At 71.4% G+C, this 56,779-nt stretch carries 53 protein-coding genes (1 of these 53 running past the window's edge); 37 read left to right on the top strand and 16 right to left on the bottom strand.

All coding sequences use genetic code 11. The annotated features are described in order from the left end of the window. A protein-coding gene (locus ABD205_RS00940) for a hypothetical protein (protein ID WP_344041460.1) crosses the window boundary here: on the bottom strand, positions 1-798 show its 5' portion. The gene continues 507 nt to the left of window position 1, outside the view; the window shows 798 of its 1,305 coding nt (coding positions 1-798); the start codon lies at positions 796-798; its stop codon lies off the left edge, out of view. Between the two features lie 331 nt (positions 799-1,129). Here ABD205_RS00940 and ABD205_RS00935 point away from each other — a divergent pair, with 331 nt between their 5' ends. Together ABD205_RS00935 and ABD205_RS00930 are read left to right on the top strand one after the other, a co-directional pair. Continuing rightward, on the top strand, positions 1,130-1,333 hold the full coding sequence (locus ABD205_RS00935) for a cold-shock protein (protein ID WP_344041458.1): 204 nt from the start codon (positions 1,130-1,132) through the stop codon (positions 1,331-1,333). A 231-nt stretch (positions 1,334-1,564) separates the two neighbouring features. Further along, positions 1,565-1,729 (top strand): hypothetical protein, encoded by a 165-nt coding sequence (locus tag ABD205_RS00930; protein ID WP_344041456.1) that lies wholly within the window; start codon positions 1,565-1,567, stop codon positions 1,727-1,729. Positions 1,730-1,733: 4 nt separating this feature from the next. Here ABD205_RS00930 and ABD205_RS00925 read toward each other — a convergent pair whose 3' ends face one another. Beyond that, positions 1,734-2,756 carry a hypothetical protein gene (locus ABD205_RS00925; RefSeq protein WP_344041454.1) on the bottom strand — a complete coding sequence of 341 codons (1,023 nt, stop codon included), beginning with the start codon at positions 2,754-2,756 and terminating at the stop codon, positions 1,734-1,736. A gap of 23 nt (positions 2,757-2,779) precedes the next feature. Here ABD205_RS00925 and ABD205_RS00920 point away from each other — a divergent pair, with 23 nt between their 5' ends. The 7 genes from ABD205_RS00920 to ABD205_RS00890 all read left to right on the top strand — a co-directional run bounded on the left by ABD205_RS00920 (position 2,780) and on the right by ABD205_RS00890 (position 9,905). After that, entirely contained in the window at positions 2,780-3,679 is a 900-nt protein-coding gene (locus ABD205_RS00920) for an NUDIX hydrolase (RefSeq protein ID WP_344041452.1), read from the top strand. A gap of 183 nt (positions 3,680-3,862) precedes the next feature. Next, positions 3,863-4,969, top strand: a complete 1,107-nt coding sequence (gene pstS, locus ABD205_RS00915; RefSeq protein WP_344041450.1) for a phosphate ABC transporter substrate-binding protein PstS — start codon at positions 3,863-3,865, stop codon at positions 4,967-4,969. A 112-nt stretch (positions 4,970-5,081) separates the two neighbouring features. Further along, positions 5,082-6,050: a phosphate ABC transporter permease subunit PstC gene (gene pstC / locus ABD205_RS00910; protein WP_344041448.1), complete on the top strand. Its 969-nt coding sequence runs from the start codon at positions 5,082-5,084 to the stop codon at positions 6,048-6,050. Next, a complete protein-coding gene (pstA, locus tag ABD205_RS00905; protein ID WP_344041446.1) occupies positions 6,047-7,117 on the top strand; it encodes a phosphate ABC transporter permease PstA in 1,071 nt (356 codons plus the stop codon). The genes pstC and pstA overlap by 4 nt, the downstream gene beginning before the upstream one ends. Positions 7,118-7,135: 18 nt before the next feature. Then, positions 7,136-7,915: a phosphate ABC transporter ATP-binding protein PstB gene (pstB, locus tag ABD205_RS00900; protein ID WP_344041444.1), complete on the top strand. Its 780-nt coding sequence runs from the start codon at positions 7,136-7,138 to the stop codon at positions 7,913-7,915. A gap of 329 nt (positions 7,916-8,244) precedes the next feature. Further along, positions 8,245-8,862, top strand: coding sequence for a DUF47 domain-containing protein (locus ABD205_RS00895; protein ID WP_344041442.1), 618 nt, complete (start codon positions 8,245-8,247; stop codon positions 8,860-8,862). Between the two features lie 8 nt (positions 8,863-8,870). Next, positions 8,871-9,905, top strand: coding sequence for an inorganic phosphate transporter (locus tag ABD205_RS00890; protein ID WP_344041440.1), 1,035 nt, complete (start codon positions 8,871-8,873; stop codon positions 9,903-9,905). Between the two features lie 25 nt (positions 9,906-9,930). Here the strand turns inward: ABD205_RS00890 and ABD205_RS00885 are convergent, their stop codons facing one another. Continuing rightward, positions 9,931-12,087 carry an RNA degradosome polyphosphate kinase gene (locus ABD205_RS00885; protein ID WP_344041438.1) on the bottom strand — a complete coding sequence of 719 codons (2,157 nt, stop codon included), beginning with the start codon at positions 12,085-12,087 and terminating at the stop codon, positions 9,931-9,933. A gap of 96 nt (positions 12,088-12,183) precedes the next feature. On the opposite strand from ABD205_RS00885, the gene ABD205_RS00880 reads away from it, so the two are divergent. Next, the gene (locus ABD205_RS00880) at positions 12,184-13,242 is read left to right on the top strand and encodes an alpha/beta hydrolase (RefSeq protein ID WP_344041436.1); all 1,059 of its coding nucleotides are present in this window, start codon (positions 12,184-12,186) and stop codon (positions 13,240-13,242) included. A gap of 242 nt (positions 13,243-13,484) precedes the next feature. Here ABD205_RS00880 and ABD205_RS00875 read toward each other — a convergent pair whose 3' ends face one another. Beyond that, entirely contained in the window at positions 13,485-16,943 is a 3,459-nt protein-coding gene (locus ABD205_RS00875) for a coiled-coil domain-containing protein (RefSeq protein WP_344041434.1), read from the bottom strand. Between the two features lie 65 nt (positions 16,944-17,008). After that, positions 17,009-17,365 carry a DsrE family protein gene (locus ABD205_RS00870; protein ID WP_344041432.1) on the bottom strand — a complete coding sequence of 119 codons (357 nt, stop codon included), beginning with the start codon at positions 17,363-17,365 and terminating at the stop codon, positions 17,009-17,011. Between the two features lie 26 nt (positions 17,366-17,391). Here ABD205_RS00870 and ABD205_RS00865 point away from each other — a divergent pair, with 26 nt between their 5' ends. The 3 genes from ABD205_RS00865 to ygfZ are packed head-to-tail and all read left to right on the top strand — an operon-like array spanning position 17,392 to position 19,358. After that, complete coding sequence (locus tag ABD205_RS00865; RefSeq protein ID WP_344041430.1) at positions 17,392-17,901, top strand: heme-binding beta-barrel domain-containing protein; 510 nt, start codon at positions 17,392-17,394, stop codon at positions 17,899-17,901. Between the two features lie 7 nt (positions 17,902-17,908). Then, entirely contained in the window at positions 17,909-18,412 is a 504-nt protein-coding gene (locus ABD205_RS00860; RefSeq protein WP_344041428.1) for a Fur family transcriptional regulator, read from the top strand. After that, a complete protein-coding gene (gene ygfZ, locus ABD205_RS00855) occupies positions 18,396-19,358 on the top strand; it encodes a CAF17-like 4Fe-4S cluster assembly/insertion protein YgfZ (RefSeq protein WP_344041426.1) in 963 nt (320 codons plus the stop codon). Before ABD205_RS00860 ends, ygfZ begins: the two co-directional genes overlap by 17 nt. A 28-nt stretch (positions 19,359-19,386) precedes the next feature. Here the strand turns inward: ygfZ and mshD are convergent, their stop codons facing one another. Further along, positions 19,387-20,214: a mycothiol synthase gene (gene mshD, locus ABD205_RS00850; RefSeq protein ID WP_344041423.1), complete on the bottom strand. Its 828-nt coding sequence runs from the start codon at positions 20,212-20,214 to the stop codon at positions 19,387-19,389. Positions 20,215-20,366: 152 nt separating this feature from the next. Here mshD and ABD205_RS00845 point away from each other — a divergent pair, with 152 nt between their 5' ends. The 6 genes from ABD205_RS00845 to ABD205_RS00820 all read left to right on the top strand — a co-directional run bounded on the left by ABD205_RS00845 (position 20,367) and on the right by ABD205_RS00820 (position 29,693). Beyond that, entirely contained in the window at positions 20,367-23,288 is a 2,922-nt protein-coding gene (locus ABD205_RS00845) for a fibrinogen-like YCDxxxxGGGW domain-containing protein (protein ID WP_344041421.1), read from the top strand. Between the two features lie 126 nt (positions 23,289-23,414). Continuing rightward, positions 23,415-24,230 (top strand): CDP-alcohol phosphatidyltransferase family protein, encoded by an 816-nt coding sequence (locus tag ABD205_RS00840; protein ID WP_344041419.1) that lies wholly within the window; start codon positions 23,415-23,417, stop codon positions 24,228-24,230. Next, positions 24,227-25,153, top strand: coding sequence for a glycosyltransferase family 2 protein (locus ABD205_RS00835; protein WP_344041417.1), 927 nt, complete (start codon positions 24,227-24,229; stop codon positions 25,151-25,153). The genes ABD205_RS00840 and ABD205_RS00835 overlap by 4 nt, the downstream gene beginning before the upstream one ends. Beyond that, positions 25,143-26,432, top strand: coding sequence for an O-antigen ligase family protein (locus ABD205_RS00830; protein ID WP_344041415.1), 1,290 nt, complete (start codon positions 25,143-25,145; stop codon positions 26,430-26,432). Before ABD205_RS00835 ends, ABD205_RS00830 begins: the two co-directional genes overlap by 11 nt. Next, the gene (locus ABD205_RS00825; RefSeq protein WP_344041413.1) at positions 26,429-27,943 is read left to right on the top strand and encodes an oligosaccharide flippase family protein; all 1,515 of its coding nucleotides are present in this window, start codon (positions 26,429-26,431) and stop codon (positions 27,941-27,943) included. Before ABD205_RS00830 ends, ABD205_RS00825 begins: the two co-directional genes overlap by 4 nt. A gap of 25 nt (positions 27,944-27,968) precedes the next feature. Continuing rightward, on the top strand, positions 27,969-29,693 hold the full coding sequence (locus ABD205_RS00820; RefSeq protein ID WP_344041411.1) for a sigma-70 family RNA polymerase sigma factor: 1,725 nt from the start codon (positions 27,969-27,971) through the stop codon (positions 29,691-29,693). Here ABD205_RS00820 and ABD205_RS00815 read toward each other — a convergent pair. From ABD205_RS00815 to ABD205_RS00805, 3 genes are read right to left on the bottom strand one after another with little or no spacing between them, the layout of a single operon-like run. Continuing rightward, complete coding sequence (locus ABD205_RS00815) at positions 29,678-30,277, bottom strand: glycosyltransferase (RefSeq protein WP_344041409.1); 600 nt, start codon at positions 30,275-30,277, stop codon at positions 29,678-29,680. The genes ABD205_RS00820 and ABD205_RS00815 overlap by 16 nt on opposite strands. After that, positions 30,274-30,723, bottom strand: coding sequence for a PssD/Cps14F family polysaccharide biosynthesis glycosyltransferase (pssD, locus tag ABD205_RS00810; protein WP_344041407.1), 450 nt, complete (start codon positions 30,721-30,723; stop codon positions 30,274-30,276). The genes ABD205_RS00815 and pssD overlap by 4 nt, the downstream gene beginning before the upstream one ends. After that, positions 30,720-32,087 carry a hypothetical protein gene (locus tag ABD205_RS00805; RefSeq protein WP_344041405.1) on the bottom strand — a complete coding sequence of 456 codons (1,368 nt, stop codon included), beginning with the start codon at positions 32,085-32,087 and terminating at the stop codon, positions 30,720-30,722. Before ABD205_RS00805 ends, pssD begins: the two co-directional genes overlap by 4 nt. 175 nt (positions 32,088-32,262) lie before the next feature. On the opposite strand from ABD205_RS00805, the gene ABD205_RS00800 reads away from it, so the two are divergent. The 3 genes from ABD205_RS00800 to ABD205_RS00790 all read left to right on the top strand — a co-directional run bounded on the left by ABD205_RS00800 (position 32,263) and on the right by ABD205_RS00790 (position 35,729). Beyond that, the gene (locus tag ABD205_RS00800) at positions 32,263-33,846 is read left to right on the top strand and encodes a glycoside hydrolase family 16 protein (RefSeq protein ID WP_344041403.1); all 1,584 of its coding nucleotides are present in this window, start codon (positions 32,263-32,265) and stop codon (positions 33,844-33,846) included. 127 nt (positions 33,847-33,973) lie between these two features. Then, the gene (galE, locus tag ABD205_RS00795; RefSeq protein WP_344041401.1) at positions 33,974-34,993 is read left to right on the top strand and encodes a UDP-glucose 4-epimerase GalE; all 1,020 of its coding nucleotides are present in this window, start codon (positions 33,974-33,976) and stop codon (positions 34,991-34,993) included. A 4-nt stretch (positions 34,994-34,997) separates the two neighbouring features. Continuing rightward, positions 34,998-35,729 (top strand): sugar transferase, encoded by a 732-nt coding sequence (locus ABD205_RS00790; protein ID WP_344041399.1) that lies wholly within the window; start codon positions 34,998-35,000, stop codon positions 35,727-35,729. Between the two features lie 23 nt (positions 35,730-35,752). Here the strand turns inward: ABD205_RS00790 and ABD205_RS00785 are convergent, their stop codons facing one another. Next, positions 35,753-36,487 carry a response regulator transcription factor gene (locus tag ABD205_RS00785; RefSeq protein ID WP_344041397.1) on the bottom strand — a complete coding sequence of 245 codons (735 nt, stop codon included), beginning with the start codon at positions 36,485-36,487 and terminating at the stop codon, positions 35,753-35,755. A gap of 131 nt (positions 36,488-36,618) precedes the next feature. Here ABD205_RS00785 and ABD205_RS00780 point away from each other — a divergent pair, with 131 nt between their 5' ends. The 14 genes from ABD205_RS00780 (at position 36,619) to ABD205_RS00715 (ending at position 49,485) form a co-directional block, all read left to right on the top strand. Then, positions 36,619-36,885 carry a MoaD/ThiS family protein gene (locus ABD205_RS00780; protein WP_344041395.1) on the top strand — a complete coding sequence of 89 codons (267 nt, stop codon included), beginning with the start codon at positions 36,619-36,621 and terminating at the stop codon, positions 36,883-36,885. Between the two features lie 113 nt (positions 36,886-36,998). Then, positions 36,999-37,883 (top strand): hypothetical protein, encoded by an 885-nt coding sequence (locus tag ABD205_RS00775; protein WP_344041393.1) that lies wholly within the window; start codon positions 36,999-37,001, stop codon positions 37,881-37,883. Positions 37,884-38,013: 130 nt separating this feature from the next. Further along, positions 38,014-38,505: a thioredoxin family protein gene (locus ABD205_RS00770; RefSeq protein ID WP_344041391.1), complete on the top strand. Its 492-nt coding sequence runs from the start codon at positions 38,014-38,016 to the stop codon at positions 38,503-38,505. 223 nt (positions 38,506-38,728) lie between these two features. After that, positions 38,729-39,202, top strand: coding sequence for a DUF4395 domain-containing protein (locus ABD205_RS00765; protein WP_344041389.1), 474 nt, complete (start codon positions 38,729-38,731; stop codon positions 39,200-39,202). A 78-nt stretch (positions 39,203-39,280) separates the two neighbouring features. Beyond that, the gene (locus ABD205_RS00760; protein WP_344041387.1) at positions 39,281-40,129 is read left to right on the top strand and encodes a sulfurtransferase; all 849 of its coding nucleotides are present in this window, start codon (positions 39,281-39,283) and stop codon (positions 40,127-40,129) included. After that, complete coding sequence (locus tag ABD205_RS00755) at positions 40,129-40,425, top strand: DUF1416 domain-containing protein (protein ID WP_344041385.1); 297 nt, start codon at positions 40,129-40,131, stop codon at positions 40,423-40,425. The genes ABD205_RS00760 and ABD205_RS00755 overlap by 1 nt, the downstream gene beginning before the upstream one ends. A gap of 101 nt (positions 40,426-40,526) precedes the next feature. After that, complete coding sequence (locus ABD205_RS00750) at positions 40,527-40,817, top strand: hypothetical protein (RefSeq protein ID WP_344041383.1); 291 nt, start codon at positions 40,527-40,529, stop codon at positions 40,815-40,817. A 209-nt stretch (positions 40,818-41,026) separates the two neighbouring features. Then, on the top strand, positions 41,027-41,326 hold the full coding sequence (locus ABD205_RS00745; protein ID WP_344041381.1) for a hypothetical protein: 300 nt from the start codon (positions 41,027-41,029) through the stop codon (positions 41,324-41,326). A gap of 91 nt (positions 41,327-41,417) precedes the next feature. Further along, complete coding sequence (locus ABD205_RS00740; RefSeq protein ID WP_344041379.1) at positions 41,418-43,163, top strand: DUF4012 domain-containing protein; 1,746 nt, start codon at positions 41,418-41,420, stop codon at positions 43,161-43,163. A gap of 73 nt (positions 43,164-43,236) precedes the next feature. Next, a complete protein-coding gene (locus ABD205_RS00735; RefSeq protein ID WP_344041377.1) occupies positions 43,237-44,640 on the top strand; it encodes a tyrosine-protein kinase domain-containing protein in 1,404 nt (467 codons plus the stop codon). Positions 44,641-44,650: 10 nt separating this feature from the next. Next, on the top strand, positions 44,651-45,970 hold the full coding sequence (locus ABD205_RS00730) for an O-antigen ligase family protein (RefSeq protein ID WP_344041375.1): 1,320 nt from the start codon (positions 44,651-44,653) through the stop codon (positions 45,968-45,970). Then, complete coding sequence (locus tag ABD205_RS00725; protein WP_344041373.1) at positions 45,967-47,031, top strand: acyltransferase family protein; 1,065 nt, start codon at positions 45,967-45,969, stop codon at positions 47,029-47,031. The genes ABD205_RS00730 and ABD205_RS00725 overlap by 4 nt, the downstream gene beginning before the upstream one ends. An 80-nt stretch (positions 47,032-47,111) precedes the next feature. After that, a complete protein-coding gene (locus ABD205_RS00720; RefSeq protein WP_344041371.1) occupies positions 47,112-48,338 on the top strand; it encodes a lipopolysaccharide biosynthesis protein in 1,227 nt (408 codons plus the stop codon). A gap of 112 nt (positions 48,339-48,450) precedes the next feature. After that, positions 48,451-49,485 carry a glycosyltransferase gene (locus ABD205_RS00715; protein WP_344041369.1) on the top strand — a complete coding sequence of 345 codons (1,035 nt, stop codon included), beginning with the start codon at positions 48,451-48,453 and terminating at the stop codon, positions 49,483-49,485. 45 nt (positions 49,486-49,530) lie between these two features. Here ABD205_RS00715 and ABD205_RS00710 read toward each other — a convergent pair whose 3' ends face one another. From ABD205_RS00710 to cysD, 6 genes are all read right to left on the bottom strand, one after another. Continuing rightward, complete coding sequence (locus ABD205_RS00710) at positions 49,531-50,628, bottom strand: glycosyltransferase (protein ID WP_344041367.1); 1,098 nt, start codon at positions 50,626-50,628, stop codon at positions 49,531-49,533. A gap of 111 nt (positions 50,629-50,739) precedes the next feature. Continuing rightward, positions 50,740-50,943, bottom strand: a complete 204-nt coding sequence (locus ABD205_RS00705; protein ID WP_344041365.1) for a hypothetical protein — start codon at positions 50,941-50,943, stop codon at positions 50,740-50,742. Between the two features lie 103 nt (positions 50,944-51,046). Then, the gene (locus ABD205_RS00700) at positions 51,047-51,670 is read right to left on the bottom strand and encodes a hypothetical protein (RefSeq protein WP_344041363.1); all 624 of its coding nucleotides are present in this window, start codon (positions 51,668-51,670) and stop codon (positions 51,047-51,049) included. A 177-nt stretch (positions 51,671-51,847) separates the two neighbouring features. After that, positions 51,848-53,146: a hypothetical protein gene (locus tag ABD205_RS00695; RefSeq protein ID WP_344041361.1), complete on the bottom strand. Its 1,299-nt coding sequence runs from the start codon at positions 53,144-53,146 to the stop codon at positions 51,848-51,850. A gap of 155 nt (positions 53,147-53,301) precedes the next feature. Then, positions 53,302-54,564, bottom strand: a complete 1,263-nt coding sequence (cysN, locus tag ABD205_RS00690; protein WP_344041359.1) for a sulfate adenylyltransferase subunit CysN — start codon at positions 54,562-54,564, stop codon at positions 53,302-53,304. Continuing rightward, positions 54,564-55,478: a sulfate adenylyltransferase subunit CysD gene (gene cysD / locus ABD205_RS00685; protein ID WP_344041358.1), complete on the bottom strand. Its 915-nt coding sequence runs from the start codon at positions 55,476-55,478 to the stop codon at positions 54,564-54,566. The genes cysN and cysD overlap by 1 nt, the downstream gene beginning before the upstream one ends. 314 nt (positions 55,479-55,792) lie before the next feature. On the opposite strand from cysD, the gene ABD205_RS00680 reads away from it, so the two are divergent. Continuing rightward, the coding region (locus tag ABD205_RS00680; RefSeq protein WP_344041356.1) for a DUF222 domain-containing protein at positions 55,793-56,779 on the top strand (987 nt) is incomplete at its 3' end.

The following is a 56,779-nucleotide window of genomic DNA, read 5'->3' as shown; positions in this document are numbered from 1 at the left end:
GGCCGAGGTCCGTCCGATCTCCACGTGGACGTGGTCCACAGCCGGGTCGACGAAGTCGCCCCAGGTGCTCGTCGCGACCAGCCAGGCGTCGCCGTCGCGCAGGAGATGGATCGCGTGGTCGCCGTACACCTGCTCGCCGCGCCGGAAGAAGATGTCGCTGCGGTGGGTCAGCTCGAGCCGGTCCGCGTCGAGCTCCCACACGCTCGCGTGCCCGGTGCCGAAGAAGCCCGGGCCGGCGCTCGTCGCGGTGAGCAGGATCCGCGCGTCAGGGGAGTACGGCGTCCCGTCGGCGTTGCTGACCAGGCGCAGGTCGCGCAGCCCGAGCTGGCCGAAGGCGCCCGCACGGACGCGGCCGACGGCACCGCTGGCCCGGACGCGCAGCTCGGCGCCCCACTCCGTGTCGGAGGTGTCCACGCGGTCCGTGAGCGCCACCTTCCCGCGTGCGGTCCAGGTGCCCGCGGAGCGGGTGAAGACCGTCGCCTGGGCGCCCGTCACCGCGAGCGCGAGCGCGTCGACCGGAATGCGGGAGCGTCCGTGGCGCCGGCTGCGGGCGTGCAGCCCGTCGACGCGCAGGGAGGCCCGCCCGTGATCGTCCAGGAGACCGGTGATCGCGCCGCGGACGGACTCCAGGGTCAGCTCGGCGGGCCCGTCCACCTCGGCCACCACGGCGACGTACGGCGCGGGTTGCGGCAGCGCTCCCTCGCCCGGACCGACCATCTCCAGACCCGGGAGACCCGGCGCCACGAGGTCGACCGGCCGCACCCGAGCGACCTCCTCGAAGCGGGGCAGACCGGTCACCCGTCGAGCGTACGGGCTGTCGTCCGGCAGGCGCTGCGCAGCCGCGCCGACACACGTTCGTCGCAGAACCTTCATGCCCCAGTCTCGAAATGAGCCGCCCGGCCTCTTCCGCCCGGGCGCTGGATTGGTAGTGTCTGGACTGCAACAGGTGCAAGTTCCAGCTGGTCTGACGCCTACGGAGTATGTGATCCAACGGCGTTTCTGCTCTGTGCTCGAACGAGGGTCTCGGCCCGCGCGAGGGACACCACAGGTCGGAGCGACGTGTCACCGCACCTGGTGTGTGGTCGCCGAAGTGGCGTCCGCTCGCCCCGACTAAGGAGTAGAAGAGCACATGGCTCAGGGCACCGTTAAGTGGTTCAACGCCGAGAAGGGCTTCGGTTTCATCGCTCAGGAGAACGGCGGCGACGACGTCTTCGTTCACTACTCGGCGATCCAGACCAACGGCTACAAGTCTCTCGACGAGAACCAGAAGGTCGAGTTCGACGTCACCCAGGGCCCGAAGGGCCCGCAGGCGGAGAACGTTCGCCCGATCTGATCTGACCTGACCCGCCGACCGAGGTCGGCCTCACGGTCTTCACGAGGCCCCGTCCCGCGTCCTGTGGGGCGGGGTCTCTGCCGTCCGGGGCGGCCTCCGCGTACTCCTCTTGAGGTAAAGCATCGGCACCCGGCGCCACAAAGGCCGGAATGCGACATGGTTTCGACCTAGTCTTGAACGGGTAGACGTACCGCGCCGGGAGCGATCGACGCGGAAGAGCGGGAGGGCGACATGTACGACCAGTTCGACGTGTCGCTCGAGGACGGCGAACTGCTGCGCGAGGTCGAGCTCACGACCAACCTCATCATCGCGGCGAGTGAGGCCGACGGGCGACTGAGCACCGAGGAGATCGACGAGATCCTCGGTGTGGTGCCGCGCGCCCGCAAGGGCGATTGACGACTCAGCAGGACGCGAACAGCACCGGCCCGGTCGACAGGTCGGAGAGGACGTACGCCCCCCGCACCGGGTGCAGCTGCATCGTGACGACGCCGCCGTCGGCCGCGACTCTGCCGAGCCGGAACCTGTCGGTGAAGCTGCCACCCTGCCCGGGTGCCGGGCCGCCCGCCAGCACGGCACGCGCGTCCGCGTCGTGCACGGCCTGGTCGTGGTTCTCGAAGCCCAGGGCGACCCTCACCTGGCGGTCGGCGTCGACCCCCATCGCGAAGGCCGTCAACGGGTCCACGCCACCGGCCTGCCGGATCAGCTCGGCCGCCTGCGCCTGGTCGACGTCGTCGGCCTGGCTCATCGCCAGGTGCCCGCACACGTAGTCGCCGGAGTAGACGATGGCCGAGACGGGGTCGCCGAGGTTGCCGGCGACCTGGGACACCGGGTCGGCCGGCGTGAAGCCCCCGCCGAGGACCTCGTCGAGGTAGTCGGCCGAGTCGCTCGCGTAGACGCGCCCGTCGTGGACGGCGATGTTGCCGAACTCCGGCGTGATGCCGAGTCGGGCCGCGGCATCGGCCCCACCCCAGATCCCGTGCGGACCTCGGGTGTAGCCGGCCCGCGCCAGCGCCGCCTCGACGCCGTCGGTCGAGGTTGGCTGCACCACCACCACGGCCCCGGAGTCGGACTGGGCGAACATCTCCCACGTCACCGTGGCGGGGGAGAAGCCGAGGTGCGACTGGAGCGCGTCGGCCGAGGTCACCATCGCCGACGCGGAGGTCAGGTCGGCGTCGAAGCCGCGGGAGAGGAACGCGTCCACGGCGGCGCCGGACGGGTCCTCGGCATCGGGCACGTGCAGTGCCCGACGTACGCCGGCCCAGTCGGTCCAGGAGTAGCGCTGGGCGTCGTCCGGCACGAGTGTGAGCGCGGTGGCGAACCCGTCGCGGTGGGCGCCTCGCCACCAGACCACTCCGACGACGGCGGCGACGACGAGCACCAGCGCGACCACCGTCGCCACTCCGGCCCTTGCCGCCCGCCTCATCACGAGCGCCTACCCTAAGCGCCATGGCCAGCGCGCGACCGGCAACGCCCGACCGCAGCCCCGGTGGGGGTCGCGGAGACATCGTCGCGGCCGGTGCCGTCGTGCTGCGTCCGGGTCGCGAGGTGCTCCTCGTGCACCGGCCGAAGTACGACGACTGGTCCTTCCCCAAGGGCAAGCTCGACAGGGGAGAGCACGTCACCGCCGCCGCCGTACGTGAGGTGGAGGAGGAGACCGGCCTGCGCGTCCGGCTCGGCCGGCCGCTGTCGAGCCAGCGCTACACGACGAGCAAGGGGCGCAAGACCGTCCACTACTGGATCGGCCGCGCGCTCGACAGTGACGACGTCAGCGGTTACGTCGCGAACGCGGAGATCGACGAGGTCGCGTGGGTGCCCGTCGACAAGGCCGCCCGCCTGCTCACCTATCCGCACGACCGGGAGACGCTCGCCGAGGCCCTGGAGGAGCCGAGACGCACCAGGACACTGATCGTGCTGCGCCACACCGACTCCCGTGCACGGAGGTCCTGGCACGGCGACGACAGGGTCCGCCCCCTGCTCGCGACCGGCCGCCGCCAGGCCGAGCGGCTGGTGCCGGTCCTCGCGGCGTACGACGTCCGGCGGGTGCTGACCAGCAGCAGCACGCGCTGCGCCGACAGCGTGGCGCCGTACTGCCTGGCGACCGGGGTCGAGCTCGAGCTGCTCGACGCGCTCAGCGAGGAGGACGCCCGGCCGCGCAAGGTGCGCAAGCTCGTGCGGGCGGTGATCGAGGAGCTGGGCGCGTCCGGTCCGGCCGTCGTCTGCAGCCACCGGCCGGTGCTGCCGGACGTGTTCGCCGCGGTCGGCCTGGACGACGCGGGGCTGGAGAAGGGCGAGCTGCTCGTCGCCCACCTGCGTGGTGACCGCGTGGTGTCCGTCGAGCGTCACTGACGGCCCTCCACCGCTCCGTCGAGCGCGCCGCGGGCCAGTTCACCTGCTGTCCGTGTGCTGGGTCACGCCGCGTCGCCAACCCGGCATTCCGAGTTCACGCCTCGTTCACCTTGTCACACCGTCAGGTCACTTCGGCTCCTTACCTTCGACGAGACACGTTCGAAGAACACAGGAGATCTCGAAGTGACGATCACTTCCATCCGCCGGGCCCTCGTGCCCGGCGCGGCCGCGCTGACGCTCGCCCTCTCGCTCGCCGCGTGCGGTGGCAACTCGGACAGCAACAGCGCCAGCAGCAGCGCCTCGGGCCTCAAGGGCAGCCTCGCTGCCGGTGGCTCGTCCGCACAGGAGAAGGCCCAGGAGGCCTGGCGTGCCGGCTTCGGCGCGGGCAACCCCGACGTGACCATCACCTACGACCCGGTCGGCTCGGGCACCGGGCGCGACAACTTCTACTCGGGCGCCTACAAGTTCGCCGGCTCCGACTCCGCGATCGCCGACACCGACATGTCGAAGGCCAAGCAGGCCTGCGGCGGCAGCGACCCGATCGAGGTGCCCGTCTTCATCTCCCCGATCGACATCGCCTTCAACCTCCCGGGCGTCGACAAGCTGAACCTCGACGCGACCACGGTCGCCAAGATCTTCGCCGGCTCGATCAAGACCTGGAACGACCCGGCGATCGCCCAGCAGAACACGGACGTCAAGCTGCCGTCGACCGCCATCTCGCCGGTCCACCGCTCCGACTCCTCGGGCACCACCGACAACTTCACCGACTGGCTCCACCAGGCCGGTGGCGGTGCGTGGAAGACCGAGCACAGCAGCGACTGGCCGGTCCAGGGCGGCGAGGCCGCCGAGGGCACCTCCGGCGTGGTCGGCGCCCTCCAGGACGGCCAGGGCACCATCGGCTACGCCGACGACAGCGCGGTCACGAGCACCAAGCTCGGGACGGTGTCGGTCAAGGTCGGCTCCGAGTACGTCGCCCCGTCCGCCGACGGCGCGGCCGCCGGTCTGGCCGCCTCGACGGTCAAGGACGGCGCCGCCGACACGCAGCTCGTCTACACGATCAACCGCACCGCGACCGACCCGAAGGTCTACCCGGTCTTCCTGGCGTCGTACTTCATCGCCTGCCCGACCTACAGCGACAAGGCCACGGCCGACATCGTCAAGGGCTTCGGTCAGTACATCGTCTCGGCGCCCGGTCAGCAGGCCGCCGCCGCGAACGCGAAGTCGGCCCCGCTCCCGACGGACGTCGCGGCCAAGGCCAAGGCGATCCTCGACAAGATCGCGGCCAAGTAACAGCATTGCGCCCGGTGGCGCAGCCCGCTGAACGGCGGCGGGGCCTCTTCGCGGAGGCTCCGCCGCTGTGGCACACAGAAACCTGAACCCGTCGGGTTCGTACAGGAGAACCGTGAGCACCACACCACCAGACCTGGAGCTGACCGAGCCCGTCATCCCCGGCCCGTACACCGGAGTAAGGTTCGGCCGCGGCGACCGCGTCTTCTCCGGCGTCGCCCTCGCCTCGGGTGTGACGATCCTCGTCACCCTGGCCGCCGTCTTCGTGTTCCTCTTCGTCAAGGGTCTGCCCGGCTTCACCGCGGACGCCTCGATCTTCGCGCCGTCGTCGAGCAGCTTCTGGACGTACGTCGGCCGGCTGCTGTTCGGCACGATCCTCGCCGCGGTCATCGCGCTGGTGATCGCCGTGCCGTTCTCCTTCGCGCTGGCGCTCTTCATCTCGCACTACGCGCCCCGCCGCATCGCGACCACCGTCGCCTACGTCATCGACCTGCTCGCCGCCGTCCCCTCGGTGGTCTTCGGCCTCTGGGGCGCCCGCTCGCTGGCCGTGGCGTTCCAGCCGACGCAGCGGTGGCTCGACCACAACGCCGGCTGGCTGCCGTTCTTCAAGGGCCCGGCGTCGGCGACCGGCCGCACCATCCTGGTCGCCGGCATCGTGCTGGCGATCATGTGCATCCCGATCATCACGGCCATCAGCCGCGAGGTGTTCAGCCAGACGCCGCGCCTGCACGAGGAGGCGGCGCTCGCGCTCGGGGCGACCCGCTGGGAGATGGTCCGCTACTCGGTCTTCCCGCACGCCCGCTCCGGCATGGTGGCGGCCGTGATGCTCGGCCTCGGCCGCGCGCTCGGCGAGACGATGGCCGTGGCGATGGTGCTGTCGGCGTCGCCGACCATCACGCTCAACCTGATCTCGTCGTCCAACCCGGCCACGATCGCGTCCAACATCGCGTCGAACTACAAGGCCGAGGACAACCGCATCCAGACGGTGCTCCTGGCGACCGGCCTGGTGCTGTTCCTGTTCACGTTCATGGTCAACTTCGCGGCGCGCTACATCGCCGGGCGGAGCGAGAGGGGCCAGAAGTGAGCGCCGTCGACATCTCCCGCAGCGAGCGGCTCTACAGCGGTCGCCTGCCGGCGTACGCGCCGTACCTGGTGCTGCTGACCGCGTTCGCCGCCTCGGGCCTGCTCGCCCTGCTGCTGGGCTGGGGCCTGGTCGCCTTCGCGATCGTCGGCGGCCTGATCGCCGTCGTCGCCCTGCCGGCCTGGTCGGCCGTCGTCGAGAACCGCCGCGCCGCGACCGACCGGCTCGTCACGTCCGTCATCTGGGCCGCCTTCGCGGTCACGCTGGTGCCACTGGTCTGGCTCGTCTGGGTCGTCATCAGCAAGGGCATCCCCGCCATCACCGCGGCCTTCCTCACCCACGACATGGTGCAGCGCCTCGACCCGGTCACCGGCAAGCTGGAGGCCGGCGGCGGCCTCGAGCACGCGCTCATCGGGACGCTGCTCGTGACGCTGGGCGCGATCGTCATCTCGGTGCCGATCGGGTTGTTCACGGCGATCTACCTCGTGGAGTACGGCAAGAACAACCGCGTCGGGCGGATCATCACCTTCCTGGTCGACGTCATGACCGGCATCCCGTCGATCGTGGCCGGCCTCTTCGCGCTCGCGCTCTTCACGCTGATCTTCGGAGTCGGCACCCGGATGGGTCTGATGGGATCGATCGCGCTCTCGCTGCTGATGATCCCGACGGTCGTCCGCTCGGCCGAGGAGATGATGCGGCTCGTCCCGAACGACCTGCGCGAGGCGTCGTACGCCCTGGGTGTGCCGAAGTGGCGCACCATCGTGAAGGTCGTCATCCCGACCGCGCTGGGCGGCATCATCACCGGCGTGGTGCTGGCGATCTCGCGGGTCATCGGCGAGACGGCCCCGCTGCTGGTCGCCGTCGGTGCGGCCGAGGCGGTCAACACCAACCTCGTCAACGGGCGCATGATGACGCTGCCCGTGTTCATCATGACGCAGTACCTCACCGCCACCCCGGAAGGCTTCGCCCGGGCGTGGGGCGGGGCCCTCATCCTCATCGCCATCGTGATGGTGCTCAACCTCGTGGCACGCGTCATCAGCATGATCTTCGCCCCCAAGACCGGGCGCTGAAAGGAACCAGGACACACAGTGGCCAAGAGCATCGACGTCAGCGACGTCAACATCTACTACGGCGACTTCAAGGCCGTCGAGGGCGTCAACATGACGATCAAGGCGAAGGCCGTGACGGCCTTCATCGGCCCCTCCGGCTGCGGCAAGTCGACCTTCCTGCGCACGCTCAACCGCATGCACGAGGTGATCCCCGGCGCCCGGGTCGAGGGCAAGATCACCGTCTCCGGCCAGGACCTGTACGACCCCGGTGTGGACCCGGTCGAGGTCCGGCGGATGGTGGGCATGGTCTTCCAGCGGCCCAACCCGTTCCCGACGATGTCGATCTACGACAACGTCCTCGCGGGCAACCGCCTCAACTCCAAGAAGCTCAAGCGGGCCGAGGCCGACGCGATCGTCGAGAAGTCGCTGCGCGGCGCGAACCTCTGGACCGAGGTCAAGGACCGCCTCAACAAGCCCGGCATGGGGCTCTCCGGCGGCCAGCAGCAGCGCCTCTGCATCGCTCGCGCCATCGCGGTCGAGCCTCAGGTGCTGCTCATGGACGAGCCGTGCTCGGCGCTCGACCCGATCTCGACGGCGGCGATCGAGGACCTCATCCACGAGCTCAAGGACAGCTACACGATCGTCATCGTGACGCACAACATGCAGCAGGCGGCCCGTGTCTCCGACGAGACGGGCTTCTTCAACCTCAAGGCCGCCGGCCAGCCGGGCCACCTGGTCGAGTTCAACCCGACCAAGAAGATGTTCACGAACCCCGACAACGAGTCCACCGAGGCCTACATCTCGGGCCGCTTCGGCTGAGGCCGAGTCGGCGCATCCTGGCGGCGTACGACGGTCGAGTCGGCGCATCCTGGCACCCGTACGGCGACCGAGTCGGCGCATCCTGGCGGCGTACGACGGTCGAGTCGGCGCATCCTCGCACGCAACGTGCGAAGACGCGCCGACTCGGCGCTTGTGTGGTGCGAGGACGCGCCGACTCGGCGCTTGTGTGGTGCGAAGACGCGCCGACTCGGCCTTTCTGAGGTGCGAAGACGCGCCGACTCGGCGCTGGTGAGCGCCGCCGGTTGCGCGCGCACGCGTCGGCTCCCCTAGATTGGGCCCGTTCGTCTCCGACTCCACAGGAGTTCTTCGTGCGTTTGCGCATCCGTCCGGTCGACACGACCTTCTACGACCTGTTCACCGAGTCGGCCAACCACTTGGTGACGGGCGCTGCCCTGCTGGCCGAGATGCTCGCCGTCGGCGCCCTCCACGAGGACGTCGCCCGACGCATGCGGGAGGCCGAGCACGCCGCCGACGAGACCACCCACGCGATCGTGCGGCGGGTCAACTCGGTGTTCGTGACCCCGTTCGACCGCGAGGACATCTACTCGCTGGGCTCCGGCCTCGACGACATCATGGACCTGATGGACGAGGTCGTCGACATGATCCTCGTCTACGAGGTGAAGGTGCTCCCGCCTGAGCTGTCCGACCAGGTCCAGGTGCTGCAGCGCTGCGCCGAGCTGACGGCGGCCGCGATGCCGAACCTGCAGTCGATGAAGTCGCTGGAGGAGTACTGGATCGAGGTCAACCGCCTCGAGAACGAGGGCGACCGCAACCACCGGCGGATCCTCGCGATGATCTTCTCGGGCGAGTTCAAGGCCGTCGAGGTGCTGAAGCTCAAGGACATCGTCGAGGCCCTCGAGGCGGCCATCGACGGCTTCGAGCGGGTCGCGAACACGATCGAGCAGATCGCCCTCAAGGAGTCCTGAGCTCTCCCATGGAACTCGCCATCGTCATCACGGTGGTGGTCGTCGCTCTCGTCTTCGACTACACCAACGGCTTCCACGACGCCGCCAACGCGATCGCGACCTCGGTCTCGACGCGGGCGCTGACGCCGCGGATCGCGCTCATCCTCGCGGCCGTCATGAACTTCGTCGGTGCGCTGCTCGGCCAGAAGGTCGCCCACACCGTCGCAGACACGCTGTCGATCGCGGGGGACGACGCGGAGCATGCCCTCACCATCGTGCTCGCGGCGCTGCTCGGCGCGATCGCGTGGAACCTCATCACGTGGTACTTCGGCCTGCCCTCGTCGTCCTCGCACGCCCTGATCGGCGGCCTGGTCGGCGCGGCCCTCGCGGCCGGCCCCGACCTGGCGACGGTGCACTGGCAGACGATCGTCGACAAGGTCCTGATCCCGATGGTGGCCTCGCCGATCGTCGGCTTCTGCCTGGCCTTCCTGGTGATGCTCTCGATCATGTGGATCTTCAAGAGCCGCCCCGCGGCGAAGGTCCACCGCAGCTTCCGCGGGATGCAGACGATCTCGGCCTCCGCGCTCGCGCTCGGCCACGGCCTGCAGGACGCCCAGAAGACGATGGGCGTCATCTTCCTGGCGCTGGTCGCCTCGGGTCACGCCGACCCGAACGACGACCTGCCCCTGTGGGTCATCGTCTGTGCGGCGAGCGCGATCTCGCTGGGCACCTACTCGGGTGGTTGGCGGATCATGCGGACGCTCGGCCGCAAGATCATCCACCTCGACCCGGCCCGCGGCTTCTCGGCAGAGTCGGTGGGCGCGGCGGTGCTCTACAGCACGGCGTACATCTGGCAGGCGCCGATCTCGACGACCCACACCATCACCAGCGCGATCATGGGCGCCGGCGCGACGAAGCGCTTCTCCGCCGTGCGCTGGGGCGTGGCGGGCAACATCGTCACCGCCTGGGTCCTCACGTTCCCGGCGGCGGGCCTCGCGGCCGCGACGGCGTACGAGCTCATCCGGCTGCTGCACGGCCTGTTCGTCAACGTGCTCGGTCTCTGACGCACTCCCGGGGCGAGTCGCAGGCTCAGGCGCCGACCGTACGACGGCGTCGCTGCTGCTCGATCAGCGTCTCCTGCAGGTCCACGTCGCCACCGTTGCGCGTCCACGACCCGTCCGAGTCGAGGACCCAGGCGCTCGTCGACGGCTCGAACGAGAGGTCGAAGAGCTCGCCGATCGCGAGGATGTGATCGGCCAGCGGCAGCCGGACGAGCACCTCGACGCGGCGGTCGAGGTTGCGGTGCATGAGGTCGGCCGAACCGATCCAGGCCGTCGGGTCGCCGCCGTTGGCGAACCAGAAGAGCCGTGAGTGCTCCAGGAAGCGGCCCAGGATGGACCGTACGGCGATGGTCTCCGAGAGGCCCGGCACGCCCGGTCGCAGCGCGCAGATGCCCCGCACCAGCAGCTCGACCGGCACCCCCGCCTGCGAGGCGAGGTAGAGCGCGTCGATCACGCCCTCGTCGACGACTGAGTTGGCCTTGATGCGGATCCGTGCGGGCCGGCCGGCCTGGTGGTGGGCGATCTCCGCATGGATCTGCTCCACGATGCCGGTTCGCACGGTGGCGGGGGCGACGAGCAGCTGCTCGTACGACGCGTCGCGCGACCACCCGGACAGGTTGTTGAACAGGTGGGCGACGTCCTCGCCGATCGCCTCATCGGTGGTGATCAGGCCGTAGTCCTCGTAGAGCCGCGAGGTCTTCGGGTTGTAGTTGCCGGTCCCGATGTGGGTGTAGCGGCGGATGCCGCCGCCGTACACGCCCTCGTCGCGCACGACCATCGCCAGCTTGCAGTGGGTCTTCAGCCCGATCAGGCCGTAGACCACGTGGCAGCCGGCCTGCTCCAGCTTGCGCGCCCAGCGGATGTTGGCCTGCTCGTCGAAGCGGGCCTTGATCTCGACGAGCACCAGCACCTGCTTGCCGGACTCCGCCGCGTCGATGAGGGCGTCGATGATGGGGGAGTCGCCGGAGGTGCGGTAGAGCGTCTGCTTGATGGCCAGCACGTGCGGGTCGGCCGCCGCCTGCTCGATGAACCGCTGCACCGACGTGGCGAAGGAGTCGTAGGGGTGGTGCAGCAGGATGTCGCGCCGCCGCGCCGCCTTGAAGACGTCGACCGGGGCGGCCGACTCGACGTCGGCCAGCCGGTGGTGGGTCGTCGGCAGGAACGTCGGGTACTTCAGCTCCTCGCGGTCGATGTCGGCGATCGCGTGCAGCCCGCGCAGGTCGAGCGGGCCGGGCAGGCGGAAGACCTCGGAGGGCGAGATGCCGAGCTCGGAGACGAGCAGCTCGAGCACCGAGTCCGAGATCGACTCCTCGACCTCGAGGCGCACCGGGGGGCCGAAGCGCCGGCGCAGGAGCTCCTTCTCGAGCGCGGCGAGCAGGTTCTCGGCGTCGTCCTCCTCGACCTCGACGTCCTCGTTGCGGGTCACCCGGAAGGTGTGCACCTCGAGGACGTCCATCCCGGGGAAGAGCCTCTTGAGGTGGACGCCGATGATGTCCTCGAGCGGCACGAACCGGTCGTTGCCGACGGGCACGAAGCGGGTGAGGTTGGGCGGCACCTTGACCCGCGCGAAGTGCTCCTTGCCGGTGCGCGGGTCGCGGATGAGGACGGCCAGGTTGAGCGAGAGCCCGGAGATGTAGGGGAACGGGTGCGCGGGGTCGACCGCCAGCGGCGTCAGGATCGGGAAGACCCGCTCCTTGAAGAGCTTCTTGCAGTGCTTCTGCTCGGTCGCGGTCAGGTCGTCCCACCGGACCAGCTCGATGCCTTCCTTCCACAGCGCCGGGACCACCTGGTCGGAGAAGACGGAGGCGTGTCGCTCCGACAGCTCCCGGGTGGTGCGCCAGATCAGCTCCAGCACCTCGCGCGGCATCAGCCCGGAGGCGGCGCGCACGGCGAGCCCGGCGGCGATGCGGCGCTTGAGGCCGGCAACCCGGACCATGAAGAACTCGTCGAGGTTGGACGTGAAGATCGCCAGGAACCGCACCCGCTCGAGCAGCGGCAGGGACGGGCTCTCGGCCAGCTCGAGCACGCGCTGGTTGAAGTGCAGCCAGGACAGCTCCCGGTCGAGGAAGCGCTCCTCGAACTCCTCGACGGCCGCCAGAGCCTCGTGGTCCGGGACGTACGGCGGGTCGACGTCGAACGTCTCCACCGTGCCGAGGTCGGGGTCGGCCGTGGGCTCAAGCGTCATGCGCTCGAGTCTCTCACTTCCGGGTGAACGGTAGGTGTCGCGAGGCGTGGACATCCCCTGGCAGGGCGATGTGACCCGCCGGTAGGTTCGGGCCCCGTGAGCCTGTTGTCGAAGCCGTCGTCGTACGCCATCTCCGCGCTCAGCTCCGCCGCAGCCGTGGCCGAGCGGGCCGCACTGACCACCGCGTTCCGGCTGCCCGAGGCCGTGCAGCGCCGTCTCGTGGGCAAGCCCGTCGCCGTGGACGGGCAGAGGCTCGCGACCGACACGCAGCTGATGCTGAGGCTCGCCAGGATCGCCGGGCCCGCCGTCGAGTCGCTGTCCGTCGAGAAGGGCCGCCCGGTGCTGCTGCACCAGTCACGGCTGGTGGGCGGCGAGCAGGCGGTGGGGCACGTGCGGACGCTGTCGGTGGCCGGCCGTGCCGCGCGGCTCTACACGCCCACGTCCGCGTCGACGGAGCCCGGGCCGCTGCTGGTGCTCTTCCACGGTGGCGGCTTCATCTACGGCGACCTCGACTCGCACGACGCCTCGGCGCGGTTCCTCGCCGAGCAGTCGGGGGTCCGGGTGCTGGCGGTGGAGTACCGCCTGGCTCCGGAGGAGCCATTCCCGGCGGCGTACGACGATGCGATCGAGACGTTCCGCTGGGTCGTCGAGCACGCAGCCGAGGTGTCGGCCGACCCAGGGCGGATCGGCGTCGGCGGGGACTCGGCCGGCGGCAACCTGGCCACCGGGGTCGCCCTCGCGGTGACCGAGGCGTGTGCGTTCCAGCTGCTGATCTACCCGGTGACGCAGTTCGACGAGGAGACCGAGAGCCGCCGGCGCTTCCGGGCCGGCTACTACCTCACGTCGGACTTCATCGACCTCGCCGGGTCGTCGTACGTCCCGGCCGGGACGGACCCGAGGGACCCGCGTCTCTCGCCGCTCTACGCCGACGTGCCCGACGGGGTCGCCCCGGCGTACATCGCGACCGCCGGTTTCGACCCGCTGCGCGACGAGGGCGAGGCGTACGCCGAGAAGCTCTCCGCCGCCGGCGTCAAGGTCGAGTCGTGGCGCTTCGCCGACCAGATCCACGGGTTCTTCAACGTGCTGCTCGCGCGCTCGTCCCGGGCGGCGACGGCCGACATCGCGGAGGCGCTCAGGCGGGGGCTCGGCGCGTAGGCCGCTGCCCGCCGCGCCCGGCCCGCGCCGCCTCACGTCGCGTCGCCAAACTGTCACGGTGACAGTTTGCGCGGTGGGTGACAGTTGCCAACTATCACCGGTGCCGCGAACTGTCACCGTGACAGTTGCCAACTATCACCGGTGCCGCGAACTGTCACCGTGACAGTTCGCGCGGTGGGTGACAGTTGCCAACTATCACCGGTGCCGCGAACTGTCACGGTGACAGTTTGCGCGGTGGGTGATCAGCGGCGGGCGGCCTCGGGGCGCCAGCGCACCAGCTCGCGGGTGAGCGCCTCGGCGTCGACCTGCTTGCCGTCGATGACGACAGGGGCCGCGCCCGGGCGGGACACCTCGACGCGCCAGCGCCGCTGTCCGGGCTTGCCGACGATCCGCAGGTCGGTCGCCCGGTCGTAGAGGTCGAACGTCTGCGACCGGTCGCCGCGGCGTACGTCGAGCACGCCGTCGTCGGTGACGGTCACGTCGTCCGCCACGCCCGCTGCCGCGAACGACCGTACGTCGGCCTGGCGGGCCGGCTCCGTCTCACGACGGTGCTCGCCCTCGGACCGGGCCCCGGCCTCATGCGCACCACCCGGCTGGTCCGCCTGGGCCTCGTCGGCCCGCCGCGCGTCCACCCGGGCCCACTCGTTGCGGATCCACGCGTGCTGGGTCTCGCCGACACCCGGGGGCGCCGCCTCGTCGTCGACTCGGGCCGGCTCGAAGACCGACGGGACCACCGGGATCGACCCCGTCTCGTCCAGTGCCCGGATCGCCTCCTGGTCGAGGGCCGTGTGGCTGTCCGCGGCCTCCTGCAGCGCGGCGAGGCTGCGCTTGGACCCCTTCTCGCGCAACGTGTTCGCGACCGCGCCCCGCAGCGTGGCCAGCTCGGCCGCGAGGTCGGCGAGCCGGCGCTCGGCCGCCAACCGCTCGGCGAGGGCAGTCTCGATGAGCTCGGTGTTGTGCCGGATGGAGGACTCGACGGCCTGACGGTCGATCGCCCGCTGGGCCGCAGCCTCCTCCGCCTCGGCGCGCAGGCGGTGCGCCTCGGCGGCCTCCGTGCGAGCGGCGGCGAGCTGGTCGAGCACGGCCTGGTTGCGGTGCTCGGCCTCCTCGAGCTGGCGCTGTGCGTCGCGGGTCCGCTCGGCCTGGGTCTTCGCCGCCTGCTCGGCCCCGTCGCGGGCGGCCTGAGCCAGGATGGCCGCCTCCTCCGCCTCGAGCCGGGCGTTGAGCGCCTCCATGACCTTGCCGGCCGCCCTGTGGGCGTCGGCGAGCGCCTCGGCACGCGCCTGGTGTGCCTGCTCGGCCGTCTCGTGCGCGACGCGTGCGACCTCGGCCTGCTCCTCGACCTTCGCCAGCGCTGCCTGCGCGGTCTCGGCGGACTGCTGCGCGAACAGGGCCTGCTGCTGGGCGGCCTCCTCGGCCTCGCCGCGGAGCACGTGCGCGGACTTGGCGGCGGCAGCCGCCGTGCGCGCCATCGTCTCGGCGCGGCCCCGCAGCTCGTGGGCGGCGTGGGCCGCGTTCGCCTGCTTGCGGGCCTGCTCCTCGGCCTCCTGGCGGGCGGCGGCGTGCTCGCTGGCGCTCTGTTCGGCCGCGATGCGGGCGGCGTTCGCCTCGGCCGCGGCGTGCTCGGCCGACTGGCGCAGCTCCTGGGCGCGCAGCACCTCCTCGGACCGCTCCCGGGCCACCTGCTCCGCCGCCTCGCGGTCGGCGTGCGCCTGCGCGGCGAGGTCGGCGTGCCGGCGGGCACCCTCCTCGGCGTGCAGCCGGGCGTTGTGGGCCGCGGTAGCGTCGTCGGCGCGGGCGGTGGCGGCCTGCTCAGCGGCGAGCCTTGCCTCGTGCGCTGCCAGGTTCTCGGCCAGCCGGGCGGCGGTCTTCTCCTCGAGGGCGGCGCGCGTGGTGGCGTGCTCGGTGACCTGGCGGTCGGCCTCCTCCCGGGCGGCGGTCGACGCGGCGAGAGCCTCCTCGCGGACCCGGTGCGCCTCGGCCGTGGCGGCCTCCCGCTCGGCGTCGGCCTGCGCGACGGCACGCTCCCGCTCGGTGGCGGCCTCGGCGGCCGTCGCCTCGGCGTGCGTGCGCGCCTCGTTGGCCGCGGCGGCAGCGGCGGCCAGAGCCGTGGCCGCCTCCTCCGCGGCGACCCGCGCCTGGTGCGCGGCGGACGCGGCGTCGGCCTGCTCGCGCAGCCTCTGCTCGGCCTCGGCAGCCTGCGCCCGCAGCTGCTCGGCCACCTCGGCCTGCGTGGTGGCGAGGGTCTGCTCGGCGGACATCCGGGCGTCGTGCGCGGCCGCGGCCTCCTCCGCCTTCGCGCGGGCCGTCGCCTCCGCCTCGTGGCGCGCCTCGTGCGCGGTGGTCGCCGCCTCGAGGTGCTGGGCGGCGAGCTCTTCGAGGTGCGCGCGGATCTGGGTGTGCTCGGCGACCAGGCGGTCGGCGTCGGCGTGGGCGGCCGACGAGCTCGCAGCCGCTGCCTCGGCGATCCGGCGCGCCTCGGCCAGCCCCTCCTCGGCGTGGGTGCGCGCGTCGGCCATCGCCTGTGCGGCCTCGTCCCGTGCCGCGGCCACGGCCGCGTCGGCCTCGGCCGTCGCTGCGGTGATCGACTCGAGGGCGCCCGCGCGTACGCCGGCGACCGCCTCGTCGGCCTGGGTGCGGGCGGCCGCCAGCGACTCCTCGGTCTGCTGCCGGGCGGCGTCGACCAGCGAGCGCGCCTGCTCGTGGGCGGCCGCGACGGCCTCCTCCGCCTCCCGGCGCGCCGCGGCGAGCTCGGCGTCCGCGGTCTGACGTGCCTCGACGAGGGCCTGCTCCGCAGCTGCCCGCGCCTCGTGCGCGGTCGCCGCCTCGGCGGCCCGCTCGGCAGCGACCTGCTCCGCGGCCACCCGTGCCTCGTGGGCCGCGGCGGCGGCCTCGTGCTGCTCGCGCAACCGCTCCCGGGCCTCGTCGGCCTGGGCACGCAGACGCTCCTCCGCCTCGGTGTGGGCGGCGGTGAGCGCCTTCTCGGCGTCCTGCCGGGCCTGGTGGGCGCCCGCGGCCTCGACGGCGCGCTGAGCGGCCTCCGCCTCGGCCTCCTTGCGGGCCTGCTGCCCGGCGGAGGCGACCCCGGCGAGCGCCCGCGCGGCGTCCTCGGCCTGGGTGCGGGCGGCGGTCAGCTCCGCGAGCTGCGCCTGCAGCTCCGTCTCGCGCTGGGAGGCTTGCTCGACGGCGGCCGCGTGGCGGCGTACCGCCTCCTCGGTCGCGGTGGCCTGCGCCAGGGCGCGCTCCTCGGCCTCACGCCGCGCGGTCTGGGCTGCCTCGGCCGACGCCTGCGCCTCGGCGTGCCTGCGGGCGGCCTCCTCGACGGCCGCCTCGGCCGCCGCACGCGCCTCGTGGGCGGCCGCGGCCGCGGTGGCGTGCTCGTGGGCGGCCCGGTCAGACTCCTCGGCGATCCGTCGGGCCGCTGCAGCGGCCTCGTCGGCCGAGTGTCGCTCGGCCGCCTGCGCAGCGGCTGCCTGCTCGGCGAGCGCCCGCAGTCGGGCGGCCGCCTCCGCGGCAGCCGTCTGCTCGCGGGCGCGGGCCTCCAGATCGGCGAGCGTGGCCGCGGACGGCGGCGCGGGCTCGGACCCCTGGGTCGGGTTCACGTCGGCGGGCGACGTCGGTGGCTTCTGCGCCTGTGAGGTCGGCTCGTTGCCCGAGCGGCGGAACCACCGGCGGTCGGAGGGGTTCTGGGGCTGGTCCATTTCCGGCTGATCCTATCGGCCCGAGGAGATCGTCCGCCGCGCTTCGGCGCAGGCCCGCGGAGGTGTCAGTAGACGATCGCCTGGACGCCGTCGCCGAGGATCTCCTCGGCGAACACGGCGGCGCCCTTGATCGTCGCACCGTCGACGAGATCGGACTGCGCCAACCCCCGACGCTTGGCGCACTGGCTGCACACGGTCACCTCTCCGGAGGCGAGCACGAGATCGAGCAGGTCACCGAGCGGCGTGGCGAGCTCGAGGTCGAGCGAGGCGCGCCCGGGCACCGCGAACCAGCTCGCCTCCCCTGTCAGCCACAGGCTCACCCGGGCGCCCGCGGCGGCGGCCGAGGCGGCCACGGTGAAGGCCTGGTTCGCCCGCTCCGGCTCCTCGGCACCCGCGGTGCACTTCACGACAAGGGTCCTCACGGGGCCTGACACTAGACTGACCGACCGTGGCTTTCGAGATCCCCGACAACCTGCACCCCGACTGTGGCCCGGTGGCCTGGATGCTCGGGACCTGGCGCGGCAACGGGCACGGGGACTACCCGACGATCGACGGGTTCCAGTTCGGTCAGGAGCTGATCTTCACCCACGACGGCCGGCCGTTCTTCCACTACTTCTCGCGGGCGTGGATCGTCGACGACCAGGGCGAGTTCGTCCGCGACGCCGCGCTCGAGACCGGCTTCCTGCGCTGCAAGCCGGGCGAGAACGCGGGCGAGGCCCGTGTCGAGCTCGTGCTCGCCCACAACACCGGCTTCGTGGAGATCTGGTATGGCGAGTCGGCCGCCGGCAAGCTCGAGATCGTCACCGACGCGGTGGCGCGCACGGAGACCGCCAAGGAGTACGTCGGCGGCAAGCGCCTCTACGGCAACGTCGAGGGCGACCTCCTCTACGCCTACGACATGGCGGCGATGGGCCAGGCCCTCCAGCCGCACCTCTGGGCGCGCCTTCAGCGGGCGTGAGGCGGCGATGGCGGCCGAGGCGGGGCACGGGCCCGCGGGCGCGCAGCCCGAGGGCGACGACTGGCGCAGCCGTCTGCGAGCGCAGGGCTACCGCCTGACGCCGCAGCGCGAGCTGATCCTCGCCGCCGTCGAGCGACTGCAGCACGCCACCCCGGACGAGATCTTCGCGGAGGTCTCGACGCAGTCGACGGCGATCAACATCTCGACGGTCTACCGGACCCTGGAGGTCCTCGAGCAGCTCGGGCTGGTGCGCCACCTGCACCTGAGCGACCGCGCACCGACGTACCACTCCGTGAGCGCGGGCCCGGTCCACTTCCACCTGACCTGCCGGAATTGCGGGCAGGTCATCTCGGTTGACGAGGTGAAGGCGGAGAAGTTCGTCGAGCGGCTGCGCGTGGAGCAGGGCTTCCTGGTCGACATCGCGCACCTGACGATCTTCGGCGAGCACACGCCCAGCTGCCCGGAGCCTCCCGGGGGAGCAGAAGGAGCGCACGATGAGCACCAGCACTAGCCCGCTGCCCAGCCCCCTGATGAGCCTGCCCGGCGCCGTCGCCGCCGACGGGGTCGACGCCCCGGTCGCGGCGCACTACGGGTCGTTCAACAACGAGCAGCGCGTCCTCGCCTCGGGTGAGGGCTTCGTCGACCTCTCGCACCGCGACGTCGTCGTGATCGCCGGCCCGGACCGGTTGACCTGGCTGCACTCGCTGACCTCGCAGGCCTTCGAGGGCCTGCAGCCGGGGACGTGGACCGCCGCCCTCGTGCTGTCCCCGCAGGGCCACGTCGAGCACCACTTCGCCGGCGTCGACGACGGCACCGCGTTCACCGCCTGGACCGAGCCCGGGTACGGCGATCCGCTGGCCGCCTACCTGGAGCGGATGAAGTTCTGGTCCGACGTCACGGTCTCGCTCGCCCCGGAGCTCGCGGTCGCCTGGCGCCCGTCGGGCTACCTGTTCGTGCCGCGCGACCAGCTCCCGGCCTTCGCCGAGGCAGCGGGTCCGGCGGCCGGGCTGTGGGCGTTCGACGCGCTGCGGATCGCACGGGGCGAGCCGCGGTTCGGTGTCGACACCGACCACCGGACCATCCCGAACGAGGTCGGCTGGCTGCCGGCCGACCAGGGCTTCCTGCCGGCGGTGCACCTGGACAAGGGCTGCTACCGCGGCCAGGAGACCGTCGCGCGCGTCCACACCCTCGGCCGTCCGCCGCGTCGCCTGACGCTGCTCCACCTCGACGGCTCGGAGAACAGGCTCCCGGCGGTGGGCTCGCCCATCTCCCACGGGGATCGCGAGATCGGCTTCGTCGGGTCGTCCGCGCGTCACTACGAGCTGGGGCCGATCGCGCTCGCGCTGGTGAAGCGCAACGTCCCCGTCGACGCGGAGCTCACCGTGGACGGCATGCCGGCCGGCCAGGAGGTCATCGTCGACCCGGAGGCAGGGCTGCACGTGCGGCCGCGCCTCTGACGGCCGCGCCTCTGAGGCCCGCGACGGGTCAGGGCCGCGTGAACTGCACGTGCGTGTCGACGGGCGCGTGCGTGAACCCGAGGCCGGAGTAGAGCCTGACGGCAGGGGTGTTGTCCGCCTCGACGTAGAGATGCACCTCCGCCACGTCGGTGAGGTGGTGCAGCCCCGCGAGGGTGAGCAGCCGGCCGAGGCCGCGGCCCTGGGCGGACGGGTCGATGCCGACGACGTACACCTCGCCGAGCGTGGGGGAGTGTCGTTTCGTCCAGTGGAAGCCGAGCAGCGTCGATCCCGACCACGCCTCGATCAGGCCGTCGGGCTCGAACCACGGCTCGGCCATCCGCTCCCGCAGGCCGTCCAGTGACAGGGACCCCTGCTCGGGGTGGTGGGCGAAGGCCGCGGCGTTGACCCGCAGCAGCTCGGCCTCGTCGCCGCTCGCGAATCCCCGCAGGTCCACCCCGGCGGGCGGAGCCGGCAGGGGCGGCAGCGGCTCCGACATCGGCCTCCGCATCACCCACAGCTCGCGGGTCGGCCGGAAGCCGTGCGATCCGGCGAGCGCGGCGGCGGCCGGCTGGTTGCCGTGCGACCACGCGGTGAGCGCGGCGGGGGTGTCCGCCGTCTCCGCCAGCACGGCGTCCAGCAGCCGTGTCGCCACCCCCCGACCGCGGGCGGCCGGCCTGACCACCAGCGACAGCTCGGACCCGATCAGCAGGGCGAACCCGTCGTCCTCGACCCAGGAGCGCACCGTGTCCGGCCGGTGGCGCAGCGTCAGGAGCGTGGCCTCGTCCAGCGGGGCCGCGCCGTCGACGGTGCGTGCTGCGTCGGCGATGGAGCGGACGGTCGAGAGCGCCTCGGTCACCGCCACACCCTAGTCGTCTGTGCGTCTGCCCACAGGCCGCGCAATTTCTTTGCGATCGGCGTCATGGCCAGCCAGATCACCTGTCCCATCCCTGGGTCGCCGGGCGCAGCACCCCCGGCGAGGACACAACTCAACATCATGGGGGGCCAGCCATGGGACGGCAGGCAATTGCTTTCTCGAGGGTCGCGGCGGGGGTCGCGGCGATCGTCACCGCACTGACGGGGTCGGTGTCGTGCGACACCGCGGCGGCCGCGACGTCGTCGGCGGGCTGGGTGCCGGACGGGAGCTCGGCCGAACGGGCCGCTGCCTCGTGCTGGGAGATCAAGCAGGTCGTGCCGACGGCGCCCGACGGGGTCTACTGGCTGGTGACGCCGACGTTGGTGGCGCCGCAGCAGTTCTACTGCGACATGTCGGTCGACGGCGGCGGCTGGGTGCTCGTCGGACGAGGCCGCGACGGGTGGCTGAGCGGTGGCGACGGTCAGGGCACCGTCGCACAGGTGCACGACCACGTCTGGGACCAGACCGGCTTCAAGCCCCGCCAGCTCTCGGACGACGTGATCAACGGCCTGCTCGACGGTCAGGCGCCGTCGGGGCTCGCCGACGGCGTACGGGTGGTGCGCGCGGCCGACAGGGCCGGCGTGACCGCGACCGACGTACGACTGAAGCTGACGAAGATGCCGCGCTGGTCGTGGGCGTTCTCAGCAGGGCAGCCCGCCGACGCCCGCCTGTACGCCGCGAGCTCGCAGCGCGACACGGCCGGGCGCTTGAGCGTGTCACGGACCGGGGTGACGACACGCGACCTCGACGGCGGGGGCAACGGCAACGGCAGCAGCAACGGCATGTCGCGGCTCTGGACGTACCTCTCGAGCACCAACGGCTGGGTGGCGGGCTTCAACTACGGCAGCTCGGTCGCCGGCACGACGGCGGCCGACACCTACCTCTACTCGATCACGGGCACCTACGCGACGCCGATGACGCAGGTCTGGCTGCGGCCGCAGCTGACGACCGGCCAGGTCGCCTACCCGAGCGTCCCTGACTCCGGAGCCGCGGCGCAGGAGCAGGCTCCGCTGGCCGAGTCGGGTGCGCTGCCCGGCACGTGGGGCGTGGCAGGCCTGGCGAACGGCCTCACCACCGAGCTCAACACCGAGGCGCACGCCTTCGCGCAGATCGGGAACGTGATGTACGTCGGCGGCAACTTCGCCCGCGTCGAGGAGCACGCCGGCCGCACGCCGACCGGTCCCGCGACACAGACGGTGCCGCAGAGCTACCTGGCGGCCTTCGACGCGACGACGGGCGACTGGATCCCCGGGTTCCGTCCGGTGCTCGACAACCAGGTCAACTCGCTGGCGGCCCTGCCGGACGGGAGGCTCGCGGTGGGAGGCCAGTTCGGCACCGTCAACGGCGTGTCCCAGCCCGGGCTCGTCGAGCTCGACCCGACGACCGGAGAGACCGTGACCGGCTGGCGCATCCGGATCGAGGACCGGATCGCCGGCGAGCGCGTCAACGTGCAGACGATGGACGTGCAGGACGGCTGGCTCTACCTGGGCGGCTCGTTCACGCACCTGACCGGCGGTGCCTCGACCTCCACCGTGTACGCCCGGAAGGCGGCACGGGTGAAGGTCGGCGACGCCACGCCGGACAAGGCCTGGAACCCCGACTTCAACGGCAAGGTGCAGTCGATCGACGCCAGCGCGGACGGGCGCCGGGTCTACGTGTCGGGATACTTCACCTCCTCCGGCAGCACCTCGACGATGCGGGTCGCGATCCTGTCGACCGACCCCGGCGCAGCCGTCGTGCCGTTCGCCCCGAGGTTCTCGGTGGCGACGTCGCCGTACCAGCAGGCCATCCACGAGGCCGGGCCGACGCTCTGGGTGGGCGGCAGCGAGCACTCCATGTTCGGCTACGACACCACCACGCTGGAGGCGACGAGCCTGAACGTCACCCGCAGCGGCGGCGACATCCAGGCGATCGCCGACAGCGCCGACACGGTGGTGTACGCCGGCTGCCACTGCGGCGACTGGGCCTTCTCCGGTCAGCAGGCCTACTCGTTCACCGTCGGTGATCCCAACCCGACCTGGGCCGAGGCCCACGCGATCGGCTACATCGGCGCGTGGGACGACGCGACCGGCGCCTCCATGCCGGCGTTCGACCCGATCTCCAAGGCACGTGGCGGATACGGCGCATGGGCGCTGGGCGTCGCCGCGGACGGCACTCTGTGGGCCGGCGGCAGCTACACCAGCGTGATCGCCCGTGACGGCCGGGACCAGTGGGCCGGAGGGTTCGTCAGGTTCGCCGCTCGCCCGCACACCGCGCCGGCGACCCCCGACGGCCTGACCGTCCGACTCACCGGGCAGGTCGCCGGCCTGTCCTGGACCGCCTCGACCGCGGACGCCGTCACCTACGAGGTGCTGCGAGGTGGGCGCGTGGTGGCCACGACGACACGCACCTCGGTCGACGTCCCCGACTCCGCCGCCGGCGACCGCTTCTTCGTGCGGGCCACAGACGGCCACGGCAACCGGTCGGCGACCACGACCGTCGCGGTCGCGCAGGCCGAGCCTGCGGTGGTCGACCTGGTGGCCGCCGGATCGACCTGGAGCTACCGCGCCGACGGCGCCGCGCCCGCCGCCGGCTGGCAGGACGCCACCTTCGACGACTCCACGTGGTCGACCGGCGCGGCGCCGCTCGGCTGGGGCAGCCCGTCGATCGCCACCAACGTCGACGTCGCCTCAGGTCAGCGCCCGATCTCGACCTACTACCGCCGCTCCTTCGACGTCGTCGACCCCTCCGCGCTGACCGGACTGACGCTGACGACCCGGGCCGACGACGGCGTCATCGTCTACCTCAACGGTCGTGAGGTGGCGCGCAGGAACCTCCGTGACGGTGCGATCGGGCCGTCGACGTTCGCGACGGCGGCGCCGAGGACGTCGGCGGCTGTGGCCGACCCGCTCGTCGTCCCGTTGGACGCCACGGCCCTCGTCGCCGGGCGCAACGAGGTGAGCGTCGAGGTGCACGTCAACTTCCGCTCGACCAAGGACGTGAGCATGGATCTGCGGCTGGCGGCGCAGTCGCCATGAGCGGCGTCGGGACGGGCGTCACGGAGCCGGGGCCCACTGTGACCCAACTCATTGGATCGAGTCGCGTCATGAATGGCGCCGAGGTGACTCCTTTGAGAGTTGTCGCACCGCGAGCAGGAGACCCCCGTGCCTGAGAAGACCCCCACGCCGATCTGGACCTTCGGCACCGCTTACAGGGTGCTGGCCGCCCGCCAGAAGGCGGGCGCCGGCGTCCCCTTCTACACGCGCGTCGTCAACCGGCGGCTCGGCCGCGTCGGCGCGGCTGCGGGTGCAGCGCTGGGGGTGACGCCCCATGCGGTGTCGCTGGTGGGTGGTGCGCTGTGGGCAGTGGCGCTCCTGTGGCTCTGTGTCGTGCCCGCGTCGTTCCCGGTGGTCCTCGGCGTGGTCGCGCTGCTCGTCGTCTCCTTCGGACTGGACTCGGCCGACGGCCAGCTCGCCCGCCTCACGGGGCGGACCGGGCGTGCCGGTGAGTGGCTCGACCACGTCCTCGACGCCGCTCGCCACATCGCGGTCCACCTGAGCGTCGCGGTCGCGCTCCACCGGGTCGCCGACCTCCCGGGGCCGGGGCGTTCGGCGCTGGTGCTTCCGCTGCTGTTCGCGCTCGTGTCCGTCACCCGCTTCGTCGCCCAGATCCTCGGTGAACAGCTGCGTGGCGGCAGCGGTCGACGCCCGGTCCAGGGCAGTGCCGCGTCGGGCGGCCGTACGCCGGGCGGGGCGAGCGCCCTCATCCAGCTCCCGGCCGACACCGGGGTCCTCAACGCGAGCCTGCTGCTGATGCCGCTCCCTGGTGTCTTCCTGGCCGTCTACGCCGTCCTGACAGTGGCCAACGCCGTCCTGCTGGTCGCCACGTTGCGGCGTCGGTTCGCCGAGCTGGCCGAGCTGGACCGCGTGGCAGCGCGCGAGGACCGGCTGTCGCGAGCCGGCGGGGTCGGTGTCCGATGAGCGCGCCGACCGTCTGGCCGTCGATCACTGTCGTCATCGCCACCGTCGACCGCCCCGAGCTGCTGCGCCGTGCGGTCTCCTCGGTCCTCGACCAGGACTACGACGGTGAGGTCGACGTCGTGGTCGTGCATGACGGGACGACCCCGCGCGCGATGGGCCTGGTCGCCGACGGACCCCGGCGGTCGGTCCGTGTGGTCGCCAACGACCGGACGCCCGGCTTGGCCGGCGCCCGGAACACAGGTCTGCTGGCCGCGGCCGGGGAGCTGGTCGCCTTCTGCGACGACGACGACGCCTGGGCGCCGACCAAGCTGCGCGAGCAGGTCCGCCTGTGGCGGGAGCACCCCGACGCCGCGGCTGTCTCCACGGGCATCGTCATCCGGACCGAGGACGGTTCCTTCGAGCGCGTGCCGCCGACCCGGACCGATCTCGCGCAGCTGCTGCGCTCCCGGGTGCTCGGCCTCCACCCTTCGGCGCTGCTGGTGCGTCGTGCGGACCTCCTCGGCGAGGTCGGCCTGGTCGACGAGCGGCTCCCGCAGTCCTACGGGGAGGACTACGACCTGCTGCTACGGCTGGCCGCGCGAGGCGACATCGTCACGGTGCCGCGGCCGCTGCTCATGGTCGACTGGGCGCGGACGTCGTACTTCGACGGCAGGTGGGACGCGATCAGCGACGGGCTGACCTACCTGCTGGAGAAGTTCCCCGCGTTCGGTGAGGACCGGCGGGGCTGGGCGCGGATCGCCGGACAGATCGCCTTCGCCCACGCCGCGCGCGGCCGCCGGCGTACGGCGCTGCGCTGGGCGCTCTCGGCGCTGCGGCGCGACCCGGCGCAGCTGCGCGCACACGCTTCGCTCGCGGTCGCCGCCGGGCTGCTGAGCCCGGGCCGGCTCGTCGAACAGGCACAGCGTCGTGGTCGTGGTCTCTGAGCCGGCGCCGGGTCGCGGCGTCCTCCCGGCCTGGCCGCTCCTCGTCGTGCTCGCGGGATTCCCGCTCGCGTGGCCACTCGGCCTGACCGCCTTCGCCCCGGCCGTGCTGGCGGTGGTCATGGCCGTCCTGCTCGCGCGAAGGGGCGGGTGCCGACTGCTGCCCGGCGTGGCGCCGCTGCTGTTGTTCGTCGCCTGGACGGTGCCGTGCGGGCTCATGGTCGACAGCGGCGCCCGGCTGGCCGGGTGGGGTCTGCGCCAGGTCACCCTGGCCGCCGTCGCGATCGTCGTCGTCTACGTCACCAACGCACCCGAGCGCGTCACGCGTGCCCGCGTGATCGGCGCCCTGACCGTGGTGTGGGCGACCGTCGTGGTCGGCGGCTGGCTCGGGGTCCTCGCGCCCGACCTGACCTTCACCACCCCGGTGGGACGGCTGGTGCCCTCCGGGCTGCTCGGCAACGACCTCGTCCACCGCATGTTCGTGCCGACGATGGCCGAGGTGCAGACCCCCTGGGGTGCGCCCGCGCCGTTCAACAGGCCGGCCGCGCCCTTCCTGTACGCGAACGGCTGGGGTGCTGCGCTCGTCCTCCTCACGCCCGTGACCATCGCGACGCTCGTCACGACGCGGAGGGCGTGGGTGAGATGGTCGGTCTCGATCCTGCTGCTGGCGTCGGTGGTGCCGGCCGTGGCCTCCTCCAACCGGGGCATGTTCCTCGGGCTGGGGGTCAGCACGGTGTACGTCGCGGTCCGGCTCGTGGCACGTGCGCGGGGGCGGACCCTCATGCTGCTCGCGGCGGGCGCCGTCGTCGCGACGGCTCTGGCGGTCCGGCTCGATGTGCTCGCGCGCATCGCCGACCGGCAGCAGTACTCGACCTCCACCGAGGGCCGCATGTCGCTGTACGCCGAGACCTGGCACCGCACCCTGCAGTCGCCGCTCCTCGGCTGGGGTGCGCCGCGCCCGTCGCTGCGGCACGAGGTCTCGGTCGGCACGCAGGGCTACGTCTGGTCCGTCATGTTCTCCTACGGCCTGGTCGGGCTGGTGCTCGTCGCGCTCTTCCTCGGCGGCGCGGTCGTGCGGACGTGGCGAGTCCTCGACGACACCGCCATCCTGTTGCACGCCAGCCTGGTCGGTGCGGTGGTGATCGTCGTCTTCTACGGGCTCGACGTCATGCAGTGGCTGACCATCGGCTCCCTGGCCGCGCTCCTGCTGCGCGAGAGCGCGGATCGCGCGGTGACGGCGCTCCGGCCTCCGGCCCGCGCCCCGGTGGTGACCGTCTCGTGAGCGGCTCCCGCACGATCGTGGCGCGTGCCGCCGCCGTGGGCCTCGTCGGTGGCGTGATCGGCGCGACGACGAACCTGGTCCTGGCCGTGCTGGTCGGGCACGCTCTCGGGGCGGCGGGCGCCGGTCCCTTCTTCCAGGTCATGGCCGTGGTGGCGATCGCCTCCAACGTCCTCGAGCTCGGCGCGGACACGGGTCTTGTCAGGCAGGTCTCGGCCGCGCTGGCGCTCGGTCGTGGCGACCACGTGTGCGGCCTCGTCCGCATCGCGGCGGTCCCGGTCGGCATCGCCGTCACGGCCGCCGTCGCGGCCGGCGCGCTCGCGGCCCCTCGGCTGGAGGACCTCGCAGGCGGTGGCCGCGGCTGGGTGGTGACCGTGGCCGCCGCCTCCGGCCTGACGGCGCTGCTGGGCGTGCTGCTGGGAGCGGTCCGTGCGATGAGCTCGGCCGTCGCGGTCACGCTGGTCCAGAACGTCGCCCTGCCGCTGGCCCGCCTCGGCCTGGTCGCACTGTGCGTGGCAACCGGGTCCTGGCGTCCGGTCGCGGTTGCCTGGCTGGCGCCGCTGCCGGCGGCACTGCTCGTCGCCGCTCTCCTCCTGGTCCGCGCGGAGCGCCGTCATCGCGGCCCGCGACCGACGGCCGCGCCCACGCCTGCCGAGCGACGCGAGTTCTGGGCGTTCAGCGCGCCCCGTGGCGTCGGCGCCGCAGCGGAGATCTGCCTCGAGTGGGCTGACGTGCTGATCGTGGGCGCGCTGTGCTCGCCCGCGGCCGCCGGCGTCTACGCCGTCGTCACCAGGGCGGCGCGATCGGCGGAGCTGGTCCAGCAGGCTTCTCGGCTCGCCGTCGGCCCCGTGATCAGCGCGGCGCTCGCCCAGGGCCGGCTGGCCGCGGTCCGGCGGCTCCACCACGACGTCGCGCTCGGCACGGCGCTGTTGTCCTGGCCGTTCTTCGTGATCGCCGCCTACTTCGCGCCCGCGTTGCTGGGCCTGTTCGGCCCGGACTTCACGGCGGGAGCGACCGCGCTGCGCATCCTGTGCCTCGGTCTGGCGCTCTCGTACGCCGCAGGAGGGGTGCAGAGCATCCTGCTGATGGGCGGGCGCAGCAGGGCTCAGCTCGGCAACAAGGTCGCCTGCCTGGTCGTGAACGTCGGCCTCAACCTGGCCCTGGATCCGCGGTTCGGCATCGTCGGTGCGGCGACTGCCTGGGCGGTCGTGCTGGTGCTCGACACGGCGATGGCCTGGCTGCAGATCCTCGTCGGGATGCGGCTGCGGCTCGCTCTGCGCCCGGCGTACGTCGCCGGCACCGGCGTGGCCGTGGCGACCACCGGGCTCTGCCTGGTGGCCGACACGTGGGCCGGCCCGGTCGTGGCGATGTTCGCCGCCGCGGTCGCCGTGCTGGTCCTGGGCGCTGCCGCAACGACCGCGGCCCTGCGGACCTCGGTGCCGCCGTACCGACGGCGCCGCCCCAGCTCGAGATCCGAGGCACGTCGCATCGGCGACGTGGGAAAGGCGCTGTGACGAAGTGAGACTGTCCATGCACGGGATGCCGAGAGTCCCGGACCCAGATCTGATCGTCCGTGCTCGGGCGGGTGACACGACGGCGTTCTCGACGCTGTACAAACGCCACCACGGGTCGGCGGAGCGCCTGGCACGCCAGCTCGCCCGCACCCAGAGCGACGCGGACGACCTGGTGGCCGAGGCGTTCGAACGAGTGCTGCGCCAGCTGCGGCAGGGGAAGGGTCCCGACGTGTCGTTCCGGGCCTACCTGCTGACGACGCTGCGGCATGCGCACTTCCGTCACCACAAGGCCGAGCGGGTGGCGGTCCCCACCGACGACGCCACGCTCCTCGACCAGTCGGTGGAGGACCCGGACAGCGTGGTCGCGGCGTTCGACCGCGGTGCCGCCGGTCGCGCCTTCGCCGCCCTGCCCGAGCGCTGGCAGATGATCCTGTGGCACCTCGAGGTCGAGGGGCAGCGCCCCGCCGAGGTCGCCGACCTGCTCGGGCTGAAGCCGAACGCGGTCTCCGCGCTGGCCTACCGGGCGCGGGAGGCGCTGCGGCAGTCCTTCCTCTTCCAGCACGTCGCGGAGGCGGGCGCCGACTCCCACGCCGCCGTGCTCACCCAGCTGCCCGCCCTCGCGCGAGGGAGGCTCGGCCGCCGCGAGACGGAGAAGATACGCCGGCACCTCGACACCTGCGAGACCTGCTCGACGGCGTACGCCGAGGTGACCGACATGAACGGGCGGCTCTCGGCGTTCATCGCACCCGTCGTCCTCGGCGCCGCCGCCGGCCCCTACCTCGCCGGGACGCCCGCCGGCACGCTGACGCTGCTCGGGCATCCGTGGGAGCTGCTGCAGCACCGGCTCAACGACGGCCCGGAGCCCCAGGTCGCGCTCCACAAGTCAGTCATGTCGCTGGCCCTCACCCTGGCGGTCGTCCTCGGTGCCGCGGGTCTGTGGATCGCCCGACCGGAGGCACCGGTCCGGATCGCTCCCTCCGCGGACTACCTGGCCAGCGCCGGCGCACCCACCTCGGCGGCGCCGATGCGCCCGTCGGCCCCGGCGGCGCGGGCGAGGTCCGCCCGACCCCACCCGGGTCCACGGTCGACGGGCCACGGCCCGTCCCGTGTGCCGACGCGGACACCGCCCCGGCAGACCACGACGGCTCGGCCGCTACCTCATCGGACGACCGGCACGAAGCCGCGGGTCGCTCCGATCGTGGCGAGCTTCGACGTCGCCCCCGACGGGCTGTCCGTCACCGTGCACGCCAGGGCCCGTGGCGGCAGAGGCGCGGGCCGCTACGGCTACTCGTGGCGGTTCGGGGACGGTGGCACGGCGAGAGGTGCGACCGCCTCGCACCGGTATGCCGAGGACGGCCACGTCACCATCGAGCTGACCGTCACCGACGCGGGCCGGTCGAAGACCGTGACGAGGTCGCTCTCGGTCGCCGCGCCGAACCGTGCGCCGGTGGCATTCCTCTCGGCCCGCGTCCACGGGCCGTACGTGACCGTGGACGCCTCCGGCTCGTCGGACCCCGATGGCTCCGTCGCTGCCTACGAGTGGGCGTTCGGAGATGGCTCGACCGGTCTCGGAGCCCGCACCGGGCACCGGTACGCCGCCCCGGGCCGCTATCTCGTGCAGCTGACCGTCGTCGACGACCGCGGCGCCCGTGCCTCCCGGACGCTGACGGTCACCGCGGCATCGCGGGGAGGACACCCGGGCGGAGGACCGTCCGGGTCGCACACGTCCTCCGGTCATCGGCGGTGGTGATCGCGCAGGGACGCGAAGACGTCACCCAGCCGGCGCGCGCTGACGAAGCCGACTGACCGCCGGGCCGTCTCGTCGAGCAGGCGCCTGACCCGGGCGATCGTGTCGTCGATGGGTGGCACCCCGGCGCCGCTACGGAGGCGGCCCGGGTCGGCCAGCGCGGCGTCCAGGGTCGCGCGCAGCTGCTCCTCGGTCTCGACGAGCAGCGCGCGTCCGTCCGACGCCATCCGCCGGCAGAATGCGACCTGGTGGTCGTCGACGGCCTCGTCGTAGCGCGCCAGGCGGGGCACCACCACCGGCATCCGGTCGGCGACGGCCGCGTCCAGCACGGTGCCGGGGCCTCCCTGACCGAGCACGACGTCGGCGTCCCCCATGAGCGCGAGAAGCTCGGATCGGGAGACGATGCCCACGGGCTCCGCGCCGGCGGGAGGGCTGGTCGACCCTTGCTGCACGACGCACCGTACGTCGTCGTGGCCGGCGAGCCATCGTTCGAGCCAGCGCGCCAGCCGGTCGAAGCGGTGGTGGTCGGTGCCGAACGTCGCGACGACCGTGAAGGGGCGCCGGTGCACCGCGGTCGACGCGCTCACATCGTCCTCCCGACCACGACGCCGCGTGGGTAGCTGCGCCGCTGCTCCGACCACTGCAGCGCGAACGAGTCGGCGAGCGGATAGCACAGGCGCCCCGTAAGCGTGGGCTGCTCGATCCGGTCGAAGACCTCCAGGTAGAGGGTCCGGATCCGCATCAGGCGGGCGACGAGGAAGAACGGGAAGGCGACGCCCGCGCCCGTCGAGACGACCACGTCCGGCCGGTCACGTGTCAGGATCCGTCGGGCCAGCGCCAGGTTGCGCAGAGCGTTGGGGATGTTGCGCGTCGTCGGGTGGTGCGCCCAGGTCAGGCGCTCGCCGTCGAGCGAGCCCCGGGCGTCGGCCTTGTCGAAGGTGACCCAGTGGCGGTCGTGCTCGGCCCAGACGTCGCGTAGCGCCACGAGCTGGGCCAGGTGACCACCGGTCGATGCCACGAGCAGGACCTTCACACCAGGTCCTCGTGGTCGAGGCGTCGTCCGTGCCACTCGTCCTCGGTCGTGTCGTCGGCCTTCGCGCCGTCCCGCTCCCAGTCGTCCTGTCGGGTCTGCGACTGCCACGGCGCGGCCTCGAAGAAGGCGGACAGCGCGTGCTCGTGGTGGAGGAAGACCGCGCCGTCCACGTCGCGGCCGGCGGCGCGCAGGAGCGAGACGAAGGTGTCGACGGGCACCATCGAGGTGCCCTTGGTGACGGCCAGGATCACCAGGTCGCACCGGCTCGCGACCGTCGCGGCGAGCGGGCCGTCGATCTCACGGTTGAGGTCGACGACGAGCACCCGGTCGGTCGCGGTGCGCGGCCAGCCGCGGTCCACGTTGCGAGCGGCGATGCTGCGGGCGTCGGCCAGCCGGGTCCGCAGACCCTGTCGGCGCAGCTGGGTGGAGAGCGCACGGGCCAGCATGGGTGACGGCGCGCCGACGACGGCGATCGTGTGCGGCGCCGGGCGAGCCGCCAGGTCGAGGCGCAGCGCGAGGGTGCGGAGCACGTCGTCGGCCGACGAGGCGCGGGCCGCCGCGACAACGGGAGCGCCGATGCGGGAGCTGAGCAGGCACGGGTCGCTCGCTCGACGCGACAGCCTGTCGCGCAGCAGCGCGGCGGCGACCGCGCACGCCAGCCCCAGCACCAGGGCCCCGGCCAGGTAGGCGAGGGCGGGGGGCCCCGACTCCGACGTCGGGTCCGACGCGTGGCGGGTCACCTGCCCGCCGGTCGCATCGGCAGCCAGGGTCAGGTCGGCGAGTCGCGTCTGGAGGTCGGCGAGCTGCTGCCCGTCCGCCGTCGCGATGGGGCTGGACGCGGCCTTCCCCTTCGGCAGCTGGGTCCGCAGGTGCGTGATCCGCTGCTGCAGCGCGACCGCCTCGGCCTGGGCCTGGGTGCGGGCACCGGCGCGACGGACGTCCAGGTAGGCGGCGGCGACCGCGTCGGCTCCCCGGGCGGCCGCGGCGCCGGTCGCCCCGCGGTAGGTGATCGCCAGCACCCGCGACCGATCCGGGTTGGCCACGGAGACGGCGTGGTCGACGGCCGCCCTCGACACGTGCAGCTCGCGCGCGGCCCGCTCGAGGACCGCCGTGCTCGTGACGGCGTGCAGCTCGGTCGGCATGTCGGGCGACGTGGCCGTCGCCGCACGGGTCGCGACATCGGCGAAGGGCTCGACGGTGACCGCGGACGTCGCCTCGTATCTGGACGGTGCAAGGGCCGCGACCGCCGTCCCGACGGCCAACCAGGCGGTCAGCACGAGCAGGGCGGTCGGCCACCGACGCCGCAGCGCGGCCGCCATCTGGTCGAGCCGCAGCGAAACGGTCGGGGATGCCTCGGAATGCACGTCTACTCCTCGAGAAATTTCGGGCTTTCGCCACCTGTGAGTCCCTTTGAGGCCATTCATGACGCGGCTTGACCGATCCCGTTCGGGACGCCAGTCTCGGACCTCGCGGCGGGCCGGGATCGTCACTCCAGGCCCATCCGCACCAGTTGTTCTCGGGGAGATCGGGGTAGTGAAGATGAGGCGTGCGCTCTGGATCGCGGCTGCCACGCCGGTCGTCTGGCTGGCCGTCGGAGTCACCCTCGTCTCGGGCGACATGCCCGGGGCGGGTGGTCACGAGCTGAGTGCCTCCGGCGCGACCGGGCAGGAGCGGACGGCGGTCCCGATCCCGACGATGCGCGTGGTGACCGTGGCCCGCTTCCGGCACGGCGTCGATGGCTGGCGGGCGGGTGCCGGGTCGTCCGTACGCCACGTCGCACGCAGCGACGGCGCGCTCAGTGTGTCTCGTCGCCGTGGGCACGGTCGGGTCGGTGCGGTGGGGCCGAGGCTAGGTGCCCGGTCGGGTGAGGAGCTCGTCGCGAACGTCCGCCTGCGCGCGGTCGGCGGGCGCGAGCCGGTGACCGTCCAGCTCGTCGCGGACGGCCGCCGAGGGCGGCCGGTGCGGGCACAGGCGCGTGTCCAGGCCACCCGGGCCTGGCGCGAGGTCGCGGTGGTCACCTCGCCCGGGACGCAGGCCGTCCGGGTCCGGGTGCTCGCCGGCGGGCCCCGGCGTCCGGGGCACGTCCAGATCGACACCGCTCGCATCGTCGCGGTCACGCCTCAGGCGGCGACGACGGCGAGCACGGCGAGCACGGCGGATGCGGCGGATGCGGCCGGCGCGCCGACGGCGAGCCCGACCACCCCGGCCCCGACCAGTCCAGCGAGCACGACGACCCCGGGCACTCCGGCGGGCCCGGCCGCCCCGACCGCCCCGACCGACCCGGCGAGTGAGGCGACCACCCCGGGCTCCGCGACCTCGGGAGCGACCGGCGACTCCGTCCCGGCGGCCTGCCAGGGCCTGGACTACTCCCGACCGGACCAGGGCGAGCTGGACTGGGCCGACGAGTTCACCGGGACCACCGTGGACACGAGTCGCTGGCGGGTCCGAGACGGTGAGTCGCTGTCCTACGACCAGGCCCGCATCCGGGCGGGCAACGTCTCCGTCGCGGACGGCCTGCTCGACATCGAGGCGCGTCGCGAGGACGTCGCGGGCCGGCCGTACACCAGCGGCTACCTCGACACGATCGGCCTGTACGCGCGGCAGTGGGGGCGCTGGGAGGTGCGCGCGAAGCTGCCGACCGTGGTCGGTGCGTCGCGCGGCCTGTGGCCGGCGTTCTGGTTGCGTTCCGAGGGCTCGCCCGGTGAGATCGACGTCGCGGAGGCATGGGGCGAGCCGACCACCCGCCCCGGCTACCGCTCGGGCTCCTACCAGTGGACGGTGCACGAGGACACCAACTCGGCGCCGGGCACCGAACGTCGCTCCGGCTGGGGCACGCTGGTGGGTGCTCCGCCCGTCGCCGACGACTTCCACCTGTACGCCGTGGACTGGTCTCCGGACTGCCTGGTCTTCAGCATGGACCACCAGGTGGTCGGCACGGTGCGGCGATCCGACGCGCCCTGGATGACGGCGGCGCTGGCGGGCCCCGTGGACATCCGGCTCAACCTGCAGGTCGGTCAGGACTACTGGGGGTACGCCGACCCCACCGACGGCCTGCTGACGGCGCTGCCGGCGGGCCTCCTCGTCGACTACGTGCGGGTGTACCGGCCGCTCGGCGTGGACTGACCGCCGGAGCAGGCCGCGGGAAGTTGCGACCTCCCGCGTCATAGCCCGCACGTGCCCGGCTCTCCTGGCTGCCACGACCGTCGTGGCCCGGTCTCGCGACCGGTTCGGGACAGCGCGGGGGCACGACATGGCGGAGCATCGGCACGGAGGGGCGAGTCCGGAGGCCGGCCTCGGCACGGTCATGGTCACGGGCGGGGCGGGCTACATCGGCGCGCACGTCGTGGACCTGCTCCTCCGGGCGGGCGCCAGGGTCGTGGTGGTCGACGACATGAGCACCGGTAACGCCGATCGTCTGGCGAGCAGCGTGCCGGTGCTGGAGGTCGACCTGGCCGCGCCCGGCGCCACGGCGGCGCTCGTGAGCACCATGCGGCTGCACGGCGTCGAGGCGGCCGTCCACCTGGCCGGCCGCAAGCAGGTGGCCGAGTCGGTGGAGCGGCCGGCGTGGTACTACCGCCAGAACGTCGACGGCCTCCTGGCCCTGCACGACGCACTCTCGACGGCCGGCGTCGACCGACTGGTCTTCTCCTCCTCGGCAGCGGTCTACGGCGACGTCGCCACCGGGCCGGGCGGCGGGCGCGTGCGCGAGGACGCGGCCACGGTGCCGCTGTCGCCGTACGGGCAGACGAAGCTCGCGGGCGAGTGGCTCAACCGGGCGGCGTACGGCGCCTGGGGTCTGCGGGCCGTCAACCTGCGCTACTTCAACGTCGCCGGCGCCGCGCGCCCCGCGCTCGCCGACCACGGGGCCACGAACCTCATCCCGCTGGTCCTGACGGCCCTGGCACGGGGCGAGGAGCCACGGATCTTCGGCGACGACTACCCGACCCCCGACGGCACCTGCGTGCGCGACTTCATCGACGTGCGCGACCTCGCCGCGGCCCACGTCGCCGCCCTCGCCTACCTCGCGGGCGACAGGCGGCACGGCGAGGTGTTCAACGTCGGCACCGGGCGCGGCGCCTCGGTGGCCGAGGTGGTCGAGACCGTCGGCCGGGTGAGGGGCGTGGCGGCCGCGCCCGTCGTCGTCGGCCGACGTCCCGGCGATCCGGCCTGCGTGGTCGCGGACGTCACCCGGATCCACGACGCGATGGGCTGGCGGGCCGAGCGCTCCCTGCACGACATGGTCCGGTCGGCGTGGGCGGGCCACCGCTGATCCGATGAGCGACCTGACGACCCACCTGACCAGGAACCTGGCCGCGCACGGCGCGCCGCGCCGGTTCGCCGACCACGCACCCCACCGCAGCCGCCTGCTGATCGTGCCCGCGCGCGCCGGGCGCCGCCGCTCCCCGCTGCAGGAGGCGGTCAAGGCAGGCGCGGACCGTGCCCTGGCGAGCCTGCTGCTCCTCCTGCTCGCCGTGCCGATGCTGGCGGTGGCGCTGGCCGTCCGCCTCGACTCGGCGGGGCCGGTGATCTTCCGGCAGACGAGGGTCGGGCGGCACGGCCGCCACTTCTCCATCTACAAGTTCCGGTCGATGACGGTGGACGCCGAGGTCCGGCTGCACGGGCTACGCACCTTCAACGAGGCTGACGGGCCGATGTTCAAGATGCGCGAGGACCCGCGAGTGACGCGCGTCGGCCGCTTCATCCGGCGGACCTCCCTCGACGAGCTTCCCCAGCTGTGGAACGTGGTTCGCGGCGAGATGTCGCTCGTCGGCCCGCGTCCGGCACTGCCGGAGGAGGTCGCCAGCTACGACGCGCGGGAGCGGCGGCGGCTCGAGGTACGGCCCGGCATGACCGGGGCCTGGCAGGTCAGCGGTCGCTCACGGCTCGGGTGGGACGAGACGGTCGACCTGGACCTGGCCTACGTCGACGACTGGTCCCTGTGGGTCGACGTGGTGCTGCTGGCCCGCACGGTCGGCGCGGTGGTCAGCGGTGACGGTGCCGGCTGAGCGGCGCCTCACGACGTACGTCGTCAGGCGTCCGCGTCCACCCGGGGCGTGACGAGCCTGGCGTCGGACTCGGCCGACTTGCTCGGCAGCACGAACCGGTAGCCCACGTTGCGCACCGTGCCGATGAGCGTCTCGTTCTCGGGGCCGAGCTTCGCACGCAGGCGGCGGACGTGCACGTCGACCGTCCGGGTGCCGCCGAAGTAGTCGTAGCCCCAGACCTCCTGCAGCAGCTGCTGGCGGGAGAACACCCGGCCGGGGTGCTGGGCGAGGAACTTGAGGAGCTCGAACTCCTTGAACGTCAGGTCGAGGGGACGGCCGCTGATCTTGGCCGTGTACGTCGCGTCGTCGACGACGACCTCGCCGGACCGGATCACGTGCGACTCGGGGTCGGCCGCGTCGCGTTGGGCGCCGAGCCGACCGATCGAGAGCTTGATGCGCGCCTCGAGCTCGGCCGGGCCGCAGGTGTGCAGGACGACGTCGTCCATGCCCCAGTCGTGCGACACGACCGCGAGACCGCCCTCGGTCACGATGAGCAGGACGGGGACGTCGGTGCCGGTCGCCCGGATCAGGCGGCACAGGTCACGGGCGTGCGCGAGGTCCTGGCGACCGTCGACCAGCAGCAGGTCGGAGTCGGGCGCCTCGAGGAGCGCACTGCCCTCGGCGGGCAGGATCTTGACTGCGTGTCCGAGCAGCGAGAGGCCCGGCAGCACCTCGATCGAGGGCTGGAGTGCGCTGGTCAGGAGAAGAAGGGTGCTCATGACTCGACCTCCGGGTGGGACGGGAGCGGCGCGAGGAGCACCAAGACGCAACGCTGAGCCTCGGTGAGTTGATCGTCAGCGCATACTAGCGAAACCGACACGACACATGTCGGCGAACCGGACGGGATGAGATGGCGCAGATCCGCATCCGCTACTGGGCGGCGGCGAAGGCGGCCGCGGGCGCGGCCCAGGACCAGCTCGAGGTCGAGTCGTCGCTGCCGCTCGCCGAGGTGGTCCGCCGGGCGGTCGACCTGCACCCCGGCACCCGCCTGGCCGACGTGCTCCAGGTGTGCTCGGTGCTGGTCGACGACCGGCCCGTGAAACGGCTCGACCCGGCGACCGTGCTGGTCGAGCCGGGGCAGTCGGTGGAGTTCCTGCCGCCCTTCGCCGGCGGCTAGGTGACCTGCCGGTAACTTTTGCTTTCGGCCCCGTGTCCTGGGTGACGCAGGTCTCGTTGTGGTGCCTGGAAACGGGTCGTGATGGGAGCGACCCCGAGGCAGGGAGCAACAGGATGATCGTGTTTCGGAAGGCGGCGCTGAGCGTCGCCGGTCTCGCACTCACCATCGGCGGCCTGACGATGGTGACCGCGGTCGAGGCCCGTGCAGCCGCGCCGTGTGCCACGGAGAACCAGGCCGCCGGTGCGGCCCGCAACGAGGCCGCCCACCAGGCCGCGGCCTACGCCAAGGCGAAGCGGAAGCTCAAGAAGGCGAACCGGACCTACAACAAGCACCACACCCGGGCCAACCAGAAGAAGGTCCAGAAGGCACGGACGGCCAAGCGGCATGCCCAGGCTCACTACCGGGCGGCGCAGGCGCGCTACCGCTCGGCCGACGCCGCCGCGAGCCGCTGCAACGCCCGGGCCACCTCGCCCTCCCGGCCGGCCGGATCGGGCGACGTGACCAGCGCTCTCACCCAGGCCCTCGTCAAGCGGGGTGTCCCGCAGGCCGCGATCGATCAGCTCCAGCCCGCGCTCGGCCCGCTCGGTGACGCGATCGCCGGCACCCCGCTCGACCGGCTGCAGCCGGTGGTCGACCAGGTCGCCGCGGCCTTGGCGGGTGGCGTCGACCCGGGCCTGCTGGTCGGGGTGATCCACCAGGTCGCCGACGCGTTGACCCAGGCCGGCATCCCTGCCCGCACCGTGGCGGACGCGATCGAGCAGGCGGTGGCACAGATCCCGACAGACCCGTCGCAGATCCCGAGCGACCCGACCGGCCTGATCGACCAGGTCGTCGGCGCCGTGGAGAGCGCACTGGCCGGCACCCCGCTCGCCCAGCTCGACCCCGTGCTCGAGCAGATCCGCACGGGCCTCGACGGGCTTCTCGGCGGGGGTCTGCCGGGTCTGCCCGGTCTGCCCGGTCTGCCCGGTCTGCCCGGCCTGCCCGGCCTGCCCTCCTGACCGACCCGGCCCGATCCGCCGCACGTGAGGCGAGGCCGTCGCGCGATCCGCGCGGCGGCCTCGCTGCTTCCCGGGACGGGGCGGCGGTGCCGCAGGAATGCCGTCACGTGGGCACGACGTTGGGACCCACATGACCGGACTCTGGGTGGCCGTCGTCGCAGTCGCCGTCGCGCTGCTGTTCGGCACGTTCCGTGCCCTGACCGACGGACGGTTCCGTGGCACGCACACGGTCCGCGGTGTCGCGGCGCCCACGCCCGAGCGTCACGAGCCTCACGAGCCCGCGCCGGCCGAGGACCCGTCACCGGCGGGCGAGACAGCCTGGTCGCAGCTCGGTCCCGCCGCCGGGGCCCACGGGTTGGGGGAGCGGGCGACGCTGGTCCAGTTCTCGAGCGCGTTCTGCGCACCGTGCCGGGTCACCCGTCGCGTGCTGTCGGAGGTCGCGGACGTCGTGCCGGGCATCGTCCACGTGGAGATCGACGCGGAGCACCACCTCGACGTCGTACGTCGCCTGGGCATCCTGCGTACGCCGACCACGCTGGTGCTCGACGCCGCCGGCCGGGAGATCGCGCGGGCCGCCGGCGCGCCCCGCAAGGAGCAGGTCCTCACCGCTCTGCCGGTGTGACGCCCGCGTCCCAAAAAATGAGACGACCATCCGAAATATGAGACACCGAGTTGGGGCCTCCCGGCGTCGGTCCTAGGGTTGCCACATGTCCTCGACCATGCTGACCAAGCGCCGCGCAGTGGATCACTGCCGCGTGCGCTCGTCGCTGTGTCGAATGTCGGCCTGAGCTAGCAACCTGCCCCAGCCGATCACCCGGCCGCCGTCGTGCGGCCCGAGGAGAGCCATGTCCACCCAGCAGACCGCTGGTCCAGCCACGAGCGCCCACCCGGGCGTCGAGGGCGGCATCGACCCGCGCGGCCCGCAGTTCAACGCGGCCGTCACGGTGGTGGTGCTCGTCGTCATCCTCGCCACCGCGGGCGGTGTCGTCGGCACCGTCCTCACGGCCGTCCAGACCGCGCTCTTCGTCTGGGGTGCGGCGGCCGGCGTCACGAAGACCCCGCACGCGGAGGTCTTCCGGTCGCTCGTCCGGCCGCGGCTGTCGAGCCCCGACCACCTCGAGGACCCGGCGCCGCCGCGGTTCGCGCAGGCGGTCGGCGCTGTGTTCACCGGCGTCGCCCTGCTCGCCTTCCTGGCCGGCGCCACCACTGTCGGCGAGATCGCGATCGGTCTCGCGCTGGTGGCGGCCACGCTCAACGCGGTCTTCAGGTTCTGCCTGGGCTGCGAGATCTACCTGCTCATCAAGCGCTTCACCCACTGAAGAACTCCACACCCGCGATGCACCGCGCCACGGCGCACCGAGAAGACAGCGCCACGGCGCACACGAAAGGGAAAACACATGAGCCGCGAGAACTCCCTCGTCTCCGCCCAGTGGGTGGAGGAGCACCTGGATGACCCGAAGGTCGTCCTGGTCGAGGTCGACGAGGACACCTCGTCCTACGACAAGGGCCACATCAAGGGCGCCATCAAGCTCGACTGGACCACGGAGCTGCAGGACCAGGTCCGCCGCGACTTCGTCAACAAGCAGCAGTTTGAGGCACTGCTCTCGGGCAAGGGCGTCGCGAACGACGACACCGTCGTGCTCTACGGCGGCAACAACAACTGGTTCGCGGCCTACGCCTACTGGTACTTCAAGCTCTACGGCCACCAGGACGTCAAGCTCCTCGACGGCGGCCGCAAGAAGTGGGAGCTCGACAGCCGCGAGCTGACCGACGAGAAGCCGAGCCGCGCCGAGACGTCGTACACGGCTCAGGAGCAGGACCTCTCGATCCGCGCCTTCCGCGACGAGACGGTCGAGGCGATCGGCGTGAAGAACCTCGTCGACGTGCGCAGCCCCGACGAGTACGCCGGCCGGCTGCTCGCCCCGGCCCACCTGCCGCAGGAGCAGGCCCAGCGTGCGGGTCACATCCCGACCGCTGCGAACGTCCCGTGGAGCAAGGCGGCCAACGACGACGGCACCTTCAAGTCCGACGACGACCTGAAGCAGATCTACAGCGAGGCCGGTGTCGACTGGAGCAAGGACACCATCGCCTACTGCCGCATCGGCGAGCGCAGCTCGCACACCTGGTTCGTGCTCAAGGAGCTGCTGGGCCAGGAGAACGTCAAGAACTACGACGGCTCGTGGACCGAGTACGGCTCCCTCGTCGGCGTACCCGTCGCTCTCGGTGACGAGAGGGGTGAGGCCTGATGTGCGGCGCGACCGAGGGCGGCCTGAGCCTGGCCGGCGTCGACGTCGCCAAGGAGGCGATCATCCAGGGCCAGGTCGTGCGCGACGGCAGCCCGGTCGGCGGCGCATACGTCCGGCTGCTCGACCGCACCGGTGAGTTCACCGCGGAGGTCCCGACCAGCGCGACCGGCCACTTCCGGTTCTTCGCAGGTGACGGCCAGTGGACGCTGCGCACGCTCGCCCCGAAGGTCGACCCCGTCGACCGGCTGGTGCAGGCGTCCGTCGGCAACGTCGCCGAGGTCCAGATCGCTCTCTGACGTCGCCGACCCTTCGAAGCCCGCCCGGGATCCCGGGCGGGCTTCGTCGTCCCTCGGGGCCGACCGCAGCGGCAATCGAACACCAGTTCTAACATGGGAGCATGGCCACGCCGCTCCCGACCTTCGTGTGGACGGACGTGACCGGGTCGTGGGCGAACCCGCAGCCGGGGATCCTGCTCGCCTGGCGGCAGGTCCAGCGCGACGCGAGGTGGCACTGGGAGGGCTGGGTGATCTCCGCATGGTCCGGCGGTGCGCCGGCGCACGGCGAGAAGGTCTACGTGCACCAGGCGTGGACCGATGCCGCGCACATCCGCATCGCCGATGCGCCGCGGCCGCAACCCGATCTGTCGCGCCACCGGCCGGCCCACCACGGCCGCTCCGGGCTCGCCTGAGAGCAGCCGCTGGCCTAGACCAGCGAGCGTGACGAACACCACTCCGACGTCGTGGGCTGAGCGTGGGTTATCGGCAGTCCATCGAACGATCCAAGGAATTTCGCGCAAAGCCTGCGGGCCCCTGGGGGCCCATGGTTGGGTTTGCGCTTGGACGTGTCGCTCGCTCGGCGAGTCGCGGGACTAGAACCTAGAACAAGGGGACATGTGGGATGAAGAAGCTGATCGCGAGCGCGTTCATGGCGGTGCTCATGACGACCGGAGTGGTTGCTCAGGGGGGTCCGGCTGCCAACGCGGTCACGTCGGCGTCGTACGGGCCGGCCCGTCCGAACCCGAAGCCCATCATCGACCGGGTCAACCACCTCATCAAGATCCACAAGATGTCGCACGCACGCGGCACGAAGTACATCCAGAAGCTGCGTGAGTACAAGGCCGTCGGTGCGATCTCCCAGGCCCGTTTCGACCGGCTCAAGAAGCGCATCCGCACTGCGGAGAAGCACTACCGCCGCTGACGCGTGAACGGATGGGCCCCCGGTCTGCCGACCGGGGGCCTTTCTCGTCCCTGACCTCAGCTGTTCGATCCGCGGTGTGGAAGTGAGAAACGTGCGGGTTCACCACCCCCGGCGCCTGGCCCTGTGCTCGGTCGCCGCCATTGTCGTCGCGATCGTCGCGTACGCCGGCTGGCTGGTCTGGGACTCCGGCAGAGCCCTGGCCGCCGCCGCCGACGACGCCCGGGCCGCCAAGGCGGCCGTGTCCGCTGCCGACCCGGCGGCGGCGTCGCGCGCGCTCGACGACTTCAGCAGCCATGCCTCGACGGCGGCCCACCGGACCGACTCGCCGGTCTGGTCGCTCCTGACGAAGCTGCCGGCCATCGGCGACGACGCCGAGGGCGTCCGCGCGGTGAGCCAGGCGGCCGACGCGCTCGGTGCGGGTGGCCTCGACGGGCTGGCCCGCTCGGTCGGCGACATGGACGCGTTCGTGCCGCACGACGGCACCGTGGACGTCCAGGCGGTCGAGCGGCTGCAGCAGCCCGTGGCCGACGTGCACCGGGCGCTCGCGGCGGCGCGCGTCGCGCTGTCGCGGCAGGACCCGCGCGGGTTCGTCGGGCCGCTGCGCACGAAGTACCTGGACCTCCAGCGCCAGATCGCCTCCGCGGACGACGCCCTGACCGCGGCGGACCGCACCCTGCGCGTCCTGCCGGTGATGCTGGGCGCGGACGGCCCACGCAGCTACCTCCTCGTCATGCAGAACAACGCCGAGATCCGGGCCACCGGCGGCCTCCCGGGCTCGGTCTCGCTCATCCGTGCCGACAAGGGTCGGATCAGCATGGTGAAGCAGGCCACCGGCACCGCCCTCGGACACGCGCCGGCGCCGGTGCTGCCGCTCACGGCTGCGGAGCGGACGCTCTTCGGTGACAACCTCGGGCGCTACTTCCTCGACGGCAACCTCACGCCCGACTTCCCGCGCAGCGCCGCCCTCTGGAAGGCCCGCTGGCAGCAGGTCGAGGGCGGCGAGGTGGACGGTGTCGTCTCCGTCGACACGGTGACGCTGTCCTACCTCCTGCGCGCGCTCGGCCCGATCACCGTCGACGGGGTCCGGCTGACCGGTGACAACGTCGTCGACGAACTGCTCCACAACGCCTACGTGCGCATCGCCGCGCCGGCCGACCAGGACGTGTTCTTCCGTGACGTCGCGGTGGCCGTGTTCGACCGCCTCACGTCGTTCGGCGGATCGCGCAGCGACCTGGTCGACGCCCTGCGCCGCGGCGCGACCGAGCGGCGCGTCCTCGTCCACGACTTCGACCCCGCCGTCCAGGGCGAGCTCGCCGGCACCGCCGTCGCGGGCGAGCTGACGACGACCAGCACCCGCAGCCCGCAGGTCGGGATCTACTTCGCCGACGGCACGCTCGGGAAGATGTCCTACTACCTGCGCTACGGCGCCCGGGTGACGGCGACCTCGTGCCAGGGCGGCGTGCAGAGCATGTCGGGCCGCCTGACGGTGCGCTCGACCGCGCCGAAGGACGCGAAGGCGGCGCTGCCGGAGTACGTCCTCGGGTACGGCGTGCCGGCCGAGTCGCTGGGCAGCCAGCTGGTCGTCGTACAGATCTTCGCGCCGGAGGGTGGCAAGTTCGCCAACTTCGACACGAACGGCCTCGACTTCGACCAGACTGATGCCGACTTCGAGGGCCGCCCGGTCCGGACGCTGTGGGTGCTGCTCAAGCCGGGCGAGGTCAAGGACCTGAGCTGGACGATGACGTCCGGCCCGGGACAGACCGGTGCAGGACGCCTGTCCGTCACGCCCTCGATCGAGGCCGGCAGCAAGTCAATGAGCATGCCGTCGGCATGCTGAGGAAGTCGCTCGGAGCAGCGGATCCTCTCGGGAAGCCCGAGGTTCAAGGCCTCGGTAGGAACTGGAGCAACAGGTGGAACTGAGCGACTATCTCAAGGTCGTACGTCGGCGTTGGGTGTCGATCGTCGTGGTCGCTGTCGTGTGCACGGTCGCCTCGGTGGGACTCACGCTCGCGCAGGCGAAGGAGTATGCCTCCAGCGCGCGCCTCTTCGTCTCGACGTCGGACACCGACACGAGCGTCCTCAACCAGGGCGGCCAGTTCTCACTCGCGCGTGTGCAGTCGTACGCCGACCTCCTCTCCAGCCGTGAGCTCGCCTCCACCGTCATCGACGAGCTGGCGCTCGACCTCACCCCGGACGAGCTCGCCGACAAGGTCGCGTCCAAGGTCGCGACGAACACGGTCAACCTGACCCTGACCGTCACCGACCCTGACGCGCACCAGGCGCAGCGGATCGCCCAGGCCTACGCCGAGAACCTCTCCGACATGGTGCGCCAGCTCGAGACCCCGCCGGGTCAGTCCGTGGCGCCGATCAAGGCCACGATCGTCGACAACGCGTCCTTCTCCGATGCCCCCGTCTCGCCGAAGCCGATCCGCAACGTCGCGCTCGGGATCGTGCTCGGTCTGCTGGTCGGCTTCGGTGTCGCGCTCGTGCGACAGATGCTGGACACGCGGGTGCGCTCCGCCGAGGACGTCGAGCAGGTGGCGGACAAGCCGGTGCTCGGTGCGATCGGCCACGACGCGGCCGACAAGGCGTCGACCCTGCTCAGCGACCTGCCGCCCCACTCGCCACGCGCGGAGGCCTTCCGGGTCCTGCGGACGAACCTGCAGTTCGTCGACGTGGACAGCCCGAGCAAGATCTTCGTCTTCACGTCGGCCGTGCCCGAGGAGGGCAAGACGACGACGTCGCTCAACCTGGCGATCAGCCTCGCCCAGACGGGCATCCGGACGCTGCTCATCGAGGGCGACCTGCGCCGGCCGCGCGCCGCGAAGGCGCTCGGCTTCGACGGCGCCGTCGGCGTCACCAGCGTGCTCGTCGGCAAGGTGAAGCTCGAGGACGCGCTCCAGCACGACGAGCGGACCGCGCTCGACTTCCTCGCCGCCGGCCCCGTGCCGCCGAACCCGGCCGACCTGCTCCAGTCGAAGGCCATGAAGGACCTCCTTGCCGGCCTGCGCGAGGTGTACGACATCGTCATCATCGACGCGCCGCCCCTGCTCCCGGTCACGGACGCCGCCCTGCTCGCGACGCACGCCGACGGCGCGATCCTCGTGATCCGCCACGGCAAGGTGACCCGCGAGCAGCTGAAGCTGAGCACCCAGCGCCTCTCGCAGGTCGACGCACGGCTCGTGGGCGTCGTGCTCAACATGGTGCCCAGCAAGGACCAGAGCTACGGCTACGGGTACGGCTACGCGCCCGAGCAGGCGGATGTCGTGGACCAGAGCGGCGAGTCGGCTACTCGCCTCCCTGCAAGGGCCTGAGGGCTTCGCGGTGGACTTCGCCTACATAGCGCTCGGCCTCTGTGGCGGCGTTGTCCTCGTGATCTGGGCGTCGCTGCGTCGAACGCCATCGAAGGCGCCGAAGACATTCGTCGCGTTCGTCACCGCCCTCACGTTCAGCTCTCTGATGCCCGGCGCCCTCTCGCTTCCCATCCAAGCGATGGGAGTCGTCGGAGCTTTGGCCGCGTGGGCGTCTCAGGACCGTGAGGAGCGTCCTACGGGGTGCGTAGTGCCCATGGTCTTCCTGATCACGTGCTACTGGAGCGCGCTGCTCTTGCTGCCGAACGTGCCCGGTCTGAATGTCGGCATGCTCGGCATTCGGAAGTCGATGCTGGCCCTCTGGGGCATCGTCCTTGGCGCGTCGATAGCAAGGGCCAAGGTCCAGTCCGCGTGGCGCTGGACGTCAGGGCTGCTCGCGGCCGGCATGGTGATATCGATTGCGCTCCAATTGTTCCTGCCCGACCTAGCATCGCGCGTCGCAGGAAGTACACAAGCGGATCAATACACGGGCCAGATCGACGGCATCGTTCGGATGCACGGCATCTTCGCGGGTCCATTCCATGCCGCGCTGTGCGGAATCACGTTGGTCGGGATCGGTGTCGCCGTGTCCAGGGAAGCTCGAAGAACCGGCTTGCTCTTCATCGCGCTTGGCGCCACGGGCATCTACCTGACGCAAGTTCGCACCGCATACGTCGCAGTCGCGATGATCGTGCTTGCCTTTGTTCTGTTGTCGCAATCGTTCTCGAGCCTGGCCCGACGGATCCTTGTCTGCGGCGTGGCGGCGGTGGGCGCGCTGGTGTTGGCTTTCAAACTTGACGCAGGCTTTGTAGGAACCCTGGATTCGATCCGTCACTTCTCACAGGACAATCGCTTCGAAGGTCGGCTTCCTGGATGGCATGAGGGCCTACTCATGTTTCGCGAGTCACCGCTGTTCGGGTGGGGCCCAGGTGCCGCTGGCGATGTCATGGACTTGTACTTCCCGGCCCCGCTTAGGCACGTCACGTCGCACAACATCCTTCTTAAGTTCGTGGTCGAGGGCGGCGTCATTGGCTTGGCCATGTTCCTCATCGTGCTCGCGTTGGCATGGCGGCACCTGGAGTTCGGAACAACGCGGGGCTTGACAGGCGGCTTGGTCCTCGTTGGTCTCATGGGGCTCGGCTTGACCGGGTCTGCCATCGAGACGCTGCCCGTGTCTTACTTGCTGTTCGTGCTCGTTGGACTGGGTCTGACCCGTAGATCAGGCAGAGAAGCGCGCTCCGCGGCGCGGAAGATTCAGACCGATGTCAGTGACGGAACTGTGATGGCAAGGTGAGCTCAGAGATGCACGAGGTTCGGCAGAGTTCGAGCGGACGCGTCGAATTTCTTGACGGAATCCGGGGCCTCGCAGCCCTCCTAGTGGTGATCGGGCATGCGATTGAGGCTGGAAACTTTGCCAATCACGGGGGCCAGCAGTGGCTCAACTTCGGCCGGGTGGGCATCGTCGCGTTCTTCATGGTCAGCGGCTACGTCGTCGCCCTAAGTCTCGATAGGCAAACGGTTCGGGTGTTCTGGATCAGAAGATTCTGGCGCTTGTATCCAACCTACTGGATCTGCGTATGTATCTGGATCGCGTGCGATTGGAAGCAGTGGAGCGGCCGTTACGAGTTGGATCTTCCGACCATTGTCATCAACATAACCATGCTCCAAGGATTTGTTGGCCTGACGTCCATCCTCTTCCCGGCATGGACGCTCGGTAACGAGCTCGTCTTCTACGCCCAACAATCCTTGTCGCGGAGGTTCGTGCCTCTGTCAAAGGCCGTTCATTTTGGATGGTGCTGGCTTGCGTTCTTCGGTGTACTCGCGGTCATTACGAATCTGTCGAAGCATGACTTCGATGCGGTCGCGCCGCTCTGCATATTCACGGCTTCGATCGGGTATGCATTTTACCTTCGCGACTCACGCGGCAGCAGAGTCTGGATGCCATATCTCGCGGCCGGCCTGCTCTTGGTGCCGCTATTGGGTGCCGTCTTGCAGTGGCCGGGTGTGTTCGTCGACTCGCGAGGATGGAATGTGTGGTCGTTCGACTTCGCGTATGTGGTTGGTATCGGGCTGTTCGTACTGCTCTACAGCCTGAGGGCGCTGGCAATGCCTCGACTTGTTTCCTGGTTGGGCGATATCAGCTACGTGTTGTACCTAGTGCACGCGATTGTGTTCTTGCTGCTGGAGCGTGCAGGCGTCGGCGGCATCTGGTTGGCGCTGGTAGGAGTGCCGCTTGCCCTTGTTGTGGCTGCGTACGGGCGGCGATTGATCGACCGGCGTTTCCAGGACATCGGTCGTTCGCTTTCGATGCGCAGGCATGAGGGGGCAGCGCTTGCCGAGGCCGTAGCCCCGTGACACGCGGTCGCAGCGGGATCCGCCCCGATGGCCGACTTCGGCGCGCAGTAGCTTCTCCGGTCATTCTGCCGTTCTCAAAGATGGGCAGCATGATTCTCCCGTTCGTCGTCGCGCCGCTGATCGCGCGCGACCTCGGGCCCGCGGAGCGTGGGCTGTACGGATCCGCGATCGCAGGTCTCGCGCTCGCGCCGGTCCTGTTCGGGATGGGGCTGCCCCTCGCCGTGCGACGAGAAGCCGCGCGGGGCGATGGCGGGGCTGCGATTCGGACCGCGATGTGGATCTGTGCCGCCATGCTGCTGCCCGCTGTAGGCATCGGCTTCCTCGTGGCGCGCCATATGCTTCCGGGCCTGACATCGGTCGGGATCGCGGCCTTCGCGATCGCGTGCGGATCGGCGGTGCTCCAGACGTTCGGCCTCTGCTTGCAGGGCTGCCTCGTGATCGAGCATCGCTACGCCGCGATCGCCGTGGTGCAGATCGCGCAGTCGGCAACCATGTCGTTGGGTGCGGCAGGGCTCTGGTTCGCCGATCGAATGACCGTCGCATCACTCCTGGTCGTCTTCGTGGCAAGCATCCTCGCAACGGTCATCGCTGCTGCCGCAGCGGCTCGCGTCTCCCTGCGAGGGGCCCGTGCCAGGCCCCAACCATTGCTGGTCGAGAGCGTCTCCTATGCCGGCAGCCAGATCGCGGAGACAGGGAGCAACACGCTCATCCCGCTGCTCGCTGTGCTCGTCATCGGAGGCCGCGAGAGTGGCTACCTGGCGGTCGCCATGACCATCGCGTCGCTCGCAGCGGTCCTCGCCAACACGCTGGGCGTTCTCGGCTATCGCGACGCGGCGACCCGGACCGGCGTGGAGCTGGCCGAGTTCTGCGCCCTCATCGTGAGGATCTCGTTGGCCTCCGCAGGATTGTTCGCACTGGCGATGGCCTGCCTCACGCCCCTCCTCATCTCGACCCTGTTCGGGGAGGAGTACCGGCCGGCGATCGGTCCAGCGCTCGTCGCGGTCGCCGGCTCGATCCTCTACGTCCTGAACTTCGCGACGTCCCAGCTTCTCGCAGCCCAGGGACGGGGGTGGTCGATGACGGCAGCCCAGGTCGGCGGCCTCGTCGTCGGCGTCACGGTCTTCGCTGCTGGCGCAGGCTGGGCGGGGGCACTGTGGGGGGCGATCGCGGTCCTCATCTGCCGGGTCGTCACAGCGGTGGCTTGTCTGCGCAGCCTGCCTCGAGGTGCGAGCAGCTTCATCCCGAGACTGAATGACCTCCCCGTGGCCGCCCGCGCGTACGTGCGCGGCCTGCCCGCTGACGCATAAGGAGACAACCGTGCGAACGGCGCCCAACGCTGTGATGGCCTTTCCCATCCACGGACACAGGAAGTTCCGCTCCGAGGGATACCGCACGCGCGACGGCCACATGATCGAGTGGATGAGCAAGCTGCTCGATCCGTCCCAAGCGGTCGTCGAGGTGTTCAGTCGTCCTGAGCCCGTGGTCAAGACCGTTCTCGACCGCGTCCGCGCACGACCTCGCGCCAACGACCTGACCGGCGTGGAGTACGTCGATCCGGTGACGCTGCGTCTGCCGGCGCTGAACGACCGGTTCCGTTGGTGGGATGACTCCTTGCGTTGCTTCCCCGAGCGTGCGCGCGAGGCGGACGGCCGACCGGTGGTCGTCTGGAACCCGATGCTCGGGCGCTCATCGTGGTGGCCGCGACTGTCGGCGTCCGCTGCGCACGTCCACCTCGACCTTCTCGACGACTGGACGGTGCACTACGCGTTCCGGAACCTGCGGGCGGAAGTCGAGGAGTCCTACGGTCGGATGTTCGCCTCAGCGGCGACCATCACGGCCAACTCCGAGGGGACGCTGGCCCTCGCACAGCGCTTCGGCAGGTCGGACGCGCGATTGCTCCCGAACGGAGTCGACCCGGAGCGGTTCGATCTCCAGAGCCGGGCGAGCGGGCCTTTCACGGTCGGCTACGTCGGCAAGATCGGCGAGAGACTCGACCTGGAGCTGATCGCCGATGCTGCGCGCACGAATCCGGCCGTGAGGTTCGTCTTCGCAGGTCCCGTGCTCGACGGCGAGTTCCGGAGCTTCCACCAGACCTTCCCGAACATCGAGTGGCTCGGCGACGTCCACTACGAGGACATGCCGGACCTGCTCCGCAGCTTCGATGTGGGCTGGGTCCCGCACCGGGTCGGCGCCGGAGAGGTCGGCGGCGACGTCATCAAGACCTACGAGTACCGGGCGGCTGGTCTGCCTGTCCTCAGCACTCCGATCATCGGGATCGGCGACCGCGGCTTCTCCGCGGTCACGGTTCTCCCTTCGTCCGAGCACGCCGGATGGCTCAAGGACGCATCCCGTCTCGAGGACCGGGCTCAGCGTGTCCCGGAGGACTTCCCCCAGGACGTCACGTGGCGCTGGAAGACCGCTGAAGTGCTGCGCGCTGTCGGACTGCCTGTCTGAGTCGAGCCGTCACCGCCTGCGCCGCCCGTTCTGGCCGGTGAGCGTTCAGCGGAGCTGATCGACCAGCGCCTGCTCGTAACGCCCGCACACCAGATCCCACGTGAACGCCCCACGCGCGCGCGTCTCGGCGGCGAAGGACAGCTCGTCCTGCCGGGCGCGGTCGGTCATCAGGTCCTGGACGCCGTCAACGATCGCCTCGGGCGTCGGGGCGACGTACACGCCGGCTTCGCGCAGGACCTCCCGGTTGAAGACCGTGTCGCGCGCGACGGTCGGCGCTCCGAGCGCCATCGCCTGGACGAGCGCAGGGTTGGTGCCGCCGACGCTGTGGCCGTGGAAGTAGGCGCCGGCGTGCTGCCAGAGCGAGTGCAGGCGGTCGTCGTTCGCGACGTGGCCGAGCCACTGGATGTTCGGCCGGCGCGACGCCAGCTCGGCGGCCTGCTGGTCGAGCTCGCCGCCGTACCCGCTGGAGCCGACGATGACGACCGGCCACTCGGTGCTCAGCTTCTCGGCGGCCAGGAGGAACTCGGGGATCGTGTTCTCCGGCACGAAGCGCGCGACGGCGAGGACGTATCCGCGGTGCTCGAGGCCGGGCTCGACCGGGAGCTCGTCGCGGAAGCGGCCGCCGTACGGGATGTAGACCCCGTCGCGCCCGAACTCGTTGCGCCAGTAGTCGCCGATCCCGTGGGCGTCGTAGACGAGGGTGTCGGCGTGCCGGGCGGTGAGGAGGGCGCCTCGGTAGAAGACCTTGCGGGCCGTCGAGCCCCACTTGTCGCGGTCCCACTCGATGCCGTCGACGTTGACGACGGTCGGGATCCCGGCCCTCTTCAGGAGGGGCAGGAAGTAGCCGTTGGCGACGTTCATGACGAGCGCGACGTCGGGCCGCTTGATGCGCGCGTGCACGCTCGCGGTCAGTCCGTACGTGAGGGTGCTCAGCGACTTGTAGTCGAGGCCCGGCGTCGTCCGGCTCACGACCCCGGTGCCGTTCAGCGGGTCCTCGGGCTTGATGGCCTTCTTCCGGCCGTAGACGGTGACGTCCCACCCGTGCTCGACGAGGTATGGCGCCAGCTCGCGTACGGCGGTCTCGAAGCCTCCGTAGTAGCTCGGAAATCCTCGCGTGCCGATGATGGCGACCGACCGACCCACGAGTACCTCATCCCGACGTGAACATGCGCGCCGAGCGTAGGTCGGGTGAGGCCGCGAGGTAGGTGTTTCAGGTGAAATGTAGGCGTTCCGTGGCCCGCCGCTGCCTTTGTGTCACCGTCGGTGGAAGTCGTTGAGGCAGCCGCAGCGCACCTCGTCGCTGTCGTACACGACCTGGAGCCGCTCGGAGCAGCCGCGCCGGAGGCGGAGGCGGGGGCCGTGACCGCAGGCGGGACAGGCGTCGACCTCTCCGATCGCAGGGTCGCGGAGGGATGGCGTGTGACGACCCACCATCGCCTTGACCTCGGTCAGTGTCATGAGCCTGCCCTTCCCCTCGTCGCGATCATCGTCCTTCGACCGCGCCGGCTCTTCATGCCCCAATTGAGGTATGAGCGGACGAGCGCGGCCCGACGCGAGGGGATCAGGATGTCTGAGCCTGGCGGGTCGGGACGGGCAGCCCGCGGCTCCTCGCGTCGAGCACCTCCCAGGATCGCTCGAGGTCCCTGCGGAGATCAGGGGCGTCGACGGTGGCCGACAGGAGCAGCCCGGCCTCGTACTTCCGCGCGGAGTCCGCGGCCTGCGGGCTGTCGAGAATGCGGAACAGGTCGGTCGGGATCACGTCGCGCAGCGCGGCGACGAAGTCCTGTGAGCGGGCACGGGCCGCCCGGGTGCTGCCGCACTCGTAGGCGTATGCCGTCAGCGGCTGCTCGCCACGCTCGACGTCGGCGTCCGGTTCCGCGACCACGAGCCCCCATCGTGCCGAGTCGGCGGCGCCGATCGGTCCGGCCCACAGGATCCGATCGAGCGGCACGTGCGTCAGCGGTCCGTAGTACTTCTCCGAGATCGGGCTGAAGGAGCGGGCATAGATGCTCCGTCGGGTCAGGAACACGCCCTCGACCCGCTGCTCGTCGATGCGGTCGTACAGCTCGTGCCGGAGCAGACCGTCCTGCTCGGCTTGCGGGAACTCGCCCGCGGTGGCTTCGCGCCACACCTCCGTATCGACCGGCCGGATCCTCTCGGCGGACTTCGTCGTCAACCAGCTCACGGTCTGACCTCCCAGCCTCTACGACTACTGCGCAGCGGCCCGAAACGGGCACGGAGTGAACGTCGCACGGCCGCCGACCGCATCGAGCGGCGAGCGGAAGGAATCCCCGGAACGGGGGATCGACCAGTGAGCCGTGGGAAGCCCCAGTGCTGGCCTCGTGTGGCCGGTCGCCGCGTCCTAGCGCTGGTGGGCGGCGAGCTGCGCGGCGGTGGGCTGCGGGTTGCCGTACAGGAAGCTGCTGGAGGAGACCGCCCACCGCTGCCGGGTCCACGACGCGGCCGGGGCGCCGGCGTCGGTGGCGGGCGCCCAGTAGTCGTCGCGGTTGCAGTCCAACCTCAGGTGGCTGCGCGCGAGGTCGCTCGCGGTCGCCTTGGTGCCGCATCCGTTGCTGTAGGTCTGGCCGGCGGTGGCGGTGTCGTAGCAGAGCAGGTCCCAGCAGTCCGTGGGATGCAGCGGGTTCACGCTGCTGTCGTGCGGAGCGGACGCCGTCATCGCGCCGAGCGAGTGCGTCATCTCGTGGGCGATGAGCTGGGCGGGGTAGACCGTGTCGGCGACGTCGCGGCCGCCGAGGAAGACCCAGGAGGAGTCGACGTACGAGAAGGACGTGTAGTTGGCGAGGTTGTCGCGGGTCGGCGTCTCGTCCCCGCGGCCGTCCCCGGAGCCCGCGCCCGCGGCGAGATCCTCGCTGATCCCGGCCCACGACGGAGCGTACGACGGCGACGACTGCAGGATGACGAGGTACTTGCGGTTGGGCCGGTCGTAGCCGTGCGCCAGCAGCCAGTCGGTGACGGTGCCCGGCCCGAACGGAGTGGGGGAGGACGACCCCGGCCAGGTGCGGCCGGTGTCGTAGACCGACGCAGGCACCCTCACGGGCCGTACGTCGGGCTGGCAGCGCGACGTGGTGACGAATCGCGGCGCCAGCGACCGTGCGAACAGGTCGCGCTGGTTGCGGAGGTATCGCCCGGCGGAGGCCGCATACACCGACTGCGCGCCCCGGACCGAGAGACGCACGGTCCGCAACCGGGTGGCGAGCCTGCTCGGCCGGTTGTCGGGGTAGACCCACAGCACCTGCCAGGCCGAGGCGGCGGTGCCGCCCGCGCGGGAGTCGGCCTGGTAGCAGGCCGCGGGGAAGTAGGGGTAGACCCACTCGGCGCCCTGCGCGCCGCTGGGACGGTTCCACCACGGGCGCCTGCCGTGCTGGCGGGTGAACGCACGGTAGGGCCTCTTGAAGAGCCTGTTGAGCCGGGCCTGCTGGCGCGGGCCGGTCCGCGCCGCCGTACGGGCTCCGGCGCGGGCTGTGCGTGGCAGGGCGGGCTCCGCGGCCAGGGCGGGGACGCCTTCGCCTGCGGCGCGAGCGGGCGCCGGGGCGGCTGGCGCCGCTGACACCCCGCCACCGACCTCGCTCGAACCCGCGACGACCGTCAGCGGCAGGGCGGCGAGCATCAGCGCCGTACGGCGACCGACGCGAATGCTCATGCACCTACAGTCGGAAGTCGCCCCCCGATGCTGAATGACCTCGATCGGGTAATTTCCCCGTGGCCGTGCGGCCAGGCCGGCCCCCCCGATCGCGTCCGGAGACGCAGATCGGGCCGTCCGAGCAGTGCTCGAACGACCCGATCGGTGCGTCGCAGTCAGCTCGCGGCGTTGATCATCCCCGCGCCGACGGTGACGCCCGTGGCCTCGTCGATGAGGATGAACGACCCGGTCGTGCGGTTCTTCGAGTACGGGTCGACCAGCAGCGGCACGGTCGTGCGCAGCTGGATCCGGCCGATCTCGTTGAGACCGAGCTCCTTGGTCTCGCTGTCGCGGTGCAGCGTGTTGACGTCGAGGCGGTACTGCACGTCCTTGACCAGCGCACGCGCCGACCGGGTGGTGTGCTTGATCGCCAGCTTCTGGCGCGGCCGCAGCGGCGTCGTGGTCATCCAGCAGACCATCGCGTCGATGTCCTGGCTCGGCCTGGGAGCGTTGTTGACACGGGCGAGCATGTCGCCACGGGAGACGTCGACGTCGTCCTCGAGCCGGACGGTCACCGCCATCGGCGGGAACGCCTCGGTGACCTCCTTGTCGAACAGGTCGATGCCGGCGATCCGCGACGTCATCCCGGACGGCAGTACGACGACCTCGTCGCCCGGCTTCAGGACGCCTCCGGCCACCAGGCCGGCGTACCCGCGGTAGTCGTGGTGCTCGTCGGACTTCGGCCGGATGACGTACTGCACCGGGAACCGCACGTCGACCAGGTCGCGGTCGGACGCCACGTGGACGTTCTCGAGGTGGTGCATGAGCGTGGGACCGGAGTACCACTTCATGTTCTCCGAGCGCTCGACGACGTTGTCGCCCTGCAGCGCGGAGATCGGGATGACCTCCAGGTCCGGCACGTTGAGCTTCGTCGCGAACTGGGTGAAGTCGGCCGCGATCTGGTCGTAGATCTCCTGGTCGTAGTCGACGAGGTCCATCTTGTTGATCGCCAGCACGAGGTGCGGCACGCGGAGCAGCGAGAGCAGCACCGCGTGACGACGCGACTGCTCGGTCATGCCGTGCCGCGCGTCGACCAGCACGAGGCCGAGGTCGGCGGTGGAGGCGCCGGTGACCATGTTGCGGGTGTACTGCACGTGGCCCGGGGTGTCGGCGATGATGAACTTGCGCTTCGGCGTGGCGAAGTAGCGGTAGGCGACGTCGATCGTGATGCCCTGCTCGCGCTCGCTGCGCAGGCCGTCGGTCAGCAGCGACAGGTCGGTGTAGTCGTGCCCCTTGGCCTCACTCGTGGCCTCCACGGCCGCGAGCTGGTCCTCGAAGATCGCCTTGGAGTCGAGCAGCAGACGCCCGATGAGCGTCGACTTGCCGTCGTCGACCGAGCCGGCGGTCGCGAATCGGAGCAGATCCATCTTGGTGGCCATCAGAAGTAGCCCTCCTTCTTCCGGTCCTCCATGGCCGCCTCGCTGAAGCGGTCGTCGCCACGAGTGGCACCGCGCTCGGTCACCCGGGCCACGGCCACCTCCTCGATGATCTCCTGCACCGTGCTCGCACCCGACTCGACGCAGCCGGTCAGGGTCAGGTCGCCGACGGTGCGGAACCTGACCGTGCGCTCCTCGGCGACCTCGCCGGGGCGGCAGGGGTTGAACTCGGACTCCGTCAGCAGCATGCCGTCGCGCTCGAACACGCGACGCCGGTGGGAGAAGTAGATGTCCGGGATCTCGATGCCCTCACGGCCGATGTAGTCCCAGATGTCGAGCTCGGTCCAGTTCGAGATCGGGAAGATCCGCATGTGCTCGCCCTCGTGCAGGCGGCCGTTGTAGAGCGACCACAGCTCCGGGCGCTGGTTCTTCGGGTCCCACTGGCCGAACTCGTCGCGGTGGGAGTAGACGCGCTCCTTGGCGCGGGCCTTCTCCTCGTCGCGTCGACCGCCGCCGAAGGCGGCCGTGAAGCCACCCTCCTCCAGCGCGTTGAGCAGCGTGCCGATCTGGAGGCGGTTGCGCGACGTCTTGCCGTCGTCGACGACGATGCCGTCCGCGATCGCCTGCTCGACGCTCGCGACGATCAGCCGCACGCCCAGCCGGTTGACCCAGTTGTCACGGGTCGTGATCACCTCGGGGAAGTCGTAACCGGTGTCGACCTGCAGCACGGGGAACGGGATCTTCGCGGGGTAGAACGCCTTCTCGGCCAGGCGCATCATCACGATGCTGTCCTTGCCGCCGGAGAACATCAGCACCGGCTTCTCGAACTCAGCGGCGACCTCACGGAAGATGTGGATCGATTCCGCCTCCAGCTGGTCCAGCTGGCTCAGCCGATAGTCGGGGTGGGTCTGGGTCATGGCTTCCCTTCAAATTGGACGCAGCACTGTGGGTCCAGCCCGCGAGGGCAGCCCTCATCGTAGACGGGGGTGCCGCGTCAGCCGAACCCGTGCCAGAGCGTGGGCGGTACGCCGACGGGTTCGTGTGGTGAGGGCTTGGCATCGCATTCGAACAGGTGTACGGTTGGCGTCGATCGTCAGTCACTCCGGTGGCTCCACCTCCACGTCGATCAGCAGACCGTTCTCCTCTGTCCGTGTCGTGCATCCGTGGAGTCCTGATGAGTGTTGTGAACCCCGAGCCACCTGGTCGGCCTGTGGCGTCGCGGGTGGCGGGGGTGCATCGGTTCCTGGGTCGGTTGCACGAGGTGCTGGACGGGGTGCTGGACGGGGGCGAGGTCGATCGGTTGTGGGCGCTGTCGCCGGAGCAGCTGGGTGAGTGCCTGCGTGAGGCCTATGCCGCGGTGGCGCGGCTGGAGCAGCTCGCCCTGGCTCTGGTGGCCCAGGCGGACCGGTGCGATCTGGCCGCCTACGACGGTGAGACCAGCCTGGTCGCCTGGCTCCGCGACCGGACCCGACTCGCACCTGGTGTCGCGAAACGGCAGATCACGCTGGCTCGGGGGTTGGAGGAGCATCCGTTGACCCGGACAGCGCTCGCGAGCGGCGCGTTCCCGGCCGCCTCCGCCACGGTCATCCTCGCCGCGGTCGAGGCCCTGCCCGACCAGGTCGACGGTGGCGTTCGGGCTCAGGCCGAGGAGTACCTGGCCGGGCAGGCCCACACCCACGACACCCACACCCTGCGCCGGCTGGCCGACCACCTCGAGGAGGTCATCGACCCCGACGGCGCCGACGCCCGCCTCGCCGACCAGCTGGCCCGCGCCGAGGCCCGCGCCGCCCGCACCACCTTCTTGAACCTCACTCATGACGAGGTCACCGCGACCACCACCGGCAGCTTCCGCATCCCCCTGCTCGACGGGGTCCGACTCCAACGCATGCTCGGGGCACTCCTCAACCCCGGCCGACCCGACCCCATCCCGGCCGACGACTCCGCCACCGGCGTCAGGTTGTCGGCCGAGGAACGACGTGGGCACGCCCTCATCGAGCTCCTCAACCGGATCCCCGCCGGCCGACTGCCCCAGACCGGCGGCTGCCAGCCCACCGTCGTGGTCACCATGGACCTGCAGACCCTGCTCGGCGACCTCCGGGCCGCCCACCTCGACACCGGCCAGGCCATCAGCCCCGGCCAGGCCCGCCGCCTCGCCGCCCGCCACGGACTCATCCCCGCCGTCCTCGGCACCCACAGCGAGGTCCTCGACCTGGGCCGC

It is taken from the genome of Nocardioides panacihumi (genome assembly GCF_039530925.1).
GTDB classification, from domain to species: Bacteria; Actinomycetota; Actinomycetes; order Propionibacteriales; family Nocardioidaceae; genus Nocardioides; species Nocardioides panacihumi.
This window is presented reverse-complemented; position numbering and strand designations above follow the sequence as displayed.

What these genes read in the sequence shown, in the direction of transcription:
- ABD205_RS00935 (WP_344041458.1), top strand. Translation starts at nt 1,130, where the DNA reads ATGGCTCAGGGCACCGTTAAGTGGTTCAACGCCGAGAAGGGCTTCGGT.
- ABD205_RS00930 (WP_344041456.1), top strand. Translation starts at nt 1,565, where the DNA reads ATGTACGACCAGTTCGACGTGTCGCTCGAGGACGGCGAACTGCTGCGC.
- ABD205_RS00925 (WP_344041454.1), bottom strand. Translation starts at nt 2,756, where the DNA reads ATGAGGCGGGCGGCAAGGGCCGGAGTGGCGACGGTGGTCGCGCTGGTG.
- ABD205_RS00920 (WP_344041452.1), top strand. Translation starts at nt 2,780, where the DNA reads ATGGCCAGCGCGCGACCGGCAACGCCCGACCGCAGCCCCGGTGGGGGT.
- ABD205_RS00890 (WP_344041440.1), top strand. Translation starts at nt 8,871, where the DNA reads ATGGAACTCGCCATCGTCATCACGGTGGTGGTCGTCGCTCTCGTCTTC.
- ABD205_RS00885 (WP_344041438.1), bottom strand. Translation starts at nt 12,087, where the DNA reads ATGACGCTTGAGCCCACGGCCGACCCCGACCTCGGCACGGTGGAGACG.
- ABD205_RS00875 (WP_344041434.1), bottom strand. Translation starts at nt 16,943, where the DNA reads ATGGACCAGCCCCAGAACCCCTCCGACCGCCGGTGGTTCCGCCGCTCG.
- ABD205_RS00860 (WP_344041428.1), top strand. Translation starts at nt 17,909, where the DNA reads ATGGCGGCCGAGGCGGGGCACGGGCCCGCGGGCGCGCAGCCCGAGGGC.
- ygfZ (WP_344041426.1), top strand. Translation starts at nt 18,396, where the DNA reads ATGAGCACCAGCACTAGCCCGCTGCCCAGCCCCCTGATGAGCCTGCCC.
- ABD205_RS00845 (WP_344041421.1), top strand. Translation starts at nt 20,367, where the DNA reads ATGGGACGGCAGGCAATTGCTTTCTCGAGGGTCGCGGCGGGGGTCGCG.
- ABD205_RS00835 (WP_344041417.1), top strand. Translation starts at nt 24,227, where the DNA reads ATGAGCGCGCCGACCGTCTGGCCGTCGATCACTGTCGTCATCGCCACC.
- ABD205_RS00820 (WP_344041411.1), top strand. Translation starts at nt 27,969, where the DNA reads ATGCCGAGAGTCCCGGACCCAGATCTGATCGTCCGTGCTCGGGCGGGT.
- ABD205_RS00800 (WP_344041403.1), top strand. Translation starts at nt 32,263, where the DNA reads ATGAGGCGTGCGCTCTGGATCGCGGCTGCCACGCCGGTCGTCTGGCTG.
- galE (WP_344041401.1), top strand. Translation starts at nt 33,974, where the DNA reads ATGGCGGAGCATCGGCACGGAGGGGCGAGTCCGGAGGCCGGCCTCGGC.
- ABD205_RS00790 (WP_344041399.1), top strand. Translation starts at nt 34,998, where the DNA reads ATGAGCGACCTGACGACCCACCTGACCAGGAACCTGGCCGCGCACGGC.
- ABD205_RS00785 (WP_344041397.1), bottom strand. Translation starts at nt 36,487, where the DNA reads ATGAGCACCCTTCTTCTCCTGACCAGCGCACTCCAGCCCTCGATCGAG.
- ABD205_RS00780 (WP_344041395.1), top strand. Translation starts at nt 36,619, where the DNA reads ATGGCGCAGATCCGCATCCGCTACTGGGCGGCGGCGAAGGCGGCCGCG.
- ABD205_RS00775 (WP_344041393.1), top strand. Translation starts at nt 36,999, where the DNA reads ATGATCGTGTTTCGGAAGGCGGCGCTGAGCGTCGCCGGTCTCGCACTC.
- ABD205_RS00770 (WP_344041391.1), top strand. Translation starts at nt 38,014, where the DNA reads ATGACCGGACTCTGGGTGGCCGTCGTCGCAGTCGCCGTCGCGCTGCTG.
- ABD205_RS00765 (WP_344041389.1), top strand. Translation starts at nt 38,729, where the DNA reads ATGTCCACCCAGCAGACCGCTGGTCCAGCCACGAGCGCCCACCCGGGC.
- ABD205_RS00760 (WP_344041387.1), top strand. Translation starts at nt 39,281, where the DNA reads ATGAGCCGCGAGAACTCCCTCGTCTCCGCCCAGTGGGTGGAGGAGCAC.
- ABD205_RS00755 (WP_344041385.1), top strand. Translation starts at nt 40,129, where the DNA reads ATGTGCGGCGCGACCGAGGGCGGCCTGAGCCTGGCCGGCGTCGACGTC.
- ABD205_RS00750 (WP_344041383.1), top strand. Translation starts at nt 40,527, where the DNA reads ATGGCCACGCCGCTCCCGACCTTCGTGTGGACGGACGTGACCGGGTCG.
- ABD205_RS00745 (WP_344041381.1), top strand. Translation starts at nt 41,027, where the DNA reads ATGAAGAAGCTGATCGCGAGCGCGTTCATGGCGGTGCTCATGACGACC.
- ABD205_RS00720 (WP_344041371.1), top strand. Translation starts at nt 47,112, where the DNA reads ATGGGCAGCATGATTCTCCCGTTCGTCGTCGCGCCGCTGATCGCGCGC.
- ABD205_RS00715 (WP_344041369.1), top strand. Translation starts at nt 48,451, where the DNA reads ATGAGCAAGCTGCTCGATCCGTCCCAAGCGGTCGTCGAGGTGTTCAGT.
- ABD205_RS00705 (WP_344041365.1), bottom strand. Translation starts at nt 50,943, where the DNA reads ATGACACTGACCGAGGTCAAGGCGATGGTGGGTCGTCACACGCCATCC.
- ABD205_RS00695 (WP_344041361.1), bottom strand. Translation starts at nt 53,146, where the DNA reads ATGAGCATTCGCGTCGGTCGCCGTACGGCGCTGATGCTCGCCGCCCTG.
- cysN (WP_344041359.1), bottom strand. Translation starts at nt 54,564, where the DNA reads ATGGCCACCAAGATGGATCTGCTCCGATTCGCGACCGCCGGCTCGGTC.
- cysD (WP_344041358.1), bottom strand. Translation starts at nt 55,478, where the DNA reads ATGACCCAGACCCACCCCGACTATCGGCTGAGCCAGCTGGACCAGCTG.